At 67.6% G+C, this 55,954-nt stretch carries 56 protein-coding genes, 3 tRNA genes and 1 other RNA gene (2 of these 60 running past the window's edge); 35 read left to right on the top strand and 25 right to left on the bottom strand.

What is annotated here, in order from left to right:
• The 17 genes from E6O51_RS02750 to E6O51_RS02675 all read right to left on the bottom strand — a co-directional run.
• Positions 1-579, bottom strand: the 5' portion of a protein-coding gene (locus E6O51_RS02750; protein ID WP_136383444.1) for a PLxRFG domain-containing protein. The gene continues 5,337 nt to the left of window position 1, outside the view; 579 of the gene's 5,916 nt are visible here — the first part of the coding sequence; the start codon lies at positions 577-579; the stop codon falls past the left edge of the window.
• Entirely contained in the window at positions 576-2,636 is a 2,061-nt protein-coding gene (locus E6O51_RS02745; RefSeq protein ID WP_136383443.1) for a hypothetical protein, read from the bottom strand. Before E6O51_RS02745 ends, E6O51_RS02750 begins: the two co-directional genes overlap by 4 nt.
• A gap of 14 nt (positions 2,637-2,650) precedes the next feature.
• Positions 2,651-3,175, bottom strand: coding sequence for a hypothetical protein (locus E6O51_RS02740; RefSeq protein WP_211091305.1), 525 nt, complete (start codon positions 3,173-3,175; stop codon positions 2,651-2,653).
• 4 nt (positions 3,176-3,179) lie between these two features.
• Complete coding sequence (locus E6O51_RS02735) at positions 3,180-3,767, bottom strand: hypothetical protein (protein ID WP_136383442.1); 588 nt, start codon at positions 3,765-3,767, stop codon at positions 3,180-3,182.
• Positions 3,764-4,336 (bottom strand): hypothetical protein, encoded by a 573-nt coding sequence (locus E6O51_RS02730; RefSeq protein WP_136383441.1) that lies wholly within the window; start codon positions 4,334-4,336, stop codon positions 3,764-3,766. Before E6O51_RS02730 ends, E6O51_RS02735 begins: the two co-directional genes overlap by 4 nt.
• 37 nt (positions 4,337-4,373) lie before the next feature.
• Positions 4,374-5,540: a hypothetical protein gene (locus E6O51_RS22015; protein ID WP_211091304.1), complete on the bottom strand. Its 1,167-nt coding sequence runs from the start codon at positions 5,538-5,540 to the stop codon at positions 4,374-4,376.
• Between the two features lie 3 nt (positions 5,541-5,543).
• Positions 5,544-5,720 carry a hypothetical protein gene (locus E6O51_RS21735; protein ID WP_168735163.1) on the bottom strand — a complete coding sequence of 59 codons (177 nt, stop codon included), beginning with the start codon at positions 5,718-5,720 and terminating at the stop codon, positions 5,544-5,546.
• Between the two features lie 137 nt (positions 5,721-5,857).
• On the bottom strand, positions 5,858-6,931 hold the full coding sequence (locus E6O51_RS02720; RefSeq protein WP_230976678.1) for an AAA family ATPase: 1,074 nt from the start codon (positions 6,929-6,931) through the stop codon (positions 5,858-5,860).
• Positions 6,928-7,335 carry a hypothetical protein gene (locus tag E6O51_RS02715; RefSeq protein ID WP_136383439.1) on the bottom strand — a complete coding sequence of 136 codons (408 nt, stop codon included), beginning with the start codon at positions 7,333-7,335 and terminating at the stop codon, positions 6,928-6,930. Before E6O51_RS02715 ends, E6O51_RS02720 begins: the two co-directional genes overlap by 4 nt.
• Position 7,336: 1 nt before the next feature.
• The gene (locus E6O51_RS02710) at positions 7,337-7,741 is read right to left on the bottom strand and encodes a single-stranded DNA-binding protein (protein ID WP_136383438.1); all 405 of its coding nucleotides are present in this window, start codon (positions 7,739-7,741) and stop codon (positions 7,337-7,339) included.
• Positions 7,738-8,124, bottom strand: a complete 387-nt coding sequence (locus E6O51_RS02705) for a helix-turn-helix domain-containing protein (protein ID WP_136383437.1) — start codon at positions 8,122-8,124, stop codon at positions 7,738-7,740. Before E6O51_RS02705 ends, E6O51_RS02710 begins: the two co-directional genes overlap by 4 nt.
• Positions 8,125-8,135: 11 nt before the next feature.
• Positions 8,136-8,366 (bottom strand): helix-turn-helix transcriptional regulator, encoded by a 231-nt coding sequence (locus tag E6O51_RS02700; RefSeq protein ID WP_136383436.1) that lies wholly within the window; start codon positions 8,364-8,366, stop codon positions 8,136-8,138.
• 392 nt (positions 8,367-8,758) lie between these two features.
• Positions 8,759-9,979 carry a tyrosine-type recombinase/integrase gene (locus E6O51_RS02695; RefSeq protein WP_136383435.1) on the bottom strand — a complete coding sequence of 407 codons (1,221 nt, stop codon included), beginning with the start codon at positions 9,977-9,979 and terminating at the stop codon, positions 8,759-8,761.
• A gap of 164 nt (positions 9,980-10,143) precedes the next feature.
• Positions 10,144-10,521, bottom strand: a transfer-messenger RNA (tmRNA) gene (gene ssrA / locus E6O51_RS02690).
• Positions 10,522-10,600: 79 nt separating this feature from the next.
• Positions 10,601-11,302 (bottom strand): bifunctional 2-polyprenyl-6-hydroxyphenol methylase/3-demethylubiquinol 3-O-methyltransferase UbiG, encoded by a 702-nt coding sequence (ubiG, locus tag E6O51_RS02685; RefSeq protein ID WP_136383434.1) that lies wholly within the window; start codon positions 11,300-11,302, stop codon positions 10,601-10,603.
• Between the two features lie 117 nt (positions 11,303-11,419).
• Positions 11,420-12,133 (bottom strand): OmpA family protein, encoded by a 714-nt coding sequence (locus E6O51_RS02680; RefSeq protein ID WP_136383433.1) that lies wholly within the window; start codon positions 12,131-12,133, stop codon positions 11,420-11,422.
• Positions 12,134-12,233: 100 nt separating this feature from the next.
• Positions 12,234-13,553, bottom strand: a complete 1,320-nt coding sequence (locus E6O51_RS02675) for a TRZ/ATZ family hydrolase (RefSeq protein ID WP_136383432.1) — start codon at positions 13,551-13,553, stop codon at positions 12,234-12,236.
• A gap of 220 nt (positions 13,554-13,773) precedes the next feature.
• On the opposite strand from E6O51_RS02675, the gene gyrA reads away from it, so the two are divergent.
• The 30 genes from gyrA (at position 13,774) to rpoS (ending at position 43,190) form a co-directional block, all read left to right on the top strand.
• Positions 13,774-16,383: a DNA gyrase subunit A gene (gene gyrA / locus E6O51_RS02670; protein WP_136383431.1), complete on the top strand. Its 2,610-nt coding sequence runs from the start codon at positions 13,774-13,776 to the stop codon at positions 16,381-16,383.
• On the top strand, positions 16,380-17,477 hold the full coding sequence (serC, locus tag E6O51_RS02665) for a 3-phosphoserine/phosphohydroxythreonine transaminase (RefSeq protein ID WP_136383430.1): 1,098 nt from the start codon (positions 16,380-16,382) through the stop codon (positions 17,475-17,477). Before gyrA ends, serC begins: the two co-directional genes overlap by 4 nt.
• Before the next feature lie 19 nt (positions 17,478-17,496).
• A complete protein-coding gene (gene pheA / locus E6O51_RS02660; protein ID WP_136383429.1) occupies positions 17,497-18,561 on the top strand; it encodes a prephenate dehydratase in 1,065 nt (354 codons plus the stop codon).
• A 42-nt stretch (positions 18,562-18,603) separates the two neighbouring features.
• Positions 18,604-19,701, top strand: a complete 1,098-nt coding sequence (gene hisC, locus E6O51_RS02655; protein WP_136383428.1) for a histidinol-phosphate transaminase — start codon at positions 18,604-18,606, stop codon at positions 19,699-19,701.
• A 16-nt stretch (positions 19,702-19,717) separates the two neighbouring features.
• Complete coding sequence (locus E6O51_RS02650; RefSeq protein ID WP_136383427.1) at positions 19,718-20,605, top strand: prephenate dehydrogenase; 888 nt, start codon at positions 19,718-19,720, stop codon at positions 20,603-20,605.
• Positions 20,606-20,609: 4 nt separating this feature from the next.
• The gene (locus E6O51_RS02645) at positions 20,610-22,550 is read left to right on the top strand and encodes a bifunctional 3-phosphoshikimate 1-carboxyvinyltransferase/cytidylate kinase (RefSeq protein ID WP_136383426.1); all 1,941 of its coding nucleotides are present in this window, start codon (positions 20,610-20,612) and stop codon (positions 22,548-22,550) included.
• 113 nt (positions 22,551-22,663) lie between these two features.
• The gene (gene rpsA / locus E6O51_RS02640; RefSeq protein ID WP_136383425.1) at positions 22,664-24,367 is read left to right on the top strand and encodes a 30S ribosomal protein S1; all 1,704 of its coding nucleotides are present in this window, start codon (positions 22,664-22,666) and stop codon (positions 24,365-24,367) included.
• An 11-nt stretch (positions 24,368-24,378) separates the two neighbouring features.
• A complete protein-coding gene (locus E6O51_RS02635) occupies positions 24,379-24,663 on the top strand; it encodes an integration host factor subunit beta (RefSeq protein WP_136383424.1) in 285 nt (94 codons plus the stop codon).
• A 94-nt stretch (positions 24,664-24,757) separates the two neighbouring features.
• On the top strand, positions 24,758-25,060 hold the full coding sequence (locus E6O51_RS02630; protein WP_136383423.1) for a LapA family protein: 303 nt from the start codon (positions 24,758-24,760) through the stop codon (positions 25,058-25,060).
• 5 nt (positions 25,061-25,065) lie between these two features.
• A complete protein-coding gene (gene lapB / locus E6O51_RS02625) occupies positions 25,066-26,241 on the top strand; it encodes a lipopolysaccharide assembly protein LapB (protein ID WP_136383422.1) in 1,176 nt (391 codons plus the stop codon).
• A gap of 84 nt (positions 26,242-26,325) precedes the next feature.
• Complete coding sequence (locus tag E6O51_RS02620) at positions 26,326-27,648, top strand: UDP-glucose dehydrogenase family protein (protein ID WP_136383421.1); 1,323 nt, start codon at positions 26,326-26,328, stop codon at positions 27,646-27,648.
• A gap of 80 nt (positions 27,649-27,728) precedes the next feature.
• A complete protein-coding gene (gene cysM / locus E6O51_RS02615) occupies positions 27,729-28,619 on the top strand; it encodes a cysteine synthase CysM (RefSeq protein ID WP_136383420.1) in 891 nt (296 codons plus the stop codon).
• Complete coding sequence (locus E6O51_RS02610; protein WP_230976677.1) at positions 28,582-30,621, top strand: hypothetical protein; 2,040 nt, start codon at positions 28,582-28,584, stop codon at positions 30,619-30,621. The genes cysM and E6O51_RS02610 overlap by 38 nt, the downstream gene beginning before the upstream one ends.
• Positions 30,622-30,657: 36 nt before the next feature.
• A complete protein-coding gene (locus E6O51_RS02605; protein WP_136383419.1) occupies positions 30,658-30,840 on the top strand; it encodes a hypothetical protein in 183 nt (60 codons plus the stop codon).
• The gene (locus tag E6O51_RS02600) at positions 30,837-31,262 is read left to right on the top strand and encodes a DUF1318 domain-containing protein (RefSeq protein WP_136383418.1); all 426 of its coding nucleotides are present in this window, start codon (positions 30,837-30,839) and stop codon (positions 31,260-31,262) included. The genes E6O51_RS02605 and E6O51_RS02600 overlap by 4 nt, the downstream gene beginning before the upstream one ends.
• Complete coding sequence (locus E6O51_RS02595; RefSeq protein ID WP_136383417.1) at positions 31,259-32,059, top strand: 3'-5' exonuclease; 801 nt, start codon at positions 31,259-31,261, stop codon at positions 32,057-32,059. The genes E6O51_RS02600 and E6O51_RS02595 overlap by 4 nt, the downstream gene beginning before the upstream one ends.
• A 50-nt stretch (positions 32,060-32,109) precedes the next feature.
• Positions 32,110-32,186, top strand: a tRNA-Val gene (locus E6O51_RS02590).
• A 163-nt stretch (positions 32,187-32,349) separates the two neighbouring features.
• A complete protein-coding gene (gene thrS / locus E6O51_RS02585; RefSeq protein ID WP_136383416.1) occupies positions 32,350-34,266 on the top strand; it encodes a threonine--tRNA ligase in 1,917 nt (638 codons plus the stop codon).
• Between the two features lie 27 nt (positions 34,267-34,293).
• Entirely contained in the window at positions 34,294-34,818 is a 525-nt protein-coding gene (gene infC / locus E6O51_RS02580) for a translation initiation factor IF-3 (protein ID WP_136383415.1), read from the top strand.
• A 131-nt stretch (positions 34,819-34,949) separates the two neighbouring features.
• Complete coding sequence (rpmI, locus tag E6O51_RS02575) at positions 34,950-35,147, top strand: 50S ribosomal protein L35 (RefSeq protein WP_015437124.1); 198 nt, start codon at positions 34,950-34,952, stop codon at positions 35,145-35,147.
• Between the two features lie 12 nt (positions 35,148-35,159).
• Entirely contained in the window at positions 35,160-35,519 is a 360-nt protein-coding gene (rplT, locus tag E6O51_RS02570) for a 50S ribosomal protein L20 (RefSeq protein ID WP_011764816.1), read from the top strand.
• A 66-nt stretch (positions 35,520-35,585) separates the two neighbouring features.
• Positions 35,586-36,617: a phenylalanine--tRNA ligase subunit alpha gene (gene pheS, locus E6O51_RS02565; protein WP_136383414.1), complete on the top strand. Its 1,032-nt coding sequence runs from the start codon at positions 35,586-35,588 to the stop codon at positions 36,615-36,617.
• A 7-nt stretch (positions 36,618-36,624) separates the two neighbouring features.
• Positions 36,625-39,003 carry a phenylalanine--tRNA ligase subunit beta gene (gene pheT, locus E6O51_RS02560; protein ID WP_136383413.1) on the top strand — a complete coding sequence of 793 codons (2,379 nt, stop codon included), beginning with the start codon at positions 36,625-36,627 and terminating at the stop codon, positions 39,001-39,003.
• On the top strand, positions 39,000-39,320 hold the full coding sequence (locus E6O51_RS02555) for an integration host factor subunit alpha (protein ID WP_211091317.1): 321 nt from the start codon (positions 39,000-39,002) through the stop codon (positions 39,318-39,320). Before pheT ends, E6O51_RS02555 begins: the two co-directional genes overlap by 4 nt.
• A complete protein-coding gene (locus E6O51_RS02550) occupies positions 39,301-39,681 on the top strand; it encodes a MerR family transcriptional regulator (RefSeq protein WP_136383411.1) in 381 nt (126 codons plus the stop codon). Before E6O51_RS02555 ends, E6O51_RS02550 begins: the two co-directional genes overlap by 20 nt.
• Before the next feature lie 52 nt (positions 39,682-39,733).
• A tRNA-Pro gene (locus E6O51_RS02545) sits at positions 39,734-39,810 on the top strand.
• Positions 39,811-39,939: 129 nt separating this feature from the next.
• The gene (surE, locus tag E6O51_RS02540) at positions 39,940-40,683 is read left to right on the top strand and encodes a 5'/3'-nucleotidase SurE (protein ID WP_136383410.1); all 744 of its coding nucleotides are present in this window, start codon (positions 39,940-39,942) and stop codon (positions 40,681-40,683) included.
• Between the two features lie 2 nt (positions 40,684-40,685).
• Positions 40,686-41,333 (top strand): protein-L-isoaspartate(D-aspartate) O-methyltransferase, encoded by a 648-nt coding sequence (locus E6O51_RS02535; RefSeq protein ID WP_408003393.1) that lies wholly within the window; start codon positions 40,686-40,688, stop codon positions 41,331-41,333.
• 74 nt (positions 41,334-41,407) lie between these two features.
• On the top strand, positions 41,408-42,244 hold the full coding sequence (locus E6O51_RS02530) for a M23 family metallopeptidase (protein ID WP_230976676.1): 837 nt from the start codon (positions 41,408-41,410) through the stop codon (positions 42,242-42,244).
• A gap of 10 nt (positions 42,245-42,254) precedes the next feature.
• Complete coding sequence (gene rpoS / locus E6O51_RS02525) at positions 42,255-43,190, top strand: RNA polymerase sigma factor RpoS (protein ID WP_136383409.1); 936 nt, start codon at positions 42,255-42,257, stop codon at positions 43,188-43,190.
• Between the two features lie 16 nt (positions 43,191-43,206).
• On the opposite strand, the gene mltB is transcribed toward rpoS, so the two are convergent.
• From mltB to E6O51_RS02505, 4 genes are read right to left on the bottom strand one after another with little or no spacing between them, the layout of a single operon-like run.
• Positions 43,207-44,199: a lytic murein transglycosylase B gene (mltB, locus tag E6O51_RS02520; protein ID WP_136383408.1), complete on the bottom strand. Its 993-nt coding sequence runs from the start codon at positions 44,197-44,199 to the stop codon at positions 43,207-43,209.
• On the bottom strand, positions 44,196-46,136 hold the full coding sequence (locus tag E6O51_RS02515; protein ID WP_136383407.1) for a transglutaminase TgpA family protein: 1,941 nt from the start codon (positions 46,134-46,136) through the stop codon (positions 44,196-44,198). Before E6O51_RS02515 ends, mltB begins: the two co-directional genes overlap by 4 nt.
• Positions 46,126-47,112 (bottom strand): DUF58 domain-containing protein, encoded by a 987-nt coding sequence (locus tag E6O51_RS02510; protein WP_136383406.1) that lies wholly within the window; start codon positions 47,110-47,112, stop codon positions 46,126-46,128. The genes E6O51_RS02515 and E6O51_RS02510 overlap by 11 nt, the downstream gene beginning before the upstream one ends.
• The gene (locus tag E6O51_RS02505) at positions 47,112-48,029 is read right to left on the bottom strand and encodes an AAA family ATPase (protein ID WP_136383405.1); all 918 of its coding nucleotides are present in this window, start codon (positions 48,027-48,029) and stop codon (positions 47,112-47,114) included. Before E6O51_RS02505 ends, E6O51_RS02510 begins: the two co-directional genes overlap by 1 nt.
• A gap of 140 nt (positions 48,030-48,169) precedes the next feature.
• On the opposite strand from E6O51_RS02505, the gene E6O51_RS02500 reads away from it, so the two are divergent.
• From E6O51_RS02500 to bamC, 3 genes are all read left to right on the top strand, one after another.
• Positions 48,170-49,096 carry a histone deacetylase family protein gene (locus E6O51_RS02500; RefSeq protein ID WP_136383404.1) on the top strand — a complete coding sequence of 309 codons (927 nt, stop codon included), beginning with the start codon at positions 48,170-48,172 and terminating at the stop codon, positions 49,094-49,096.
• 105 nt (positions 49,097-49,201) lie between these two features.
• Complete coding sequence (gene dapA / locus E6O51_RS02495; RefSeq protein ID WP_136383403.1) at positions 49,202-50,080, top strand: 4-hydroxy-tetrahydrodipicolinate synthase; 879 nt, start codon at positions 49,202-49,204, stop codon at positions 50,078-50,080.
• Between the two features lie 26 nt (positions 50,081-50,106).
• Positions 50,107-51,237 carry an outer membrane protein assembly factor BamC gene (bamC, locus tag E6O51_RS02490; RefSeq protein ID WP_136383402.1) on the top strand — a complete coding sequence of 377 codons (1,131 nt, stop codon included), beginning with the start codon at positions 50,107-50,109 and terminating at the stop codon, positions 51,235-51,237.
• 100 nt (positions 51,238-51,337) lie between these two features.
• Here bamC and E6O51_RS02485 read toward each other — a convergent pair whose 3' ends face one another.
• From E6O51_RS02485 to E6O51_RS02475, 3 genes are all read right to left on the bottom strand, one after another.
• On the bottom strand, positions 51,338-51,679 hold the full coding sequence (locus E6O51_RS02485; RefSeq protein WP_136383401.1) for a hypothetical protein: 342 nt from the start codon (positions 51,677-51,679) through the stop codon (positions 51,338-51,340).
• Between the two features lie 169 nt (positions 51,680-51,848).
• A complete protein-coding gene (locus E6O51_RS02480; RefSeq protein ID WP_136383400.1) occupies positions 51,849-52,340 on the bottom strand; it encodes a DUF7931 domain-containing protein in 492 nt (163 codons plus the stop codon).
• 4 nt (positions 52,341-52,344) lie between these two features.
• Positions 52,345-53,466, bottom strand: coding sequence for a cupin domain-containing protein (locus E6O51_RS02475; protein WP_136383399.1), 1,122 nt, complete (start codon positions 53,464-53,466; stop codon positions 52,345-52,347).
• A 79-nt stretch (positions 53,467-53,545) separates the two neighbouring features.
• On the opposite strand from E6O51_RS02475, the gene rlmD reads away from it, so the two are divergent.
• Together rlmD and E6O51_RS02465 are read left to right on the top strand one after the other, a co-directional pair.
• Positions 53,546-54,877 (top strand): 23S rRNA (uracil(1939)-C(5))-methyltransferase RlmD, encoded by a 1,332-nt coding sequence (gene rlmD, locus E6O51_RS02470; protein WP_136383398.1) that lies wholly within the window; start codon positions 53,546-53,548, stop codon positions 54,875-54,877.
• A gap of 183 nt (positions 54,878-55,060) precedes the next feature.
• Positions 55,061-55,148 (top strand) — tRNA-Ser (locus E6O51_RS02465).
• A gap of 5 nt (positions 55,149-55,153) precedes the next feature.
• Here E6O51_RS02465 and E6O51_RS02460 read toward each other — a convergent pair.
• Positions 55,154-55,954, bottom strand: the 3' portion of a protein-coding gene (locus E6O51_RS02460) for an HD-GYP domain-containing protein (RefSeq protein ID WP_136383397.1). Its footprint extends 360 nt past the window's final position; the window shows 801 of its 1,161 coding nt (coding positions 361-1,161); the start codon falls outside the window, past its right edge; the stop codon is at positions 55,154-55,156.

Below are 55,954 nucleotides of genomic sequence, written 5' to 3'. Positions count from 1 at the left end.
GCCCGCCGTCAGGCCACCGGCCAGCCCCATGGTGGCGCCGGTCCGTACCGCAGCATTGGCCCCCTGCAGCGCCTTGCCGGCGACGCCGAAGGGACCGATGTTGCCGGCGGCTTCCGCGACCGTGCCGAGCGGGTCTTCCGTGATGGCGTGTTTCAGGTAGATGCCGGCCTTGTCCAGTTCGCCTTCGGCGCCGGCAAGCTGCTGGCCGAGTTGGGCGCGCTGCTTCTTCTTCCAGTCGGATTGCGATTGCTGGCCGGACTCGATGAAGCCGCCGATGGCCTTCGATGCCGCCGAGCCCGGCGCGACCAGATCGACACCCGCCTTCGCCAGGCCGGCGGCGGCGTTCGCGGTGTCGATCATGAAGTCGTTCGCGTAGGCGAAAGCGTTGCGCTTCGGCTTGGGCGGGGCCAGATCGGCGAACAGTGCGTCGGCCCCTGTTTGCCCGCCTGCCCTTGTGGCCCCCCGGCCGGGAGCAAGGTCGGCGAACAGATCGTCCGCAGCAGAAGGCGCGGGAGGCGGCGCGGTACGCCCGGCACGGCTCGGCGCCAAGTCCGAGAAGAGGTCGTCGGCGGCGCTCATCGTGCGATGTCCTCGAAGCTCAGGCCGTACTCGCCGAGGCGGGCCAGGACCGCTTCGCGGTTGTAGCCGCTTTCGAGAGCTCGGCGCGCCGACTGGATCGCGGCGTCGCGGCTGACGCCATTCGGCAAGGCCTTCGGTGCCGCGCGCGGCGTGACCACCGATGCGGTGCCGTCGCGGTTCAGGATCATCGGCACGCGGCGGGTGCCGGCCATGGGCTGCGCCGGGTTAATCAGTTCCTCGTTGTAGATGACCTGGGCGTTCTGCGGCTCCTTCCCCTGAATCGCCGCGAGTGAGCGCGAAGCCAGTGCGGCGTCTGCCGCCGACTTGGGATTGACGATACGGTCCTGCAGCGCGGCGATGTTGCGCTGCTGCTGCGTCTGAAAACCGCGTGTCTCCGCCTCGCCGGCCGCACGCTCCTGGTCCAGGCCGAGCCGCGCAATCGCCTGCGCATCTTCCTGCTGCCCACGGATCAGCCCTGCGGCCACCTGACGCCCGGACCGGCTCGGGCCGGTGAGCATGTCGCGGACAATCTCCTCGTTCGTCTTCTGCCGCGAGAGCCCGCCGCCACCGGCGTTGAAGTTGATCTGGTCTCGGATCGCCGTCGTCTCGCCGCGAATTGCATTGGCGCGGGCCATCCTCTCGTTGGCGGAGTTCAGGTCAACGCCTTCCGTGAATGCCCCGGCCGGCGAGCGCGTTACATCCGTCCCGGAGAACTCCATCACACCATTGGCGCCGCGGCGCGCCGTGATGCCAGTTCCTCGAACCTGCTGCTCGGCGTTGTAGAGAGCTGTCGCGTCGCCACCGGCACGCCGCAGGCCGCCGGGCGCCTGGCGCTGCCACGATTCGCGGTAGATGTCGCCGGCCGTGTTGCGCTGCTGATCGGTCAGGTCGGCAGCGTTGAACGGCGCGATGCCGCGGGCGGGCGCGGATGTCGCAGGCTGCGTGCCTGCCGGGCTGGCACTCACCGCTTTGCTGGCTGTGGCGGGTGCAGGAGACGGCGCCCCGGCCAGGCCGGCAGTCAGCCCGCGCGCCGCAGGGGCTACCGCTTCAACGCCGCGGCGAGCGTACTCATAGGCATCCAGCGGAAGTGATCCGACAGTCTCTGCCGCGCCACGCACCGTTCTGCCGATGGCGCCGCTGTAGTCGCCCGACTGCCAGCGCTGCTCAGCGTCCCGCGCGGCGGTATCCAGCGCATTGCGCGTGACGGGCAGGACGTTGCGATCAGCCCAGCCAGGAAGACCGCCAGCAGACTGCGTAGAGGTCGCTTCGGTACTTGGCGTCCTCGATGCAGATGGTGCGGTAGCCGGCTGGCCGAAACCGCCCGCGAACCGGCGGCGCTCAGGGTCATCTTCGACGGCACCACCATCGGCGAACGACTGGCGTTCCGCCTTTGTCCTGGCGAGCACCGATGTAGGACCGAAGCCAAGCTTCGGCGCATTCGCCTCCTGGGCTTCCTTCGCGCGCGCGTACAGGTCGCAAATCGGGTTCGCGCCGTTCTCGTCCTTCTCGCTCAACCAGCGTGCGACAGTGGCATAGTCGGGCAGCCCGAGCTTCGGCTGTTCTTGCGGCGGGGGGCGCTTGAGTCCGAACCCCGACCCATCCGTGTTCTGTTTGGCCGGCGCAGGCGGTTTGTAGCCGGGCAGACCGAAACCACGCTCCTGCGCTTTCACCTTCCCTCCATCGGCCAGGAATGGCCGGAGGCCAAGCTTCGGCGCCGGCACGTGGGTGGCATCCCTGACGGCATCGAGTACCTTGGCGCCGATGTCCTGCACCTGCTCGGGCGACAAGGCATGCTCGCCGTTGCTCAGGTTCACAGGCACGCCATTGCGACGAAGGCCCAACTTCGGGGCGTCGTCCGGGTTGGCCTTCGTCGGCCGCTTCGGCAGCCCGAAACCCAGCCCGACCTGTGCGGTGCTGTCGGCCGGCATGATGTAGCTTCCTTCCGGCACCGTGGCCTTGATGCTGTCGGATGTGCCGGTGCCTGGGCCACGCACCCGCCCGCCGTTTGCAAGCTCTTGCGCCCGTCCGCGCTCGATGATGGATCTCAGTCCGTACATGTTTGCTGCTCCTCTCAGTTTTCGTCGGATGACGCATCGTCGGCCGCACGGAATTGGCAATCCAGCCCTACACCGGGATTGCCGCCTATCAGTTGATCCACCCCCCGGCGCAGTTCGGAGATGCGTGTGCGAAGAGCGTTGTTTTGGCGCTCCACCTCTTGCCCGATCTGGATGGCAGCGTATTGCTGCGCCGACCCGACCATCAGCTCGCCGACCATTCGCGCCTCGCGCGGGGTGAGAACGAGCGCCGTCTCGTCTCCGATCTCCAGCACCGTCGTACCGTCCGGCAGAAGAGTTCGCGTGATGAGCCTGGCTGGCTTGTGCTGCTCCACCGGCACGTAGACGCCGCGCTGCACCCGGCGGACATTGCCGTTGTCGGTCAGGTAAGACAGTCGGTCATCAATGACCACCAGCTTCATTCCCGTGACTTCGGCCAGGGTCTCGCGCGTGACGATCTGCTCCTTCGCATGCAGGTCCTGTACCGCTTCCAGAACGATGTGGGCGGTGGACTTCCGGGCGTGCTTTACCGCGTAGGCCATGGGCTCACTCCTCCGGATTGCCGTGTTGAGGATTGTTGTCGACGCCAGTGCGGATGGCCTCGATGCGCTCCAGGGCGAACCCATACTCTTCGATGCGGAAGGAAATCTCGGCGATGACACGTGCGCAAAGCATGCGGATCGGGCCTTGGAGCAATCCTTGCTCTTCGAAGACAGCCAGCGCTCTTGCGATTTCCTGGTCGCAGTAGCGGATGTCCTTCGCCTCCATTTCTGAGAGGACGAAATCGATCATGCTGGCGAACGAATCTCCGATGATCGTCTGCTCGGCTTCGGTGGCGGCAGAAACGCCAGCCCCATCCGCCCGACGGGTGGAAATGCAAGCTGTCTCCGCGTCCGCATTTCGGACGCGCTCACCGCAGAAGAGGGCGAAGGTCTCGGCAGTCACAGCGCTGACGGCCGCCTGAGCCAGTTCTCGCGTGTTCTCGACGGCCTTCAGCAACGCGCGCTTGCGGCGGAAACCCCCTGTCGAGGCACACAGCAGAATGCTGCCGACGAAATCACGGGCGTTTGCATCGGCTGCTTGAGTCAGCGCGGCGTTCAACAGGATGTTGGCCTCGTCGCTGATCGATCTCACGGCGTTACCCCGTTTTCGCCATCCAGGTGTTCGAGCTTCAGCATCTTGAGCAGGGAGGCAAGTTGATTCCTCTCTGCCCGCAGCAGTTCGGATTGCCTCGGCGCCATGGTGTTCGTTGTCAGCACCTTGTGCGCAAGCTCGGCGGACTTGATGGAGAGTTCGAGCCGGCGGATGTCTTCCGAGAGCGCGTAGGAGCGTTCGTAGGCTTGGGATTCGTCGAAGGCATCGTCGAGCGCCGCGCCTTCGATCTCATCCTGCTTCTGCTGGAGCTTCGCCCTCAAGGCCTCAATCCGCCCCCTGATGAGCAGCACTTGCTGTCCATCGTTCATCAGGCGCACCCGGTTCTCGCGCTGGGCGACCAGTGCCTGCAGTCGCTGCACTTCCGGATGGTCCACGAAGAGCGAATCAGGCAGTTCCGCGGCGCGGCGCGCTCTCGCGATCTGCTCCGCATTGGCTTCCTGGCGCTCGATCATCATTTGGTATCCCGTCTTGCTGACGGTAGACCCGGCATAACGGGGTTCTTCGTTCGTTCTTCTGTCATTGCTCACAACTGCGGATCGGATGGTCATGGTCAGTTCCTCGGTGGATGGTGGTTATGGCAAGACGTCAATGCGCCCCATGCACGGCGTCTGCAGGGACGAAAAGCTCTTCGACGGGAAGGCCGAGCGCTTCCTGTTCCAGGCTCAGTTGGTCGATGCCCTCGATGACTTCCGCCTCGGTGACGCCGAGATGTGCGGCCACGGTGGCGACGGAGTAAGCGCGCGTGCCGTCGGCCAGGTAGCCGTCTGGCTCGGGCAACAGGCCAAGTGCTCGCGCTTCTCGTCTGGCCATCTCCAGGAACTCGGGTGGTGCATAGCGCATCGCGGCGGAAAGCAGCGCACGCGCTTCGGCGGTGTCGCCTTGGCCGGCCTCGTGGAGTTCCGCGTAGCGGGCGGGTCTCATGGAGTCTGGTTCCTGGTGGTGGAGTCGGCCGATCAGGTTGGCGAGGATTGCCCGCGTTTCCATGGCGTCCATTCGCCTGGCGGCATAGAGGTAGTCGAGAACGCTACGGGCCTCGGAGCGGTTGCGGGGCGGAATCTCAGCGAGGAGGCTGAACACGAAGCATTCACGCGCATCGACCTCGTGCAATTGATCGCCACTCACAGTTCCGAACGCATAGCGCAGCCCGGCCAAGTCATGCCAGTACGCGAGTTCATGCAGGCAGTCGGCCAGGGTGTGCGGCATCTCGGCCGGGTGCCAACGGAAACGGGTTTCCGCTTCGACAGGATCGATTTGGTAGAACAAGTCTTCCTGCGGTTCGAGCCCCTTCAATGCGGAGATGCAGAAGACCTCAGCAGGCGTGTTATCGAAGAGGGTGTCGCCGAACCGGCCCTGCGCCTCGACCTGCAAGGCCCGGCGCTTGATGGAGCGCTCGGCCAGTTCGTTCAGGTCGGCGAAGCCGAAGGAAGGGAGCGCAGCAAACGGCTGACCGCCACTGGCATCGATCAGGTGCTTTGCATAGCGATTTTCCAATTCCTTCAGCGGCGTCCGGATCTTCTTCGCCGCTTCCTGTGCCTGGGCGATCAGGGCGGCGTCGCCGGTGCCGATGACCTCGCGCAGCCAGAGGACGGCATCGACTTCCTTGTCGCCGGTCACGCGCTGCTTCGGGGGCAGCGTCGGCACGGCCGGCAGGGTCTGTTCGCTCGGGCGAAGCGGCGGCAGCGAGAAGAGGGAGCGATGCAGCGGGTTGTCGGACTGCGGCACGGGTTTTGCGAGCAAGGTTGCGGTGGTCATGGTTCAGTTCCTCGTGATGTTGGTGGCGGCCGGCATGTCATCGACCGGTTCTGCAGCGATGGCGGCGGCATGCTCGGCGAGCACTCGGGACAACGGGACTGGCTGCTGGTAGCGGCAAATGGTCGGTTCGATCTCCAGCCAGTGGATCAGCCAGCGGTCGGAGAGGCGTGGGGCGGTCATGGAAGGCTTGTCCCCGAAATTCCCCGAAATCCCCGTTTCGGTCCCGCCCGGTCCTTTCTCTCCCCCGTAACCCACCACACCCCCCTTTAGGGGGGTGGGGGAAACGGGGAAAAACGGGGACGAAAACGGGGGCGGTGTCAGGGGAGCCATATCCAGCCCTCCCGCAGCACGATTGCCCCCCGACTCACCAGCCCCGTGAGTGCGGCTCTGGTGCGCTCCGTCCTACGATCAGACTCGCAGGCCAACCGGTCGCGAGTCTTGGTGATGGCCTCTTCCAGTGCGATGCAAGGGCGGGTCGGGGGAGCGCCGGCCATGCCGAAGTGCCTGGCTTCGCGCAGCAGATCGCGAAGGGCGTCGAACACGATGCGCTGATTGCCGCCGGCTGGCAGAACGACGCGGCGCACCTCTTCGACGGCCTGCTCTTCCGGCTCCACGACGCAGGACGTGACGGGATCACCATCCGCGTCCTCGCCGATCTCGACGACACGCAGCAGGAATGCACGGCTGTGGCCATCCTCGCCGTCCTTGGACTTCGCAACCTTCCACGTTCGCCGCTCGTCGGTGCGGCTGACCTCGATGCAGGCATCCAGAGCGGCGAAGAGGCTGGAGTGTCCCCGCGCGCCCTTGGTGGCATCCTTCCCGGAGTGATGGACGATCAGCACCAGCCCGCCCGTCCGAACCTGCAGCTCGGTCGCTGCTGCGATCAGCAGCCCCATGTCTGAGGAACTGTTCTCGTCGGCCCCGGCGGCGGCGCGGTTCAGGGTGTCGAGGACGATGACGCCACCGGCAACGCCCGATTCCTGCAGCGTGTCGGCCAGCGCGGGCACGTCGCCGGTGCTCAGCAGCTCGAAGCGTTCGACGACGACGCGGAAACGGTCTGAAAAGCGGTGCCCCGTGTGTGCCTGGTAGGCCGCGACGCGGTTCGAGATGCCGGCTTCGCCTTCCAGCGCGAGGTATGCCACCGGGCAGGACCGCACGCGGCAGCCGAACCACGACACGCCGTGCTCGATGGCGGCAACGAGGTCCAGCGCCAGGAAGGTCTTCCCGCTGCCGCTCGGCCCGATGATGGCGGCAATGCCCGTCTGTGGCAGTACGCCCTTCACGCGCCATTGCAGCCGCGGCCGGCCGGCAAGGTCGGCGGCGGTCAGCAGCTTGAAGCGGCGCGCACGTGGGGCGGGGTCCGGGACGGCGGCAATCCGTGGAGCAGTCACAACGACACCTCCACGCCACGGTCGACGGACTTCACCCACCAGTGCTTTTCATGCTCGACATCGAGCACGATCAGCCGGCGCGGGTTCGCGGTCAGGATTTCCCGCAGCAGGTCGCGCAGGCGCCGCGGCTCGGACTTCGAGCGCCAGTGCGCAACGAGCACATCCAAGTCGTCGAGGAACGCGAAACTCAGCGCGGCGGGTTCGGCCTCGTCGGATACAACGACTTGCGGGAACCTCAGATGCGCCGGCCGTTTGCGAGGCGGCCAGGTGTCCAGCCGAACGAACACGGATTCGCCGGCCGGCCGCATCCCCTGCTTGCGCAGGTCCGCAATCTGTCGGCCGTAGGCAGGAAACGGGCGGCGCGACGCAGTGGCGCGTCTGGGTAAGGTGATGGCCGACGGCATGTCACGTCCCCATCCAGTCCAGATCCCCGGCGCCTGGCAGGTCGCCGAACGGATCGCCACCGGCCTGTCCGCCGTCCTGTGCGGCGCGCGGGGCCTTCGGCTTTCTCGGCCTCGGCGTGGTCGACGCAACCTCGTCGGCCACCATGTCCAGACTCGGGCGGGCGGTGCCGTCGTTGCCGGTGAAGATGCCCACCTTCAGTGTCCCGGCCACGGCCACCGATGCGCCCGCCTTCAGTTGCAGCAGGCGGGCAACGGCGTCATCCTGGAAGGCAATCACGGAACACGACACGCGGCCATCCTCGCCCATCGGCACGGACAGCCGCGCCAGGGCGTAGGGGTTGCCGTTCTTGCTGGTGCGCTGCTGCGGATCGGCCCACAGCTCGCCAGTGACGAGCGCGCGGATCATTGGCTGCCTCCGCGCATCCGCCCCACGCGAACGGTTTTGACGAAGCGGCGCCCATCCTCACCCACCTGCTTGATGACGCTGGCCGGCAGGTGGTATTCGGCAATGCGGGATGTCCGGCCGTCATGGGTGGGCGCGTCGATGGTGACGGTCTCCACCGGGAACCCGGCTTGGCGCAGGCGCAGGACGTGATGGGCGGCGCGGCTCGATCCGTACCGCGTCCAGACGGTCAGGTGCGTGAGGCGCTGGCCGTCCAGCAGGTCAGCCAGCACGCCGGCCTTGACCGAACCCGGCGACGGGAACGAGAATCGGCGCTGAGTCGCTTCAGCAGTATCCAGGGCCGTCCGGTGTGCCACCACCGCGACGGCTTTTTCTTGCCCGGTCATCGCGGCACCCGTCAGGCCGCGGCCCGGGAGGCGGCTATGCGGGATGCAATCCAGGCATCGATCTCGGATTCGATCCACCCGACGGAGCGGTAACCGAGATCAATCGGCTTCGGGAAAGTCGGATCGTAGTGCTGGGATTTCGGATTGATTCGGCTGTAGATCGTGGTGCGGCTGATCGAAAGCCGTTGTTCGACCTGCTTGCGGCGGAGGATCGTGGGGGCGGTCTGAAGTTGAGCGGCCATGTTTGCTTTCCTTTGTTTGAGGAGAAGCGCTCCGGCTTTCGTCGGAACACATGGCAATTCTCGGTACGTCCGATCAGACAGGTGTAGCCCTACAGGGGGGGGGTAGTTGGATCTCGGTGGCTTTTTGCCAATCGCAGCCGAATCATATGATACTGAATTTCAATGTTAATTTAGTTTGACGGTTGCTGTTTTGATGACGATTTCCGGTGGAATTAGACCTACAGGGGGGGGAGGCCATAAGGTACTGTTTGAATGAATGGAAAAAGCGTTTTATGCCGGCGCTGATCCGGTTTTCGACAAGATCAACGCCCTATTCCTGTGCTCGCCAAGATAGGGAACTCGGTTTCCCTCCCCCGGAGTAGGCGCGGCAGAACTCAGGTTTTCTCAGGTCGTCACGCCGCACCCTTGGTCGGCATCTCGATCACATCCGCCCCAGCCTTGAGCTTGTCCAGGTAGTCCGCCCAGCGTTGCATCATCTGCCGGCGCTCCTTGATGAACTTCGTCCGGTTGTAGGCCGTGCCCAGCGCGTCCGGTACCTGGTGCGCGAGCTGGTGCTCGATCACCGCGGGGTCGAACCCGAGTTCTTCGTGCAGGATCGTCCTGGCCATCGCACGAAAGCCGTGGCCGGTCATCTCGGCCTTGGTGTCGTAGCCCATGCGGCGCAGCGCGGCGTTGATGGCGGCTTCGCTCATGGGCTTCTGGTGGTCGCGCATGCCGGGAAATACCCACTGGTTGCGGCCGGTGAGCGGCTGCAACTCGCGCAGGATCGCCACCGCCTGGGTGGAGAGCGGCACCAGGTGGTCGCTTGCTGTCTTGGTCACGAAATAGCGCCACTCGCCGGCATCGAGGTCGATGCTCTCCCACCGGGCGCGGCGCAGCTCGCCGGGGCGCACGAAGACCAACGGGGAGAGCTGGAGTGCCGCCTTCACGATGAACGTGCCGGTGAATCCATCGATCGCCCGGAGAAGCCCGGCTACTTCCTTGGGGTCGGTGATGGCAGCGAAGTGGGTCTCGCGCACCGGAGGCAGGGCGCCGCGAAGGTCCGCGGCTGGATCTCGCTCGGCCCGGCCGGTGGCAATGGCGTAGCGGAACACCTGGCTGCAGTTCTGCAGGGCGCGGTGTGCGGTCTCCAGCCGGCCGCGGTCCTCGATCTTGCGGATGGTGGCAAGCAGTTCAGGCGAACCGATATCGCCAACCGGCTTGCGGCCGAGCCACGGGAAAATGTCGCGCTCCAGGCGCCGGATGATTTTCTCGCCGTGCGACGGCACCCACGTCGCGGCCATCTTGGCGTACCACTCCCGCGCTACGACCTCGAACGAGTTGGCGGCGCGCTCCTCGCCGGCCGCTTTCTGCGCCTTGCGGTGCTCGCCTGGATCGATCCCGTCGGCGAGGAGCTTACGGGCTTCGTCGCGGCGTTCGCGGGCCTGCTTCAGGCCGACGTCCGGGTAGGTCCCGAGGCTGATCCGCTTCTCCTTGCCCCCGAAGCGGTACTTGAGCCGCCACCACTTGCCCCCAGCAGGGGAGAGTTCGAGATACAAGCCCTTCTCGTCGAACAGCTTGACGGGCTTCTCGGCGGGCTTGGCAGCACGGATAGCGGTGTCGGTCAGGGCCATTTGGGGGCAAGTCCTGCGGGGGCAACTGAGTTGCCCCATATGTTGCCCCCACTTCCGGCCGGCTTGCAACGGTACTCGTAGGAACACATAGGCAAAGAAAAAGGCCGGAAACCTTGATTTCTCTTGGTTTTCCGGCCCTTATAGGACTACTTCGGAAGTGTTTCTGGTGGAGCCGGGGGGAATCGAACCCCCGTCCGCAAGCCCTCTACAGACAGATCTACATACTTAGCCCGGCTATTTGGATTTAACCCCTGCCTTAGCCGCCAGGCGGGCCGGACAGGGGCGAGTTACCTTACCTTTAGCTGCGGGGCCAAGTAACCCGGCCCTGCTCGCGATTCTCTGTAAATGACACTGCAGCGGTCCAGCTTACGCTGGAACCACCCGGCCCAGAGACCTGCCGGTGCAGCGCCCGCCGGGATTAAGCGGCGAGAGCGAAACGCTCGTCGTTGGCGTTTGTTTGTTTCCAGATGGATTTACGAGGTGACTGGTCCTCGGTATGCACTGCTCTGCTTCGCGACCCACGTCGAAGCCAGGTCGGCCCCAGTGATCGTTGTGACAGATATGGTGATGCGCGGTTCGAATTTCAAGCGGCAGTCTAGCACGCCCCGTCGATAAGGCGGGTCACACGGCTCGGATGGTGCTCAACAGGTAATTCACGTCGGTAGCGCCGCCCAGCGAATAGACCCTGGAGAACGGGTTGTAGTGCATACCGATCAGTTCGCGGGACTCCAGCCCCGCCTGGCGGGCATGGCGCGCGAGTTCCGAAGGCTTGATGAACCTGGCGTAATCGTGCGTGCCGCGCGGCAGCAGCTTCAGGACGTACTCGGCGCCGATGACGGCGAACAGGTAGGACTTCGGATTGCGGTTCAGGGTGGAGAAGAACACCATGCCGCCGGGCTTGACCAGGTGCGCGCAGGCGGCGACCGTGCTGGCCGGGTCCGGCACGTGCTCGAGCATTTCCATGCAGGTCACCACGTCGAAGCGTTCCGGGTGCGCCTCGGCGAAGTGCTCCGCGCTGCTGTGATGGTAGTCGACCTTGAGCCCGCTCTCGAACAGATGCAGGCGGGCGACGCCGAGGGCCTTGTCCGACAGGTCGATGCCGGTCACCCGCGCGCCGCGCGAGGCCATGCCTTCGGACAGGATGCCGCCGCCGCAGCCCACGTCGAGAACCTCCTTGCCGGCCAGTACGGCCTGGCTGTCGATCCAGTTCAGGCGCAGGGGGTTGATCTCGTGCAGCGGCTTGAATTCGGAGGCGGGGTCCCACCAGCGGTGTGCCAGATCGCTGAACTTCTGGACTTCGGTGGGATCGGCGTTGGCGTTCATCTGGCTTCGTCTCGCAGGAAACACGGCAAGAGGCCGCATGTTACCGGAAATCCCCCAATAGCCGCCGCACAAAGAAAAAGCCCTGCCGAAGCAGGGCTTTCCTGGTGCGCGGCGGAATTACTTGGTGCCGATCACTTCCACTTCCACACGGCGGTCCGGCTGCAGGCAAGCGATCAGCTTGGAGCGCGGGCTGACCTTGTCGCACGTGGTGCCGGTGACCGGCTGGCGTTCGCCCTTGCCTTCCGTATAGATGCGGTTGGCTTCGATCCCCTTTTCGACCAGATAGGTCTTGACCGCAGCGGCGCGGCGTTCGGACAGGCGCTGGTTGTAGTCGTCGGAGCCGATGCGGTCGGTGTGGCCGACGGCGAGGATGACTTCCAGCTTGAGGTCCTGGGCCTGGGCGGCGAGTTCGTCGAGGCGGGTCTTGCCTTCAGGCTTCAGCACGGCCTTGTCGAAGTCGAACAGGGTGTCGGCGGACAGCTTGATCTTGTCGGCGGTCGGACGCACGACCGGGGCCGGCGCGGCGGGGGCCGGTGCAGCGGCCGGTTCCGGCGCGGTGCACTTTTCTTTCGGCACGATGTCGCCGTCGCATTGGCAGCCGACCGGGAACTGGCCGGCCAGGACGGTGCTGGCGGCGGCCGGGGTCCAGTAGCCGGTACGCCAGCACAGACCGGTGCCGCTGCGGGCCACGACGTTGCGGGCATCGATGGCGTACGGAATTTCTCCCGCGCCGTCGACCACGATGTCGGTGGCCTGGGCAAAGGCGGCGGGAGCGGAGAAGCTGGCCGCGGCGACGGCGGCGAGCATCAGCATCTTGGTCTGTTTAATCATTTTTGTTCCTCGTCGAAGGGCAGGGGACTGTATGGACCCGAATATATCCGAAGTGCTTTCGGGACTTACCATCTCATTGAAGGGGAAAAATCTATCCAATTCAACTACCGAATTTAGTTTGCCACACCGCTGCAAGCCGGAGCAGTTCGGCGTCGCCAGTTTGCAACAGGCTTTTTCCATGTTCCAGCTTTAATTCACCTCCAACCCAGACATGTGTCACATGTTCACGTCCGGCGACGTTCACGAGATGGGAGACTGGATCGAAGCACGGCTGTGTTTCGGGAGTGTTGAAGGCGACTGCGCACAGGTCCGCCAGTTTGCCCGGGACGATGGCGCCGATGCGGTCGGCCATGCCCAGCGCCGCGGCGCCACCCTGGGTAGCCATGCGCAGCACGGTGTGGGCCGGCAGGGCGGCGGCATCCAGGGTCGTGACCTTGGCGAGCAGCGCGGCGTGGCGCATCTCGGTGAACATGTCGAGGCGGTTGTTGCTGGCCGCGCCGTCGGTGCCCAGGCCGACGTTGACGCCGCGTTCGAGCAGGGCTGTGACCGGCGCGGCGCCGCTGGCGAGCTTCATGTTCGAAGTGGGGCAGTGCGCCACGCTGCAGCCGTGATGGGCGAGCAGGTCGATGTCGGTGGCATCGAGGTGTACCGCATGCACGCCGATGAAATTGGCGCCGGGCAGGCCCAGGCGCTCCAGCCGAGCGAGCGGGCGTACGCCGTGGCGGGCGAGGGATTCGGCGACTTCCTGCGCGGTTTCGTGGACGTGGATGTGGATCGGCACTTCGATCTCCGCCGCCAGGCTGGCGACGCGCGCGAGTGGATCGTCGGAAACCGTGTAGGGCGCATGGGGTGCGAGCGTGAAGCCGATGCGTGGGTGGCCGCGCCAGCGGTCGCGCACGGCCAGGCCCTTGCGCAGGTAGTCGTCGGCGTCGCTGGCGTAGGGTGTGGGGAAATCGATCACCACCGCACCGAGGACGGCACGCATGCCGGCATGGTCGAAGGCTTCGGCCGCGGCGTCGGGGAAGAAATACATATCGTTACAAGTAGTGATGCCGCCGCGCAACATCTCCCTTGCGGCGAGCAAAGTGCCGTCGCGCACGAAGGCCGGCGAGACGTGGCGGCCTTCGATGGGCCAGATCGCTTCCTGCAGCCAGCGCATCAGCGGCAGGTCGTCGGCGATGCCCCGCATCAGCGCCATGGCGGCGTGGGCATGGAGGTTGACGAAACCCGGGATCAGCACGTGGTCGGGCAGGCTGGTGACGCGGGCTTGCGGATGGCGCCGGCGGGCTTCGTCGCGCGGCAGCACGGCGACGATGCGCTCGCCGCGCAGGGCGACGCTGTGTTGCTCCAGGGTGACGCCGGCCGGCTCCACCGGAACGATCCAGCGGGCCTCGATGAGCTGGTCGGCTGTGTCGGGCATGGGGTCTCTCCAGTCCTGATGAGGGCGGCCCGCCGCAGGGCGGGCACGGATTCGATGGGGCGAGCTTACTTGCGCCATGCGCCGATTGCCACCGCAAGGCAGCGGCGGGCCGCCCGCACGTGCGGGCGCGGCGATCCGGCGTGATCGGGGAGCGGCTCGGGCCCGTCGCCATGCTAAAATTGCAAGCTTTTGATCAAGCGGATAATCCCGCCGCCGCGACATGACCCAGTTCGCCAAGGAAACACTGCCGATCAGCCTCGAAGAGGAGATGCGCCACTCCTACCTGGATTACGCCATGAGCGTGATCGTGGGGCGGGCGCTGCCCGATGCGCGCGACGGCCTCAAGCCGGTGCACCGGCGTGTGCTGTTCGCGATGCACGAGCTGTCCAATGACTGGAACCGGGCATACAAGAAATCCGCGCGCATCGTCGGTGACGTCATCGGTAAGTACCACCCCCACGGCGATTCGGCGGTGTACGACACCATCGTGCGCATGGCGCAGGACTTCTCGCTGCGCTACATGCTGGTAGACGGCCAGGGCAACTTCGGCTCGGTGGACGGCGACAACGCGGCGGCGATGCGTTACACCGAAATCCGCATGGCCCGTATCGGCCACGAACTGCTGGCCGACATCGACAAGGAGACGGTGGATTTCGGCCCGAACTACGACGGTTCGGAGAAGGAACCGCTGATCCTGCCGGCGCGCATCCCCAATCTGCTGATCAACGGCTCCTCCGGCATCGCGGTGGGCATGGCGACCAACATCCCGCCCCACAACTTGGGCGAGGTGGTGGACGCCTGCCTGAAGCTGCTGGAAGAGCCGGACACCGACATCGAGGCGCTGATCGACATCGTCAAGGCGCCCGACTTCCCCACCGCCGGGCTGATCTACGGCTTGCACGGCGTGCATGAAGGCTACCGCACCGGCCGCGGCCGGGTGGTGATGCGCGCGCGCACCCACTTCGAGGACATCGGCAAGGGCGACCGCCAGGCCATCATCGTCGATGAGATTCCCTACCAGGTGAACAAGCGCACCCTGCAGGAGCGCATCGCCGAGCTGGTGAACGAGAAGAAGATCGACGGCATCAGCGAAATCCGCGACGAGTCGGACAAGTCCGGCATGCGCGTGGTGATCGAACTCAAGCGCGGCGAGATGCCCGAGGTGGTGCTCAACAACCTGTTCAAGCACACCCAGTTGCAGGACACCTTCGGCATGAACATGGTGGCGCTGGTGGACGGCAAGCCGCGCCTGCTGAATCTCAAGCAGATGCTGGTGTGCTTCCTGGAGCACCGCCGCGAGGTGGTGACCCGCCGCACCGTGTTCGAACTCAAGAAAGCGCGCGACCGCGGCCACATCCTGGAAGGCCTGGCGGTGGCGCTCTCCAACGTGGACGAGATCATCGCCCTGATCAAGGCCGCGCCCACCCCGGCCGACGCCCGCCGCGCGCTGATGGAGCGCACCTGGCGCTCGGCGCTGGTGGAAGAGATGCTCGCCCGTGCCGCGGCCGACAGCTACCGGCCGGAAGGGCTGTCGGCGGAATTCGGCCTCTCCGCGCAAGGCTATCGCCTGTCCGACGTGCAGGCGCAGCGCATCCTCGAGATGCAGTTGCAGCGCCTGACCAACATGGAGCAGGACAAGATCGTCGGCGAATACCGCGAGGTCATGGAACTCATCACCGACCTGCTCGACATCCTCGCACGCCCCGAGCGCATCACCGCCATCATCGTCGAGGAGCTGTCCGCGATCCGCAACCAGTTCGGCGACCCGCGCCGCTCGGAGATCGTGCTGTCCACCGCCGAGATCAACATCGAGGACCTGATCACCCCCGAGGACATGGTGGTCACGCTCTCCCACGGCGGCTACTTCAAGCGCCAGCCGCTGGCCGACTACCGCGCCCAGCGCCGCGGCGGGCGCGGCAAGCAGGCCACCTCGATGAAGGACGAGGATTTCATCGACCGTCTCTTCGTCGCCAACACCCATGACTACGTGCTGTGCTTCTCCAGCCGTGGGCGGGTGTACTGGCTGAAGGTCTATGAGGTGCCGGAAGGCACGCGCAATTCGCGCGGCAGGCCCATCGTCAACCTGTTCCCGTTGATCGAGGGCGAGAAGATCACCGCGGTGCTGCCGATCAAGGAGTTCGACGACGGTCACTTCGTGTTCATGGCCACCGCCGAGGGCACGGTCAAGAAGACCGCCCTGTCGGCCTTCGCCAACCCCCGCAAGGCCGGCATTATCGCCGCCAGCCTGGACGACGGCGACCACCTGATCGGCGTGGCCATCACCGACGGCGAATGCGACGTGATGCTGTTCTCCGACGCCGGCAAGGCGGTGCGCTTCGCCGAAGGCGACGTGCGCCCCATGGGCCGCGAGGCGCGCGGCGTGCGCGGCATGACGCTGGAAGACGGCCAGCGCGTGATCGCCATGCTGGTGGCCAAGGGCGAGGAACAATCCGTGCTCACCGCCACCGAGAACGGCTACGGCAAGCGCACCCAGGTGGCCGAATATACCCGTCACGGACGCGGCACCAAGGGCATGATCGCCATCCAGACTTCCGACCGCAACGGCAAGCTGGTGGGCGCGGTGCTGGTGGAACCCACCGGCGAGGTGATGCTGATTTCCACCGGCGGCGTGCTGATCCGCACCAAGGTGCGCGACATCCGCGAGCTGGGCCGCGCCACCCAGGGCGTGACGCTGATCAACCTGGATGAAGGCACCTTCCTGGCCGGCATCGAGAAGGTGGCCGAATCCGAGGACGAAGCGCTGGAAGGCGAGACCGACGAGACCGACGAAGGCAGCGAGGGCGCCGGCAGCGACGGAGACGAGGCATGAGCCGGGTGTGGAACTTCAGCGCCGGCCCCGCGGCGCTGCCCGAAGAGGTGCTGCGCCAGGCCGCCGAGGAAATGCTGGACTGGCACGGCGCCGGCATGGGCGTCATGGAAATGAGCCACCGCGGCAAGGAGTTCGTCTCCATTGCCGAGGCCGCCGAGGCCGACCTGCGCGAACTGCTCGCCGTGCCGGCGAACTACCGCGTCCTGTTCATGCAGGGCGGGGCGATCGCCGAGAACGCCATCATCCCGTTGAACCTGATGGGCGGCAAAGGCACCGCCGACTACGTGCTCACCGGCTCCTGGTCGGTCAAGTCGCACAAGGAAGCGGGCCGCTACGGGCGGGTGCACGTCGCCGCCAGCGCCGAGGCGAGCGGGTACACTACCGTGCCGGCGCTGGAATCGTGGCAGTTGTCGGCCGACCCGGCCTATCTCTTCACCTGCACCAACGAGACCATAGGCGGGGTGGAATACCCCTTCGAGCCCGATCTCGCCCGCATCGGCCGTGCCGGGGTGCCGGTGGTGGCCGACATGTCCTCCCACATCCTGTCGCGCGTCATCGACGTGGCGAAATACGGCCTGATCTTCGGCGGCGCGCAGAAGAACATCGGCCCCGCCGGGCTCACCATCGTCATCGTACGCGAGGATCTCCTCGGCCGCGCCATGCCCCACTGCCCCTCGGCTTTCGATTACAAGACGGTGGCCGAAGCGGGCTCCATGTACAACACCCCGCCCACTTACGCCATCTACGTCGCCGGACTGGTGTTCCAGTGGCTTAGGCGCCAGGGCGGCGTGGCCGCCATCGAGGCCAGGAACGTCGCCAAGGCGCGCCTGCTCTACGATTACCTCGATGGCAGCGGCTTTTACGAGAACCGCGTCGATCCGGCCTGCCGCTCGCGCATGAACGTGCCCTTCTTCCTCAGGGACGAATCCCTCAACGACGCCTTCCTGGCCGGGGCCAAGGAGGCGGGCCTGGTGCAGTTGAAGGGGCACAAGTCCGTGGGCGGCATGCGCGCCTCGATCTACAACGCGATGCCGATCGAGGGTGTGGCCGCCCTGGTCGACTACATGAAGGCCTTTGCCGCGCGCCACGGCTGAACACGGGAACGAGCCGACCATGAGCGACGAACTGCTGAAGCTGCGCAACCAGATCGATCACCTGGACGAGGAAATCCTCGCCCGCCTCGCCGAGCGCGCCCGCTGCGCCCAGCGCGTGGGCGAGATCAAGCACGGCAACATCTACCGCCCGGAGCGCGAGGCCCAGGTGCTGCGCCGGCTGGCAGATGCCAATCCGGGCCCGCTGCCCGACGAGGCGGTGAAGAAGATCTTCCGCGAGATCATGTCCGCCTGCCTGGCGCTGGAGCAGCCCCTCAGGGTGGCCTACCTGGGGCCGGCCGGCACCTTCTCCGAAAGCGCCGCGCGCAAGCACTTCGGTGCCGCGCCCAACTTTCTGCCCACGGCCGCCATCGACGACGTGTTCCGCGCGGTCGAGGCCGGCAACGTGGATTACGGCGTGGTGCCGGTGGAAAACTCCACCGAAGGCGCGGTGGGCGGCACGCTGGACCTGCTGCTCGCCAATCCGCTGAAGATCTGCGGCGAGGTCAAGGTGCGCATCCACCAGCAACTGCTGTCCCGCGCCGAGGGCATCGGCGCCGCCAAGCGCCTGTACTCCCATGCCCAGTCGCTGGCCCAGTGCCATGAGTGGCTCAACCGCAACCTCGCCAGCCTGCCGCGCGTGCCGGTGGCGAGCAACGCCGAGGCTGCGCGGCTGGCCGCCGAAGACCCGGAGTCCTGCGCCATCGCCGGCGAGGCTGCGGCCGAGCTGTACGGCCTCAACATCCTGGCCGCCAACATCGAGGACGATCCGAACAACACCACGCGCTTCCTGGTCATTGCCCGCCACGACGCCGGTCCTTCCGGACAGGACAAGACCTCCATCGTGGTCTCGGCGCCGAACCGGCCGGGTGCCATGCATTCCCTGCTCGAACCGCTGGCGCGCCATGGTGTGGACATGACCAAGCTGCAGTCGCGCCCGGCGCGCGGCGGCCTGTGGGAATACGTGTTCTACGTGGACTTCAAGGGCCACCAGGAGGACCCGGCGGTGGCCGCGGCGCTCAAGGAGCTCAACGAGCGCGCGGCCTTCGTCAAGGTGCTGGGGTCCTACCCGGTGGCGGCGATCTGAACGCCCGCTACCGGCACCACGGAAACACGACAGGAGATCACCATGAGCGTTGCCAGCCAGGCCCCCGAATACATCCGCGCCATATCGCCCTACCAGCCCGGCAAGCCGATTTCCGAGCTCGCGCGTGAGATGGGCATCCCGGAAGCGGGCATCGTCAAGCTGGCTTCCAACGAGAATCCGCTCGGCATGGGGCCACTTGCGCGCGAGGCGGCGCTGCGCTCCCTGTCCGGCATCGAGCGCTACCCGGACGGCAACGGCTTCGCGCTGAAGAGTGCGCTGTCGCGCCGCTACGGCGTGAAGCCCGCCCAGCTCGTGCTCGGCAACGGCTCCAACGACGTGCTGGAGCTGGCCGCGCGCGCCTTCCTGGCGCCGGGGCTGTCCGGAGTGTTCTCGGAATACGCCTTCGCGGTCTACCCGCTGGCGATCAACGCCGTCGGTGCCCACGGCATCCAGGTGCCGGCGAAGGACTACGGCCACGACCTGGACACCATGGCCGCCGCCATCCGGCCCGACACCCGCGTGGTGTTCGTCGCCAACCCGAACAATCCCACCGGCACCTTCGTGCATGGCCCCGAACTGGAAGCCTTCCTCGCCCGCGTGCCGGCGGACGTGCTGGTGGTGCTGGACGAGGCCTACACCGAATACCTCAACGCCGACCAGCATTACGACAGCCTGGCCTGGCTGGAGCGTTTCCCCAACTTGCTGGTGTCGCGCACCTTCTCCAAGGCCTACGGCCTGGCCGGCCTGCGCGTGGGCTACGGCATCGCCCACCCGGACGTGGCCGACCTGATGAACCGCGTGCGCCAGCCCTTCAACGTCTCCAGCGTGGCGCTGGCGGCGGCCGAGGCGGCGCTCGCCGACGAGGAGTTCCTCGCCCAGAGTGCGCGCCTCAACGCGCGCGGCATGGGGCAGATCACCGAGGCGCTGGCCGAACTGGAACTGGAGTGGATCCCCTCTGCGGGCAACTTCGTCACCTTCAAGGTGGGCGACGCTGCTGCGGTCAATGCCAGTCTGTTGCGTCAGGGCGTCATCGTGCGCCCGATCGCCGGTTACGGCATGCCCGAGTGGCTGCGCGTGTCCATCGGCCTGCCGGAGGAAAACGCCCGTTTCATCGCCGCGCTCAAGCAGGCGCTGGCCTGACGCGGAGCGCACGCAGATGGCCCTGATCGGCAAACTGGTGGTGTGCGGCGTCGGCCTCATCGGCGGCTCCTTCGCACTGGCCCTGCGCCGTGCCGGTGCGGTCGGACGCATCGTCGGTATGGGCCGCAGCGCGGATTCGCTGGCACGCGCGGTCGAGCTCGGCGTCATCGACGAGGCCGCCACCGGCTGGGCGACGGCGCTGGACGGTGCGGATCTGGTCCTACTCGCCGCGCCCGTGGGCCAGATGGACGCCCTTATGGCCGCCATGGCGCCGCACCTGAACCCGGACACCGTGGTCACCGACGCCGGCAGTACCAAGCGCGACGTCATCGAGGCGATCTACCGCCACCTGGATGCGCACCTGGCCAACGTGGTGCCGGCGCACCCCATTGCCGGCGCAGAGAAAAGCGGCGTGGACGCTGCCTTTCCAACCTTATACGAGGGCAGGAAGGTGGTGGTCACCCCCTTGCCGGAGAATGCCGCATCGGCCGTCGAGCGCGTACGTGCTGCGTGGGCGGCCTGCGGTGCCGTGCTCAGCGAAATGTCGCCGGCCGATCACGACCGTGTGTTCGCCGCGGTCAGCCACCTGCCGCACCTGCTCGCCTTCGGCCTGGTGCATGATCTGGCCGGACGGGCCAACGCCGAGCTGCTGTTCAGCTATGCCGCGAGCGGCTTCCGCGACTTCACGCGCATCGCCGGCAGCCACCCGGAGATGTGGCGCGACATCTGCATGGCCAACCGCCAGGCCCTGCTCGGCGAACTGGACCAGTACCTCGCCGAGCTCGCCTTCCTGCGCGCCTTGCTGCTCTCGGGCGACGCCGCCGGGCTCGAGCAACTGTTCGACGAGGCGCGCCGCGCGCGCAACGCCTGGGCCGAGCAGCAGACCAACATCGTCACCGAGTAAGCCTATGGAATTCCTCGACCTTGTCCCGCTGCTGGGTGCCCGCGGGCGGGTGCGCCTGCCCGGCTCCAAGAGCATTTCCAACCGCGTGCTGCTGCTCGCCGCGCTGGCCGAAGGCGAAACCGACATCCGCGACCTGCTCGCCTCCGACGACGTGGAGCGCATGCTGGAAGCGCTGCAGGCCCTCGGCGTGCGTTGGACGCGGCGCGGCGACGGCGACGACTACACCGTGCGGGGCGTGGGCGGCGTGTTTCCGGTCAAGACGGCCGACCTCTTCCTCGGCAATGCCGGCACCGCCTTCCGTCCGCTCACTGCGGCGCTGGCGCTGGCCGGCGGCGAGTACCGCCTGTCCGGCGTGCCGCGCATGCACGAGCGCCCCATCGGCGATCTGGTGGATGCCCTGCGCCAGGCCGGCGCAGCCATCGACTATCTGGGCAAAGACGGCTATCCGCCGCTGGCCATTCATCCGGGCAGCGTGCGTGCCGGCGGCGTGCTCCAGGTGCGCGGCGACGTCTCCAGCCAGTTCCTCACCGCGCTGCTGATGGCGCTGCCGCTGACCGGCGCGGAAACCGTCATCGAGGTGGTCGGCGAGCTGATCTCCAAGCCCTACATCGCCATCACGCTGGCGCTGATGGAACGCTTCGGCGTCCAGGTGCGGCGCGAGGGCTGGGCGCGCTTCACCGTGCCGGCCGGCGCGCGCTACCGCAGCCCCAGCATCGTGTATGTGGAGGGCGATGCTTCGTCCGCGTCCTACTTCCTCGCCGCCGGCGCCATCGGCGGCGGTCCGGTGCGGGTCGAGGGCGTGGGGCGCGACAGCATCCAGGGCGACGTGCGCTTCGCCGAGGCGCTGGCCGAGCTTGGGGCGCGCATCGACATGGGGCCGAACTGGATCGAGGCGCGTGCCCCCGAATCCGGCCGCCTGCGTGCCTTCGACATGGATCTGAACCACATCCCCGACGCGGCCATGACGCTCGCCGTGGCGGCGCTCTTCGCCGACGGGCCGTGCGTCCTGCGCAACATCGCGAGCTGGCGGGTCAAGGAGACGGACCGCATCGCGGCCATGGCCACCGAGTTGCGCAAGGTGGGCGCCACGGTGGAGGAGGGCACGGACACTCTGAAGGTCACGCCGCCCACCCGCCTGCGGGTGGCAGCCATAGCCACCTACGACGACCACCGCATGGCCATGTGCTTCTCGCTGGTCAGCCTGGGCGGGCTGCGGGTGCGGATCAACGATCCGAAGTGCGTGAACAAGACCTTCCCCACCTATTTCGAGCGCTTCGCCGAGGTCGCGCGCCCGGTGCCGGTGCTCGCCATCGACGGCCCCTCGGCCTCCGGCAAGGGCACGGTGGCCGCGCGCGTGGCGCAGGCGCTGGGCTGGCACTACCTGGACAGCGGCTCGCTCTACCGCCTGGTCGCACTCGCGGCCCTGCGTGCCGGCGTGGCGCTGGAGGAGGAGGGGCGCCTGGCGGCCCTCGCCGCGGCCCTGCCGGCGTCCTTCGAGGACGGCCGGGTGTTGCTGGACGGCGCCGACGTCACCGACGACATCCGCAGCGAGGCCTGCTCCGCGGGGGCCTCGAAAGTGGCCGCCCTGCCGGCGGTGCGCGCCGCGCTGCTGGACCGCCAGCGCGACTACCGTGCCGCGCCCGGCCTGGTGGCCGAAGGGCGGGACATGGGCTCGGTGGTGTTTCCGGATGCCGCGCTGAAGGTCTTTCTGACCGCCACGGCGGAAGCGCGTGCCGAGCGCCGTTATAAGCAGTTGATGGCAAAGGGAATGGCTGCTAACATGCAAAGTCTTTTGAAGGATTTGCACGAACGGGACGCGCGGGATGCCGCACGGCCCGTGGCGCCTTTGAAGAAGCTGCCGGACGCAGTGCTCCTCGACACCACCAACCTGGACGTGGAGCAGGCAGTGAGCTTCGTGCTCGAACGCGTGCCGGTCGCGGACTGATCCGCGGCGCGCGCGGCGTCCATTGTCGTGGCGGCTGTGGGAATGTGTCCGCGGCCGTTTTGCCAACCAACAAACTGGCCGCTTCACGGCGGCTCCGGGTTCCCTTCAATCACATGTCTACTGCCACCCCCGCTACCCAGGAAAGTTTCGCCGCTCTTTTCGAAGAAAGCCTCGCCCGTCAGGAAATGCGCGCCGGCGAAGTCATCACCGCCGAAGTCGTGCGCATCGACCAGAACTTCGTGGTCGTCAACGCCGGCCTGAAGTCCGAAAGCTACGTGCCCATCGAGGAGTTCCGCAACGACCGCGGCGAACTCGAAGCCAATGTCGGCGATTTCATCCACGTCGCCATCGAGGCGCTGGAAGACGGCTACGGCGAGACCCGCCTGTCCCGCGACAAGGCCAAGCGCATCGCCGCGTGGAACGACCTGGAGAAGGCGCTCAACGAAGGCGCGCTGGTCAAGGGCGTGATCACCGGCCGCGTCAAGGGCGGCCTCACCGTCATGACCAACAGCATCCGCGCCTTCCTGCCGGGCTCGCTGGTGGACATGCGTCCGGTCAAGGACACCACGCCGTACGAAGGCAAGGAATACGAATTCAAGGTCATCAAGCTCGACCGCAAGCGCAACAACGTGGTGGTTTCCCGCCGCGCCGTGCTGGAAGAGTCGATGGGCGAAGAGCGCGAAAAGCTGCTCTCCAACCTCAAGGAAGGCACCATCATCAAGGGGATCGTCAAGAACATCACCGACTACGGTGCGTTCGTCGACCTGGGCGGCATTGATGGCCTGCTGCACATCACCGACCTGGCCTGGCGCCGCGTCCGCCACCCGTCCGAAGTGCTCAACGTGGGCGACGAGATCGAAGCCAAGGTGCTCAAGTTCGATCAGGAGAAGAACCGCGTCTCCCTGGGCCTCAAGCAGCTCGGCGAAGATCCGTGGGTCGGCATCGCCCGCCGCTACCCGCAGGGCACCCGCCTGTTCGGCAAGGTCACCAACATCACCGACTACGGTGCGTTCGTGGAAGTCGAGCAGGGCATCGAGGGCCTGGTGCACGTGTCCGAAATGGACTGGACCAACAAGAACATCCATCCGACCAAGGTCGTCCAGCTCGGCGACGAGGTCGAAGTGATGATCCTCGACATCGACGAGGACCGCCGCCGCATCTCCCTGGGCATGAAGCAGTGCGCTGCCAACCCGTGGGAAGAGTTCAACATGAACCACAAGAAGGGCGACAAGGTCAGCGGTCAGATCAAGTCCATCACCGACTTCGGCGTGTTCATCGGCCTGGACGGCGGCATCGACGGCCTGGTGCACCTGTCCGACCTGTCCTGGAGCGAGCCGGGCGAAGAGGCCGTGCGCCGCTTCAAGAAGGGTGACGAGGTGGAAGCCGTGGTGCTGGCCATCGACGTGGAGCGCGAGCGCATCTCCTTGGGCGTCAAGCAACTCGAAGGCGACCCCTTCACCAACTTCATCGCCACTCACGAGAAGAACTCGCTGGTGCGCGGTACCGTGAAGTCGGTCGAAGCCCGCGGTGCGGTGATCGCGCTGAACGACGACGTGGAAGGCTATCTGCGTGCCTCCGAGGCCGCCGCCCACCGTGTCGACGATCTGACCACCGTGCTGAAGGCCGGTGACGAGGTCGAGACCGTGATCATCAACGTCGATCGCAAGACCCGTTCGATCAGCCTGTCGATCCGCGCCAAGGATCAGGCCGAGCAGACCGAAGCCATGCAGAAGCTGGCTTCCGAAAGCTCTGCGGCCACCGGCACCACGAACCTGGGGGCCCTGCTGAAGGCCAAGCTGAACGAGCAGAAGCAATAAGCCCGCCCACCATGACCAAATCGGAGCTGATTGCGCAGCTTGCGGCGCGTTTTCCGCAGCTTGTCGCAAAGGACGCCGATTACGCGGTCAAGATGATCCTCGATGCGATGACCGACGCGCTTTCGCGCGGTGACCGCATCGAGATCCGCGGGTTCGGGAGTTTTGCACTCAACTACCGGCCACCGCGCGTGGGGCGCAATCCCAAGTCCGGCGAAAAGGTGCACGTGCCCGAGAAGTACGTGCCGCACTTCAAGGCCGGCAAGGAGTTGCGCGAACGCGTCGACCTGGCCGGTTGATGTTCCCGGCGGCGACACCGGATGCAGTGAAAGCTCATGAAGGCGGCACGTGCCGCCTTCTTTTTTGTCATTCCCTCGGAGATAATGCCCACCCATGCGCCTCGTAATGTGGATTCTCCGCCTCTTGCTGTTCTTCCTCCTGTTCGGCTTTGCGGTCAAGAACGATCACCTCGTGCGGCTGCACTTCTTCTTCGGCGCCGAGTGGGAACTGCCGCTGGTGTTCGTGATCCTGGCGGTCTTCACCGCCGGCGCGGTGCTCGGCACGACCGCGACCTTCGGCTCGCTGCTGCGCCAGCGCCGTGAAATCGGCCGCCTGCGCCGTCAGGCCGCCCGCGCCGAGCGCGACCGCCCGGCCGTGCCGGCGAAGGTCGACGAGCAGGCCCCCGAGGCGTTCTGAACACGATGGAAATCGAATTCTGGTGGTTGCTGGCGCTGCCGCTGTTCTTCGCGCTCGGCTGGCTGGCCGCGCGCATCGACATCAAGCAGGTGGTGCATGAATCCCGCGCCCTGCCGCGCTCCTATCTGAACGGGCTGAACTTCCTGCTCAACGAGCAGCAGGACAAGGCCATCGACGCCTTCATCGAGGCGGTCAAGATCGACCCGCACACCATCGAGCTGCATTTCGCCCTCGGCAGCCTGTTCCGCCGCCGCGGCGAGACCGACCGGGCGATCCGCATGCACCAGAACCTGGTGGATCGCGAGGATCTGTCCGAAGAGCAGCGCCTGCAGGCCCTCGGCGAACTGGGCCAGGATTTCCTCAAGGCCGGCCTGCTCGACCGCGCCGAGGCGGTGTTCGTGAAGCTGCGCGGCACCCGCCTCAACGACGTGGCCCTGCGTTATCTGCTGGAGATCTACCAGCAGGAGAAGGACTGGGCCAAGGCCATCGCCGCGGCGCGCGCGCTGCCCGACCACGAGAGCGTGCTGTGGCGCACCGAGGTCGCCAACTTCCACTGCGAACTCGCCGCCGCCGCGCTGGCCGACTCCCGCCTCGACGAGGCGCGAAGCCAGGTGGACGAGGCCCTGGCGATCAACCCGCGCTGCGTGCGCGCCAGCCTGATCCTGGGCGACCTGCTGGCGGCCCAGGGGCAGGACGAGGCGGCGCTGGAGGCGTGGAAAAAGGTGGACAACCAGAATCCGGTCTACCTCGCGCTGGTGGCCGAGCGCGTCATGGAAGCCTATCAGCGGCTCGGCCGCATCGAGCAGGGCCATGTGCTGCAGCGCGCCTGGCTGGAGCGCCATCCTTCCCTCGATCTGCTCGACGAGGTTTTCCACTGGGAACTGGAGTCCCGTGGCGCCCGGGCGGCCTACGATCTGGTGCGAGAGGAACTGCGCCGCAATCCGACCCTGCTCGGGCTGGACAAGCTGCTGGAAGCCGCGCTGATCTCCGCGCCGGCCGACCAGCGCGGCGACATCGAACTGGTCAAGCAGTTGATCCACGGCCACACCCGCAAGGTCGCGCGCTACCGTTGCGACGCCTGCGGCTTCAAGGCGCGCCAGTTCCACTGGCGCTGCCCGGCCTGCGGCGGATGGGAAACCTACCCGCCCAAGCGCACCGAAGAATTCGATCTGGCGCCCTGAGCCACCGGTACCGGCAGTCCGCCTGTAACCGGTCTGTGCCAGGCTCCGCCAACAGAGCATTCCTGTCATTCCGGGAAGACCATCATGAAAGTGACTGTTGTGGGAAGCGGCTATGTCGGTCTGGTGAGCGGCGCCTGCCTCGCCGACGTGGGCAACGACGTGCTGTGCCTGGACGTCGATCCGTCCAAGATCCGCATCCTTGAAGAGGGCGGCATCCCGATCCACGAGCCGGGCCTGCTCGAAGTCGTGCAGCGCAACGTGCAGGCCGGCCGCCTGCGCTTCACCACCGACATCCCGGCAGCGGTGCGCCACGGCGACGTGCAGTTCATCGCGGTCGGCACGCCGCCGGACGAGGACGGCTCGGCCGACCTGCAGTACGTGCTGGCCGCCGCGCGCAACATCGGCCGCCACATGGACGGCTACCGCGTGGTGGTGGACAAGTCCACCGTGCCGGTGGGCACCGCGGACAAGGTGCGCGCGGCCATCGCCGAGGAAGTGGCGGCGCGCGGCGCGGCGCTGGAGTACAGCGTGGTGTCCAACCCCGAGTTCCTCAAGGAAGGCGCGGCGGTGGACGACTTCATGCGCCCGGACCGCATCATCGTCGGCGCCGACGACGCGCGCGCCATCGACTGGATGCGTGAGCTTTACGCCCCCTTCCAGCGCAACCACGAGCGCCTGCTGGTGATGGACGTGCGCAGCGCCGAACTGACCAAGTACGCCGCCAACGCCATGCTCGCCACTCGCATCAGCTTCATGAACGAATTGGCCAATCTGGCCGAGACCCTGGGCGCGGACATCGAACTGGTGCGCCAGGGCATCGGCTCGGACCCGCGCATCGGCTGGCACTTCCTCTACGCCGGCTGCGGCTACGGCGGCTCCTGCTTTCCCAAGGACGTCAAGGCGCTGGTGCGCACCGGCCGCGAGCACGGTCACGACCTGCGCCTGCTGGGCGCGGTCGAGTCGGTCAACGAGCGCCAGAAGCGGCGCCTCGTGGACAAGATCGTGGCACGCTTCGGCGACAACCTTGCCGGACGGCGCTTCGCCCTGTGGGGACTGGCTTTCAAGCCCAACACCGACGACATGCGCGAGGCGCCCAGCCGGGTGGTGCTGGAAGAACTCTTCCGACGCGGCGCCAGCGCGGTGGCCTACGATCCGGTGGCGATGGACGAGGCGCAGCGCATCTTCGGCGACGAGCCGCGCCTGGCCTATGCCGCGCGGCCGATGGATGCGGTGGACGGTGCGGACGCGCTGGTCATCGTCACCGAGTGGAAGGAGTTCCGCAGCCCCGACTTCCCCCGCGTGCGCGACCTGCTGCGCCAGCCGGTGGTGTTCGACGGGCGCAACATGTACGAGCCCGCGGTGCTCGAGCGCCACGGTATCGAGTACTTCGGCATCGGCCGCGGCTAGGGAGCGCCGGCCTGCGTTTCATGATTCGTGCGCCGGGCGTTCGGGTTACCATCGCCCCATCACGCACAACGGACGCGGACATGGAATACAAGACCCTGGAAGACTACGTCGGCGGCACGCCGCTGGTCCGCCTCAAGCGCCTGGGCGCGGGGCGCAACAACGTCATCCTCGCCAAGCTGGAAGGCAACAACCCGGCCGGTTCGGTGAAGGACCGTCCGGCGCTGTCCATGATCGTCCATGCCGAGCGGCGCGGCGACATCCGTCCCGGCGACACGCTGATCGAGGCCACCAGCGGCAACACCGGCATCGCCCTGGCGATGGCGGCCGCGATGCGCGGCTATCGCATGATCCTGGTCATGCCCGAGAACCAGAGCGTGGAGCGGCGCCAGACCATGCGCGCCTTCGGTGCGGAACTGGTGCTCACGCCCAGGCAGGGCGGCATGGAGATGGCGCGCGACGTGGCCGAGCAGATGCGTGACGAGGGCAAGGGCATCATCCTCGACCAGTTCGCCAACCCAGACAATCCGCTCTCCCACTATGAAGGCACCGGCCCCGAACTGTGGGAACAGACCGGCGGCACCATCACCCATTTCGTCAGCAGCATGGGCACCACCGGGACCATCATGGGTACCTCGCGCTACCTCAAGGAAAAGAATCCGGCCGTCCGCATCGTCGGCTGTCAGCCGGAGGAGGGCTCCCAGATCCCCGGCATCCGCAAGTGGCCCGAGGCCTACCTGCCCAGGATCTACGACGGCACCTGGGTGGACCAGCTCGAATACGTCAGCCAGGCGGAGGCGGAAGAAATGACCCGGCGGCTCGCGCGCGAGGAGGGCATCTTCGCGGGCATCTCCTCGGGCGGCGCCATGTACGTGGCCCTGCGGATCGCAGCGCAGCTCGAGAATGCGGTCATCGTGTCCATCGTGTGCGACCGTGGTGACCGCTACCTGTCCACCGGCGTGTTCCCCGCCTGAGCGGGCTTTCCCCCGGCTGCAGCGCGTCGTCCGGCATGCGCTGGCCTGCGCCCTGCTGTCCGTCCTCGCCTCCACGTCCGCCGCGCGCGAACTGACGCTGGAGGTCGAGCAACTCGTCCATCCTTCCTTCGTCGCCCGCGACCTGCGCCTGACGCTGGATGCCGGCAACGAAGCGGCCAGCGTGCGCATCGGGACGCTCGATGTCGCCGGCCGCCGGCTGCGCGGCCTGCGCCTGGATTGCCCCGCCTTTCATCTCACGGAGGAAACGCTGAGTTGCCGCGGTGGACGGCTGCACGCGCCGGGTCTGCCCGCCGGGGCCGCGCTTAGCCTGGCGGCGGACCCGCAGCAACGGACCGGGACGCTGCGCCTGACGCTCGCCGCGGGCGAGACGGTGGCGCTCGAAGCGCTCGCGGGCGGACGCCTGCGTGCCGATTTCCGCGGGCTGGACGCGGCGAGGCTGCGGGGCCTGCTGCCGCAGCTCGCCGAATGGCAGCCGGCCGGGCGCCTGAACGGATACGCGGAATACACCCCCGCCGACGGCGGACAGGGCTCGCTGGCGCTCGCGCTGAAGGCCGGCGGCTTCGCCACCGCCGACGGCCTGCACGCGGCCGAAGGCGTCGGCGCCACCATGGCCGCCAGCGCACGCAAACGGGCCGGTGGCTGGGACTGGCAGGCCGATTTGAAATGGTCCGCAGGCGAAGCCTATTTCCATCCGCTCTATCTCGTCGCCGGCTCCCGCCTGCAGGCCGCCGGCCAGCTCGTCGGCGAGCGCCTGAGCGTCACCCAGGCGACGCTGCAGACCGAGGGTGTGCGCACCATCGCCGCGGCCGGCGAGTACGACCTGGCCGCCGGGGTGCTCCGCGCAGCCGGGCTGACCGTAGCCGACGCGGATCTGGCGGTGGTCGGGCCGCAATATCTGGCGCCCCTGCTGACGCCGGCCCAGGCCGAGCGCCTGCGCTTCGCCGGCCACGCCAGCGGCGGCCTGCGCATCGAAGAAGGGCGCGTGGTCGGCATCGACGCGGGCTTCGACGAGGCCGGCTTCAGCCTCGCGGGCGGCGAACTGAGCTTCGGACCCTTGAGCGGCAGCCTGCTCTGGCGCGCGGACTCCCTCACCGAAGCCATGTTGACGGTGGCCGGCGGACGCTGGGAGAAACTCGCCCTGGGCAGCTTCGAACTGGCCGCGCGCCTGCATGGCACGCAGGTGGAGATTCCGCGCCTGCGCATTCCGCTTCTCGACGGCGCCCTGGTGTTCGACAAACTCGAACTGCGGCGTGGTGAGGAGGGGTGGTCCGGCGCCGGCAGCCTGGTGGTGGAGCCGCTGTCGGTGCCGCTGCTGACCGCCGCGCTGGGCCTGCCGGAAATGGCCGGCGTACTGTCCGCGGCCCTGCCGGGCCTGCGGGTGTCACCCGGCGAGATCGTGCTCGACGGCACGCTGGTGGTCTCGGTGTTCGACGGCTACCTGCAGGTCACCGAACTGCGCCTGCTCGAACCCTTCGGCGTGGCCGCCTACCTGTATGCAGACATCGACGCGCGCCATATCGACCTGGCCCAACTCACGGACACCTTCTCCTTCGGCAGCGTCACCGGCTACGTGGATGCCAGCGTGGGCGGCCTGGAACTGGTGCGCTGGCGCCCGGTGCGCTTCGACGCCCGCGTGCGCAGCAGCCCCGGCAGCTATCCGCGCCGCATCAGCCAGCGCGCGGTGCAGAACATCAGCGCGCTGGGCGGTGCCGGCGCGGTCGCCGCCATCCAGCGCAGCATGCTGGGTTTCTTCGAATCCTTCGGCTACCGGGAGATCGGCCTCTCCTGCGTGCTCGCCGACGGAATCTGCCTGATGGGCGGGCTCGCCGACGGCAGCCCGGCGGGAGGCTTCGCGCTCGTGCGCGGCGGCGGCATCCCGGCCCTCAATGTCATCGGCTACAATCGCCGCGTGGACTGGCAGGAGCTGATCGACCGGCTGCAGCGCGTGATCGAATCCAATGCTCCGCCGGTCGTCCGATAGCGGGCCGCAGACCTCCGTTTCCGCACAGGGAATCCCATGACATCCATCCTCCGCTTGACCCTGCTCGCCGGCCTGCTCGCCGCAGGCAGCGCCTGCGTGACCATCAACATCTATTTCCCGGCGGCGGCGGCGGAAAAGGCCGCCGACCGCATCATCGACGAGGTCTGGCAGTTGAAGAACGGCGCCACCCCGCCGGCCGAGCAAGGAGCCCCGCAATGAACCATGCCGCCCGCCGTTTCAGGCTCTGGCTCGCCGCCCTGTTGCTGGGCCTCGCCGGCCTCGCCGCTGCCCAGGGCAACCTGGAGATCAACACCCCGGCCATCTCCGCGCTCCGGCAGTCCATGCAGCAGCGCCATGCCCAGCTCGCGCCGCTCTATGCATCGGGCGCGGTTGGCCTGGCGCGCGACGGCACGGTCGCGCTGCGCGACGCGTCCAGGGTGCCGCTCGCCCAGCGCGCCCAGGCCAACACCCTGATCGCCGCCGAGAACGCCGACCGCGCCGCGCTGTACCGCGAGATCGCCCGTGCCAACGGCCATCCGGAATGGGAGGCGGACGTGCGCGCCACCTTCGCTCAGCGCTGGATCGACCGCGCGCAGAAGGGCTGGTGGGTGCAGGGCGGCGGCGGCTGGGTGCAGAAGTGACGCCTGTCCTGGTCTTCGACATCGAGACCATCCCCGACGTGGCCGGGGTGCGGGCCCTCAACCGGCTGCCCGATGAGTTGCCGGACTACGAAGTCGCCGAGTTCGCTTTCCAGCAGCGCCGTGCGGCCGGCGGCAGCGACTTCCTGCAGCACCACCTGCACCGTGTAGTCACCATTTCCTGCGTGCTGCGCGACGCGGGCCAGTTCCGCGTGTTCTCCCTGTCCGAGCCCGACAGCCAGGAGGCGCAGATCATCCAGCGCTTCTTCGACGGCATCGAGCGCTATACGCCCCAACTCGTGTCCTGGAACGGCGGCGGCTTCGACCTGCCGGTGCTGCACTACCGCGGCCTCATCCACGGCGTGGCCGCGCCGCGCTACTGGGACATGGGCGAGGGCGACTACAACGACTCCCGCGACTTCAAGTGGAACAACTACATCAGCCGCTACCACCAGCGCCACCTGGACCTGATGGACCTCCTCGCCCTCTACCAGCCGCGCGCCAACGCGCCGCTGGACGACATGGCCAAGCTGATGGGTTTTCCCGGCAAGCTGGGCATGGACGGCAGCGCAGTGTGGCAGGCCTGGCAGGAGGGGCGGGCGGCCGAGATCCGCGACTACTGCGAGACCGACGTGGTCAACACCTACCTTGTGTATCTGGGTTTCCAGCGTATGCGCGGCCACCTGGATGGCGCCGCCTGGGCCGCCGAGCTAGCCTTGGTGCGCGAATCGCTGGCGCGCATCGGCGCGCCGCATTGGCAGCAGTACCTGGAGGCGTGGCCGGAGAACGGGGGGCAGTGAGAAAACGCTTTACAGAGGCCGTGGAAGCTTTATAATGCGCGGCTCTTAGCAGGCGCGTAGCTCAGCTGGTTAGAGCACCACCTTGACATGGTGGGGGTCGTTGGTTCGAGTCCAATCGCGCCTACCAGACATCTGGAGCCGGAAGCCATGTTCCGAACTACGACCACCGAATCCTGAATTTCGAACGTCGGGTTCCGCTGTGTGCTCCAAGAAAAGTGCGGTCTCGACCGCACTTTTTTTTCGTCTGTAGCATCCCGGCCGGGCCGGGGTCAGCCTGAGGTTTCTGAACGATGCCGAACATCACGCTTCCGGACGGCTCCGTCCGCAGTTTCGAACAGCCGGTCTCGGTGGCCGAGGTCGCGGCCTCCATCGGCGCGGGCCTGGCCAAGGCAGCGCTGGCGGGCCGGGTGGATGGCCGTCTGGTGGACCTGTCCCACCGCATCGAGACCGACGCCGAACTGGCCATCGTCACGGACAGGAACCCGGAAGGGCTGGAGATGATCCGCCACTCCACCGCCCACCTGCTGGCGCACGCGGTCAAGGAACTGTTCCCGGATGCCCAGGTGACCATCGGCCCGGTGATCGAAAACGGCTTCTACTACGACTTCGCCTACAAGCGCCCCTTCACGCCGGAAGACCTGCAGCAGATCGAGCGGCGCATGGCGGAACTCGCCAAGGCCGACATCCCGGTGGCGCGCGAGGTGTGGGCGCGGGAGGAGGCCGTGGCCTTCTTCAAGGCCCAGGGCGAGCACTATAAGGCCGAGATCATCGCCTCCATCCCGCAGGCGGAGGACGTCTCCCTGTACCGCCAGGGCGATTTCATCGACCTGTGCCGCGGTCCGCACGTCCCGTCCACGGCCAGGCTCAAGGTCTTCAAGCTGATGAAGGTGGCCGGCGCATACTGGCGCGGCGATTCGAAGAACGAGATGCTGCAGCGCATCTACGGCACTGCCTGGGTGAAGAAGGACGAACTCGACGCCTACCTCCACATGCTGGAAGAGGCCGAGAAGCGCGACCACCGCAGGCTCGGCCGCCAGCTCGATCTCTTCCATCTCCAGGAAGAGGCACCGGGCATGGTGTTCTGGCATGCCAAGGGCTGGACGCTGTGGCAGCAGGTCGAACAATACCTGCGCCGGACCATCCACGAGCACGGCTATCAGGAAGTGAAGACGCCGCAGATCGTCGATCGCTCCCTGTGGGAGAAATCGGGCCACTGGGGTATGTACGCCGACTTGATGTTCACCACGCAGTCCGAGAAGCGCGACTACGCGGTCAAGCCGATGAACTGCCCGTGCCACATCCAGATCTTCAACCAAGGGCTGAAGAGCTACCGCGATCTGCCGCTGCGCATGGCGGAGTTCGGCTCCTGCCACCGCAACGAACCCTCGGGTTCGCTGCACGGCATCATGCGGGTGCGCAACTTCGTCCAGGATGACGCCCACATCTTCTGCACGGAGGGTCAGGTGCAGTCTGAGTCGGCGGAATTCATCCGTCTGCTGCAGCAGGTTTACCGCGATTTCGGCTTCGAGGACGTGCAGGTCAAGCTGTCCACCCGGCCGGACAAGCGCGTCGGAACGGACGAGCAATGGGACGCGGCCGAGGCGGCGCTGGCGGCGGCGCTCGACGCCCAGGGGCTGGCCTACGACCTGCAGCCGGGCGAGGGGGCCTTCTACGGGCCGAAGATCGAATTCTCGCTGAAGGATTGCCTGGGCCGGGTGTGGCAGTGCGGCACGCTGCAGCTCGACTTCAACCTTCCCGTGCGTCTCGGCGCGGAGTACGTGGCCGAGGACAACACCAGGAAGTTCCCGGTGATGCTGCACCGGGCGATCCTCGGCTCGCTGGAGCGTTTCATCGGCATCCTGATCGAGCACCACGCCGGTGCCCTGCCATTGTGGCTGGCGCCGGTCCACGCGGTGGTGATGAACATCTCCGAAGGCCAGGCCGACTACGTGCGCGACGTGGTCAAACAACTGCGCCAGGCGGGATTCCGCGTCGATGCCGATTTGCGCAACGAGAAAATCAACTATAAAATCCGCGAACATAGCGTGCACAAGCTGCCCTACCTGCTGGTCGTCGGCGAGAAGGAAAAGGCCGAGGGCAAGGTGGCAGTCCGCGCGCGGGGAGGCCAGGATCTTGGCCAAATGTCCCTGGAATCGCTGATCGGTCACTGGCGTCGCGAAATCGAAGCGAAAGCCGGCCCGGTCTGATTTTTTTGCAATTTTTGGAGAGGAACCATCGCTCAAGATAAGAAGCAGCGCGTCAATGGAGAGATCAACGCGCCTGAAGTCCGGCTGGTCGGTGAAGAGGGGGAGCAGCTCGGCATCGTGTCCCTGCATGCGGCACTGGCCGCGGCCGAGGAAGCTGGCCTGGACCTGGTCGAGATCGCACCGATGGCGAAGCCGCCCGTTTGCAAGGTGATGGACTTCGGCAAGTTCAAGTACCAGGAGCAGAAGAAGGCGCACGAAGCCCGTCTGAAGCAGAAGCAGGTGCAGATCAAGGAAGTGAAGCTGCGCCCCGGTACCGACGAGAACGACTACCAGATCAAGCTGCGCAATCTGAAGCGGTTCCTCGAGGAAGGCGACAAGTGCAAGGTGACCCTGCGCTTCCGTGGCCGCGAAATGGCGCACCAGGAGTTCGGCTTGCGCCAGTTGGAAAGAGTCAAGGCCGACCTGGAGGAACATGGCCAGGTCGAACAGATGCCCAAGATGGAAGGGCGTCAGATGATCATGGTGATCGCCCCGGTCAAGAAGGTTCGCTGACCGGGCGTTTGCCCTGAAAGCCCCGCAAGGGGCACCACGGCGGCCCAGGCTGCCGTAAGACAAGTGGTGTCAGGTCGTGAAAGCGCTCCTTCCGGGGCCACCTGACGGCATTCATAACCCAGGAGTCAGCAATGCCCAAGATGAAGACCAAGAGCGGCGCCGCGAAGCGCTTCAAGGTCCGCGCCAGCGGTGGGATCAAGCGGTCCCAGGCGTTCAAGCGCCACATCCTTACCAAGAAGACCACCAAGAGCAAGCGCCAGCTGCGCGGTATGACGGAAGTCCATGCCGCCGACGAGAAGCTGATCCGCGCCATGCTGCCTTACGCTTGATAGGAGACCGCCATGCCCCGAGTTAAACGTGGTGTAACCGCCCGCGCCCGTCACAAGAAGGTCCTCGACCAGGCCAAGGGTTATCGCGGCCGTCGCAAGAACGTATACCGCATCGCCAAGCAGGCGGTGATGAAGGCCGGCCAGTACGCTTATCGCGACCGTCGTCAGCGCAAGCGCCAGTTCCGTGCCCTGTGGATCGCCCGTATCAACGCGGCTGCCCGTGAGCTGGGTCTGACCTACTCCACCTTCATGAACGGCCTGAAGAAGGCCGCGGTGGAAGTGGACCGCAAGGTATTGGCCGACCTGGCCGTGTTCGACAAGCCGGCGTTTGCCGCGCTCGCCGAACAAGCCCGGGCCAAACTTGCTGCGTAAGCGAACGCAGCATCGAAAAAGGAGGCCTGGCCTCCTTTTTTTTTCTGAGATTCTCGACGGTTTCCCATGGACAACCTGGATCAACTGGTTCAACAAGCCACCGCCGACTTCGCGGCCGCGGCCGACAGCGCCCAGCTCGAACAGGCCAAGGCGCGCTACCTGGGCAAGAGCGGTTCGCTGACCGAGCGGCTCAAGGGCCTGGGCAAGCTGGATGCGGACGCGCGCCGCGCGGCCGGCGCCGAGATCAACCGCGCCAAGGAGGCCATCGAGGCAGGCCTCGAAGCGCGCCGCGAGGCGCTGCGCGAGGCGGCCCTGCAGGCCCAGCTCGCCGCCGAGGCGCTGGACGTGACCCTGCCCGGACGCGGCAACCTGCGTGGCGGCCTGCACCCCGCCAGCCGCACGCTGGAGCGCATCGAGGCGCTGTTCCGCTCCATCGGCTTCGTGGTCGCCGATGGTCCCGAGATCGAGACCGACTGGCACAACTTCACCGCGCTCAACACGCCGGAAAATCATCCGGCGCGCTCCATGCACGACACCTTCTACCTGGAAGGCCACGACGACGTGCTGCTGCGCACTCACACCAGCCCGGTGCAGATTCGCGCCATGCTCGCCCACGTGGCGCTCCATGCCGATCTGCAGACGATGCCGGAGATCCGCATCATCGCGCCCGGCCGTGTGTTCCGGGTCGATTCCGACGCCACCCACTCGCCCATGTTCCACCAGGTGGAAGGCCTGTGGGTGGGCGAGAACGTCAGCTTCGCCGACCTCAAGGGCGTGATCGCCGACTTCCTGCGCAAGTTCTTCGAGAGCGACGACCTGCAGGTGCGCTTCCGGCCGTCCTTCTTCCCGTTCACCGAGCCCAGCGCCGAGATCGACGTCGCCTTCATGAGCGGTGCGCTCAAAGGCCGCTGGCTGGAGATCGCCGGTTGCGGCATGGTGCATCCCAACGTGCTGCGCTTCGGCGGCATCGATCCGGAACGCTATACCGGCTTCGCCTTCGGCATGGGGCCGGACCGCCTCACCATGCTGCGCTACGGCGTGAACGACCTGCGCCTGTTCTTCGACGGCGACCTGCGCTTCTTGAGCCAATTCAGGTAAACGAATCATGCAATTCTCGGAAAAGTGGCTGCGTAGCCTCGTCAATCCGCCGCTGGACAGCGAGGCCCTGGGGCATCTGCTGACCATGTCCGGCCTGGAAGTGGAAGAGGCCGAGCCGGTGGCGCCGCCCTTCACCTCCGTGGTAGTGGCGCGCATCGTCGAAGCGGAAAAGCATCCCAATGCGGACAAGCTCAGGGTGTGCAAGGTGGATGCGGGGGGCGAACCGCTGCAGATCGTCTGCGGCGCGCCCAACGCCGCCGCCGGCCTGCTGGTGCCCTGCGCCCTGGTCGGCGCCGTGCTGCCGGGCGGATTCGCCATCAAGGCGGCCAAGCTGCGCGGCGTGGAGTCCTTCGGCATGCTGTGTTCGGCGCGGGAACTGGGCCTGTCGGAGGACCACGGCGGCCTGCTGGAACTGCCCGCCGACCTGAAGATCGGCGAGGACATCCGCAGTGCGCTGGGATTGGACGACATCCGCTTCACCATCAAGCTCACCCCCAACCGGGCCGACTGCCTCAGCCTCGCCGGCGTCGCCCGCGAAGTGGCGGCCCTGACCGGCGAGCCGCTGGCGCTGCCCGTGGTGGAAGCTGTGCCGCCGACCCTGGACGCGCGCCGCCCCATCGTGCTCGACGCGCCCCAGGCCTGCCCGCGCTACTGCGGCCGGGTGATCCGCGGCGTGGATGCCAAGGCGCCCACGCCCGAGTGGATGAAGCAGCGCCTGCAGGCCAGTGGTGTGCGTGCGATCAGCGCGCTGGTGGACGTCACCAACTACGTCATGCTGGAACTCGGCCAGCCCCTGCACGCCTTCGACAACACGCAGCTGTCCGGCGCCATCCACGTGCGCTACCCGCGGGCCGGCGAACAGGTGCTGCTGCTCAACGAACAGACCGTCACGCCGAGCGCCGATACCCTGCTGATCGCCGACGAGGCGCTGGCGCTGGCGCTGGCCGGCATCATGGGCGGTGAGGACAGCGGCATCACGCTGGACACCTCTGAAGTGTTCCTGGAAAGCGCCTTCTTCGCCCCCGACGCCATCGCCGGCCGCGCGCGCGGCTACGGTTTCTCGTCGGACGCCTCGCACCGCTTCGAGCGCGGCGTGGACTTCGACCTCGCGCGGCAGGCCATGGAGCGTGCCACGCGACTGATCCTCGACATCTGCGGCGGCGAGGCCGGGCCGGTGGAAGAGGCGGTGTCGCCGCAGCACCTGCCGGCGCGTCCCGCGGTGCGCCTGCGTCCGGCGCGGGTCCGGCTCGTGCTGGGCATCGCCATCGGCGACGACGCCATCGTTGCGCTGCTGGAGCGCGTGCATCTGGCGGTGCGGCGCGAGGGCGGCGACCTGCTGGTCACGCCGCCGTCCTTCCGTTTCGACATCGGGATCGAGGAAGACCTGATCGAGGAAGTCGCCCGCCTGCACGGCTACGACAACATCCCCGCGGTAGCGCCTCAGGGCGCGCTGACCATGCTGGGGCGCTCGGAAGACCGCCGCACGGCGTGGGACGTGCGCCGTCTCGTCGCTGCGCGGGACTACCAGGAAGTGGTGAATTTCTCCTTCGTGGACGAGGCCTGGGAGCGCGATTTCTGCGCCAACGCCGACGTGATCCGCCTGGCCAACCCCATCGCCAGTCAGATGAGCGTCATGCGCTCCAGCCTGATTCCCGGCCTGGCGGCCAACGTGGCCACCAACCGCAACCGCCAGCAGGATCGCGTGCGCGTGTTCGAGATCGGCCGCTGCTTCGAGCGCAAGGCGGACGGCGAGCCGGTCGCCGGCTTCCATCAGCCCCTCAGGGTGGCGGCCCTGGCCGCCGGCCCCGCGCTGCGCGAGCAGTGGGGGGCTCCGGCGCGCAACGTGGATTTCTACGACATCAAGGGCGACCTGGACGCGCTGTTCGCCCCGGCCGTGCTCGGCTTCGAGCCCGTGTCGCATCCGGCGCTGCACCCGGGGCGCGCGGCCACCGTGCTGTTCCAGGGCCGGCGCATCGGCATCGTCGGCGAACTGCATCCGGTGTGGGTGCAGCGCTACGATCTGGGGCCGGCGCCGGTGGTGTTCGAGGTCGAACTCGACGCCGCACTGGAATCGGGTCTGCCGGCCTACCGGGAGATTTCCCGCATGCCCGCGGTGTTCCGCGACCTGGCGCTGGTCGTCGGCCAGGAAGTCGGCGCCGCCCGCGTGCTGGACGTCCTGCGCGAGGCGGCGCCGGCCATCGTGCGCGAGATCGGCCTGTTCGACGTGTACCATGGCAGGGGCATCGAACCCGAGAAAAAGAGCCTTGCGTTCAGGGTGTTGATGCAAGATACTCAGCGAACACTTGAGGACGCCGAAGTGGAACAGGCGGTCGAAGCGCTGGTGCGGCACGCGGAAGCAACGCTGGGTGCCCGGTTGCGTGCCTGAGGGAGAAAAGCGTGACGCTGACCAAAGCGGAACTGGCCGACCTGCTCTTCGAGCGCGTCGGCCTGAACAAGCGCGAAGCCAAGGACATGGTGGAGGGCTTCTTCGAGGAAATCCGGCTCGCGCTGGAACAGGGCGACAGCGTCAAGCTGTCCGGTTTCGGCAACTTCCAGTTGCGCGACAAGCCCCAGCGTCCTGGCCGGAACCCCAAGACCGGCGAGGAGATTCCGATCACCGCACGCCGCGTCGTGACCTTCCACGCGAGCCAGAAGCTCAAGGCCGCGGTGGAGCAATTGAGCGATGCAAGCAAGCAGCCATAGCCCGGCTACCGATTCCTTGCCGCCGATTCCGGCCAAGCGCTACTTCACCATCGGTGAGGTGAGCGAACTGTGTGCGGTCAAGCCGCACGTGCTGCGATACTGGGAACAGGAGTTCACGCAGCTCAAGCCGGTCAAGCGCCGCGGCAACCGGCGCTACTATCAGCACCATGAAGTGCTGCTGGTGCGCCGCATCCGCCAGTTGCTGTACGACGAAGGCTTCACGATCTCCGGTGCGCGCAACCGTCTGGGCGAAACGGCCATGCACGAACACGAGGTCGAAGAGGAAAGCGGCCGGCTGAAGGCCGTGATCGACCAGATTCGCGGCGAACTCGAGGCGCTGCTCGCGCAACTGAAAGCCTGAGTCGTCGACGCTGGATAATCTGCAAACTGGTGCTATAATCGCGCTCCTGTGTCGGGGCGTAGCGCAGCCTGGTAGCGCACTTGCATGGGGTGCAAGGGGTCGCGAGTTCGAATCCCGCCGCCCCGACCAAAGTTTGCAGACAAGAAACCGGCCTTGGCCGGTTTTTTGTTTTGTGCGGGTGCGGGCCGGCGGATGCTGGTATGCTCCGCGGGTTAGCCGTGGCGCATGCGCCCCGCGGCCACTGAGTACGGATCGATCATGCGCATACTCGTCAGCAACGACGACGGATATTTCGCGCCGGGCATCGCCGCGCTCGCCGAGGCGCTCGCCGCGGTGGGCGAGGTGACGGTGGTGGCGCCCGAGCGCGACCGCAGCGGCGCGAGCAATTCGCTGACCCTGGACCGGCCGCTGTCGCTGCGTCGCGCGGCCAACGGTTTCCACTTCGTGAACGGCACGCCGACCGACTGCGTGCACCTCGCCGTGACCGGCATGCTGGACCACTTGCCGGACATGGTGGTGTCCGGCGTCAATCACGGCGCCAACATGGGCGACGACACGATCTATTCGGGTACCGTCGCCGCGGCTACCGAAGGTTTCCTGCTCGGCGTCCCATCCATCGCCGTGTCCCTGGTGAGCAAGGCCGCGACCGATTTCTCCGTCGCCGCGCGGGTGGCCACGGATCTCGCCGAACGTTTCCTGCGGATGCCTTTCCGGCAGCCGGTGCTGCTCAACGTCAACGTGCCGGATCGCCCCTACGAGGAACTCGCCGGCGTGCGCGTGACCCGGCTGGGCAAGCGCCACAAGGCCGAGCCGGTGATCCGCGGCGTCACGCCGCGCAACGAGACGGTGTACTGGGTGGGTGCCGCCGGCGGTGCCGCCGACGCGGGCGAGGGCACCGATTTCCACGCGGTGGCCAACGGCTACGTCTCGGTCACGCCGCTGCAGATCGACCTGACCCATACCGGCCAGATCGCCGCGGTGTCCGAGTGGGTGGGGCGATGAACATGGCGCTCGCCGACGCAGGCCGCGCCATGCGCGCCCGCGCGCGCATGGTCGAGCGCCTGCGCAGCCAGGGCGTGAAGGACGAGAAGGTGCTCGCCGCGATGATGCAGGTGCCGCGCCACCAGTTCGTCCAGGAAGGGCTGGCCTATGGCGCCTACGACGACACGGCGTTGCCGATCGGCTTCCAGCAGACCATCTCGCAGCCCTTCGTGGTGGCGCGCATGATCGAGATCCTGCGCAACGGGCGGGAACTCGGGCGCACGCTGGAAGTCGGCGCGGGCTGCGGCTACCAGGCGGCGGTGCTGTCCTTCGTGGCCACGGAAGTCTATGCGGTGGAACGGATTCGGCCCCTGCTCGACCGGGCGCGTGAGAACCTGCGCACCCTGCGGCGCCCGAACGTGCGCCTGAAGCATGCGGATGGTAATCTCGGGCTCCCCGAAGCGGCACCGTTCGATACCATCATCGTCGCCGCCGCGGCGCCCACCGTGCCGCAAGCGCTGAAGGACCAGCTTGCACCGGGCGGCCGCTTGATGATCCCGGTGGGGACGGCCGATCAACGTCTGGTGCTGGTCGAACGGCACGGGGCCACATTCAGAGAAAGCCGGCTCGAAGCGGTACGCTTCGTGCCCTTGCTGACCGGAACGGAATGAGAAACAGAGCGATGTCCCGAGGTTTGTTGCGCCTGGTTACAATAATTTTCGCGGCAGGTGTGCTGGCGGGGTGCGTGGCCAAGACGGCTGCCCCGGTGCGCGATGCGACCCAAGCTCCGCCATTGCCGGCAACCACCGTGCCGACGGAGGGGCGCCCCTTCCACGTGGTGCAGCCGGGCGAGACGCTGATGGCGATTTCCCGGCTCTACGGCCAGAGTGTGGCCGATCTGGTGGCCTGGAACGGTCTCGCCAACCCCGACCAGATCTCGGTCGGGCAGGAGATCCGCGTGGCCCCGCCGGAAGGCGCCGTGGCCGAAACCAAGCCCATCACCGATACCACGGAACTGCGCCCACTCGGCCCGCAGCCGGCGGCGGAGGGCGTTCCCGTATTCAGTGAGCCCAAGGGCGGCCGCCAGCCCTACAGCGACCAGGCCTGGGCCGCCGTGCAGGGCCGCCCGGCACCAGGCGCGACGCCGGCTCCGGGGGTGGCTCCGGCTGCCCAGCCGCCGGCCGAAACGCCCGCGGGCGAATGGGTCTGGCCGGTCAACGGCGGCCAGGTCCTGCTCGGTTTCGAGCAGCCGAAAGGCGACAACGGCAAGCTGCTCAACAAGGGCATCGACATCGGCAGCGCGCCGGGCACGCCGGTGGTCGCTTCGGCGCCCGGGACCGTCATGTATGCCGGCAGCGGCTTGCGCGGTTTCGGAAAACTGGTCATCATCAGGCACGAGTCCGATTACCAGACCGTGTATGCCCACAACCAGGCCTTGCTGGTGAAGGAGGGCGACACGGTGACCCGGGGTCAAAAGATCGCCGAACTGGGCAGTACCGATGCGGATCGCCCCATGCTGCACTTTGAAATTCGCAGACAGGGCAGACCCCTCGATCCGATGAAGTACCTGCCGCCGCGCTGACGAGGTTCCCATGCACGATCCGGTGATGCCTGAAGACGTCGATTGCCAGGAACCGGATCTACCCTTGGAGGTAGAGGTTTTTGCCGAACCTCCTCCGCCGGCGCCGGAAAGCGAGTTCCTCAGCGACGTCACCCAGATCTACCTCAACGAGATCGGTGCCAACCCCCTGCTGACCGCGCAGGAGGAGGCCGCGCTGGCGCGGCGCGTGCGCACGGGCGACTTCGATGCGCGCCAGGTGATGATCGAGCGCAACCTGCGCCTGGTCGTCAATATCGCCAAGCATTACCTCAATCGCGGCATTCCGCTGCTGGATCTGGTCGAGGAAGGCAATCTCGGCCTGATGCACGCGCTGGAGAAGTTCGATCCCGAGCGGGGCTTCCGCTTTTCCACCTACGCCACCTGGTGGATCCGGCAGAACATCGAGCGCGCGATCATGAACCAGTCGCGCACCATCCGCCTGCCGGTACACGTGGTCAAGGAACTCAATCAGGTGCTGCGCGCCCAGCGCCACATCGAGGCGGCCGGCAACGGCGAATACTCGCTGGAGGACATCGCGCAGCGGCTCGACCGGCCGGTGGAGGAAGTGCGCGCCATCCTCGCCCTGTCCGAGCATACCGCCTCCCTTGATGCGCCGCTGGACGTGGACCCTTCCCTGTCCATCGGCGAATCCCTGGCCGACGAGCATGCCGAAACGCCCGAGACGCAGATCCATACCGGCGAGATCGAGAGCCTGATCCGCGAGTGGATCGCCATGCTCAACGACAAGCAGCGGCTGGTGATCCGCCACCGCTACGGGCTGGACGAGTGCGAACTGATGACGCTGGAGGAACTGGCCGCCCGCCTGGGCCTCACGCGTGAGCGCGTGCGCCAGATCCAGCTCGAGGCGCTCGCCCAGTTGCGCCGCATCCTCAAGCGGCGCGGCATTTCCAAGGATGTTCTGCTCTGACCGGTTGCGACTGGCGCTATTCGCCGTTCGCCCGGCGCAGCGCCTCGGCGAGCTGGAACACCGCCATCGCGTAGAAGCTGCTGCGGTTGTAGCGGGTGATCACGTAGAAGTTGCGGTAGCCCAGCCAGTATTCGGTGTCCGCGTTGGGCGTGATCAGATCCACCAGGGTCGCGGTGGCCGCGGCGGGGCTGCCGTCCAGGCGGGTGACGCCCGCCTCCGTCAGCGTTTCAGGCGCCAGGCTGGGGTCGATGCCGGCATCCACCAGCGCCTGCGCCGCCGTGCCCGGCGCCAGGCGCGCGGGCTCGGCCACCGGCTGCCCGGCCTGCCAGCCGTGGGTGCTCAGGTAGTTGGCCACGCTGCCGATGGCGTCCGCCGGGCTGGCGTCGAAGTCGATGCGCCCGTCGCCGTCGAAATCCACCGCGTAATGGCGCACGCTGCTGGGCAGGAACTGGGGGTAGCCGACCGCGCCGGCGTAGGAGCCGTAGTAGCTGAAGGGGTCGCGCCGCTGTTCGCGGGCGAGCAGCAGCAGTTGCTCCAGTTCACGGCGGAACAGGGGGGCACGCGGCGGGTAGTCGAAGGCCAGCGTGGCGAGCGCCGAAACCGTTTCGAAATTGCCGGTGTGGCGGCCGTAGAAGGTTTCCACGCCGATGATGGCGACGATGACCTCCTCGGGCACGCCGAACTCGGCGCTGGCACGCCGTACCGTGTCGCGGTGCTGGCGCCAGAACGCCACGCCGCCTTCGATGCGCTTGCCGTCGAGGAAGCGGGCACGGTAGCGCTGCCAGGAGCGCTCGGCCGGCGTGGCCGGCGGGCGGATCAGTTCGATCACCTTCTGTTCGTGGCGGGCGCGGTTGAGCACGGCATACAGCTCGGTGACGTCGAAGCCGTGGGCATCGCTCATTTCGCGCGCGAACTCGCGCGCCTCCTCGCGATGCACGTAGGAGGCCGCGGCGGCCAGCGGCACGGCCAGCGCGGCGGCGGCGATCAGGTGGCGGGCGGTCGGGGTCATGAAAGGGTGAGTCTCCGGATGCGTTGGCTCAGGGCGCGCACGTCTGCCGGCGTGCCGGGGCTGCGGTAGCGCAACTGGGCATAGTCGTGCGCGATGCGGCCGAGTTCGGCGGCCTGGGCCGGGAAGGCCGCGGCCAGCCGGCGGGCGAAGTCCGCCGGGCCTTCCCACGGCTGGCGCGCCAGTCCGCGGCGGGCGGTCTTGGCGCAGAATGTCTGCCAGGCGCGGTCCAGCGGGTCGGCGTGGCGGCGGCGGATGAAGGCCCAGCCGAACAGGGCTGCCGCCAGCACGGAGGCGGCGGCGCTCATCAGCATGGTCAGCATCCGCCAGTCCGCGTCGGCAAACCCGAGCCGTTCCAGCAGATCGCGCTGTCTGTCCGGATTGTAGCCAAGAACCCACTGATTCCAGTCGTTGGCGAGCGCTTCCCAGCGGTGGCGGAACTGGCGCAGCCAGGAAAAGCCGCTGCGCATCAGCAGTGGGCGCGGGTCGCCTTCGCGCAGGGAGGCGCTCAGGCCGGACTCGATGCGCATGGGTGCGGCCTCCGCCGTGGGGTCGATGCGCCGCCAGCCCTCGCTCGGCAGCCAGACTTCGGCCCAGGCGTGGGCATTGGACTGGCGTACCACCATCGCGCCGTCCACCGGGTTGATCTCGCCGCCCTGGTAGCCGGTCACCACCCGCGCCGGCACACCCGCCGCACGCATCAGGAACACGAAGCTGCCGGCGAAGTGCTCGCAGAAGCCTTCGCGGGTATCGAACAGGAAGCCGTCGATGGGGTCGGTTTCCAGCAGGGGCGGGCTGAGGGTGTAGGTGTAGGCGCCGCCGCGGAAGTGGTCGAGGGCCCGCTGCAGGACTTGCTGCGGCGATGGATTGCCGGTTGCCAGTTCGCCGGCCAGGGCGTGCGTGCGGGGGTTGCCCTGGGCCGGCAGGCGGGTGGCGGCGGCGAGCACCGCCTCGCTCTCGGCGAGCCCGACGGCGGCCTGCGGGCGGGAGCGCACGGTGAAGCGGGCGCGGCTGCGCACCGGCCGTTCGGCGAACAGTTGGAAGTCGCTGGCGTAGCGCACGCCCCCGAGCCCCGCGTCGGCGTAGTCCAGGGCGAGTAGCCAGCGCCGGTTGTGGGGTTCCAGCGTCAGGCGGTATTCGTACACCGGCCCGTCGGGTCGGTAGGCGGGAGCAGTGTCGAAAGTGGGGCGCAGCAGGTGCCAGGTGCGGCCGTCGAACTCCGTCAGTACCGGGCCGCGCCAGTAGCGTTGCGCGGGGGGCGGGGGCGGGCCGGCGAATTCGGCGCGGAAGGCGATGTCGTCGGACAGGCTGAGTTCGCTGATCGACCCCGGCGACATGGTGTCGGTGAGCCCGCTGACCGCGCTGTGGGCATCGGCCGGCAGGCCCCACAACGGCCCCTGCACGCGGGGGAAGAGCACGAACAGCACGAGCATGAAGGGTGCCGCCTGGGCGAGCAGCAAGGCGGCGGTGCGCAAGTGTTCGCGTACCGGAGCCCGCGGACGGTGCAGGGCGAGCAGGGTGGCGGTGGCGGCCAGCGTACCGGCCAGCGCCAGTGCGGCCACGGCCGGCGTCTGGTTGTAGAAGAACAGCCCGAGCTGGAGGAAGAAGGCGAGCAGCACCGCCACGCGCACGTCGCGCGCGCCGCGGCCTTCGAGCAGCTTGAGGCAGAGCAGGGCGGCGAGGAGCGCCACGCCCGGGTCCTTGCCGAAGAGGTGTTCGTAATGCAGCCTGATGCCCGCTGCGATGCCTGCCGCCACGAGCAGCAGCAGAACCCGCGGCGGCTGCGCGTGGGGCTGCCGGCCCAGCCAGCCGTAGGTGGCGAGCAGCACGGCGCAGGCGGCGATCAACCAGGCGGGCAGGTGGAGCGCATGGGGCATCACGGTGAGCAACCCGGTGGCGAGCAGCCAGCGCTCCGCGGTGCCGTGGGCCTCAGCCCTCATGGTTTCTCCTCCCGTGCAGGGCGAGGAGTTTCAGCGCTTCGTGCAGGTGGCGGGCGCCGCCGCCACGGGGCAGGCTGGCGTCGTCCATGCGCAGGGAGAATTCGCGCCCGGCGCCGTGGGCGGCGAGCAACCAGGCGGCCAGACGGGCAAGGCGGGCCTCCTCGTCGAGAGCGGGGGGCAGCGCGTGCCAGTCCAGTGCCACTTCGCCGCCGGCGGAGCCGGAGAACTGCTTGACCAGCAGCGGGCCGCCGCGGGCGAAGGCCTTCCACGCGATGTGGCGCGGTGAGTCGGCGCGCTGGTGCTGGCGCAGGCCGGCGAAGTCGTCCTCGCCCGCGGCACGGCGCAGGTTGCCGTCGCGGGTGCCGCCGTCCAAGGGCAGCGGCGGCGGGTCGGTCTCGGGCGCGGGGTAGACCAGGCAGCGCAGGTCCGGGTGGACGGTGCTCCAGGCGCGCACCAGCCCGAGGGGATAGCGCGTCTCCACGGTGACGCGGCCCAGCGGCAGCCAGCCGCGGCGGGTGGTGGGGCGTTCGACCACCGCCTCGGTGCTGTCGCCGGCCGGCACGTCCGCCATGGCGGCGGATTCCGCCGTCGCCAGACACAGCGCCGGACGGGCTGCCTCGCGGCCGTTCTCCAGCAACAGCGCGAAGCGCGCGGGCTCGCCGCAGAATACCGGCTCGCTGCGCAGCGGGCGGATCTCCAGGTGCAGCAGGTTGCGGAAGGCGTGCACCATGCTCGCCAGGCCGACGCCGCCGAGGAGAAAGGTCAGCGCGAAGCCGAGGCTGAGTTCATAGTTGATGGAGGCCAGCAGCATGACCAGCAGTGCGGCCGCGAAGGCCAGCCCGGCGGCGCTGGGCAGCACGTAGATGCGCCGCTGCAGGAGGCGGATGGGTGCCGCCTCCGGGCGCAGCGGACGGCGCAGCCAGCGCTCCAGGTGCGGTTTGAGGGCGGCAGCCGTGCTGGCGGGGAAGACGCTCATCAGTTCAGGGCGACCGCCTCGATCATGCGGTGCAGGGTTTCGGCCGGGGCCGGACGCCCGTCGGCGGCCAGGTGCAGGCGGTGGCCGGCGACATGGGGGAACACTGCCTGGACGTCTTCGGGCAGCACGTGGTCGCGCCCGTCCACCAGCGCCCAGGCGCGTGCCGCCGACAGCAGCCCGAGGCCGGCACGCGGGCTCAGGCCGGCGGTGAGTTCGCCATTGCGCCGCGTCGACACGACCAGGGCGTGTACGTAGTCGATAAGCCGGTCGGTCACGGTCAGCCCGCGGGCGGTGCGCTGCAGGTCGAGGAGATCCTGCGGGCCGATCACCGGCTCGCGCCGTTCGAGCACGCTGCGCCGGTCCTCGCCCATCAGCAGGGCGCGTTCTGCGGCGCGGTCGGGGTAGCCCAGGCGGATGCGCATCAGGAAGCGGTCGAGCTGGCTTTCGGGCAGGGGGAAAGTGCCGATCTGGTCCACCGGGTTCTGCGTGGCGATGACGAAGAAGGGCTCGGGCAGCGGCAGCGTCTGCCCGTCGGCGGTGACCTGGTGTTCCTCCATCGCCTCCAGCAGCGCGCTCTGGGTTTTCGGCGTGGCGCGGTTGACCTCGTCGGCGAGGATGAGTTGGGCGAACACCGGGCCGGGATGGAAGCGGAAGGTGCTGCTGTCGCGGTCGAACACCGACACGCCGATGATGTCGGCCGGCAGCAGGTCGCTGGTGAACTGGATGCGCTGGAACTGCAGGCCGATCAGCCGCGCCATGACGTGGGCGAGCGTGGTCTTGCCCACGCCGGGCACGTCCTCGATCAGCAGGTGGCCGCGGGCGATCGCGCAGGTGAGGGCGAGGCGCAGTTCGTGCTCCTTGCCGAGGATGATCTGGCTGGCGGCTTCGAGCAGGCGGGTGACGTGGCGGTAGGGCATCGGTCTTTATGAGCACACTGTGAAATTGGCCGGGAAGCGGTGATAATAGACGACAAACACATCAGCCCCGCCGTCTGCCGCCACCGCGCGGTTTGAAGTCCGCAGGGGCGGGAAAGTTCGGTTGCACGGAGAGAGGGAGTATGACGACGACTGCGTTCATCACGCACCGCGAATGCTGGCTGCATGACATGGGCACCTTCCACCCCGAGTGCCCGGACCGCCTGTCCGCGATCAACGACCGCCTGATCGCCGCCGGGCTGGATCTCTACCTGTCGTTCTACGACGCTCCCTATGCCACGCCCGAACAGATCACGCGGGCGCATCCGCTGAGCTACCTCGACGAACTGACCGCGAATCTGCCCGAGCACGGCATCCGCCACCTGGACCCGGACACGGCCATGAGCCCGCACACCATGAAGGCGGCGCTGCGTTCCGCCGGGGCCGGCGTGCTGGCCACCGACCTGGTGCTGAAGGGCGAGGTGGAGAACGCCTTCTGCGCCATCCGTCCGCCGGGACACCATGCCGAACGCGACAAGGCCATGGGCTTCTGCTTCCTCAACAACGTGGCCATCGCCGCCCTGCACGCGCTCGAGGTGCACGGCCTGGAGCGCGTGGCCATCGTGGACTTCGACGTGCACCATGGCAACGGCACCGAGGACATCTTCCGCGACGATCCGCGGGTGACCATGGCGAGCATCTTCCAGCATCCGTTCTACCCGTATTGCGGCGCCGAGAATTCCCCCAGGCACATGTGCAACGTGCCGGTGCCGGCGGGTACGCGCGGCGACGCCTTCCGCCAGATCGTCAGCGACATGTGGATCCCCGCGCTGCGCAACCACAATCCGCAGGCGATCTTCATCTCCGCGGGCTTCGATGCGCATTACGAGGACGACATGGGTTCGCTCGGTCTGGTCGAGGCCGATTACATCTGGGTCACCCAGCAGATCAAGGCGCTGGCGGCCGAGTGCGGCCACAAGCGCATCATCTCCGTGCTGGAAGGCGGCTATTCCCTGTCCTCGCTGGCGCGCTCGGTGGTGTCCCACGTCAAGGCGCTGGCCGATCTCTGATCAGGGGTATGGTGCATGCGGGCACCCGTCACACCGTCCGCAAACCGGACTGGCCGCGTTGTCGCTATCGGTTAGAATGCGAGCTTTACCGTATTGGCCACCGCCATGATTACCGGATCGATAGTCGCCATCGTCACCCCCATGTACGAGGATGGCAGCCTGGATTTCCCCCGTCTGAAGAGCCTGGTCGACTTCCACGTCGCTGAGGGCACCGACGGCATCGTCATCGTTGGCACCACCGGCGAGTCGCCCACGGTCGATGTCGACGAGCATTGCGAACTGATCAAGGCGGCCGTGGAGTACGCCGCCGGGCGCATCCCGGTGATCGCCGGTACCGGGGCGAACTCCACCGCCGAGGCCATCGAACTGGCCCGCTTCGCGGCCGATGCGGGCGCCTCCGCCCACCTGTCGGTGGTGCCCTACTACAACAAGCCCGGCCAGGAAGGCCTGTACCGCCACTTCCGCGCCATCGCCGAAGCGGTCGAACTGCCGCTGATCCTCTACAACGTGCCCGGCCGCACGGTGGCCGACCTGGCCAACGACACGACGCTGCGCCTGGCCGAGATCCCCAACGTGGTCGGCATCAAGGACGCCACCGGCAGCATCGACCGCGCCTGCGACCTGGTCGCGCGCGCGCCGGCCGGCTTCGCGCTGTACAGCGGCGACGACATGACCGCCGCCTGCTTCATCCTGCTCGGCGGCCACGGCACCATCTCGGTCACCGCCAACGTCGCTCCGCGCGCCATGCACGAGATGTGCGCCGCCGCGCTGGAAGGCGACGCGCGCCGCACGCGCGAGATCAACGCCCGTCTGGTCGGCCTGCACCGCGACCTGTTCTGCGAGGCCAACCCCATCCCGGTGAAGTGGGCGGTCGAGCAGATGGGGCTGATCGGGTCCGGCATCCGCCTGCCGCTCACGCCGCTCGTGCAAGGCCTGCATGAGCGCGTGCGTGCGGCCATGCGCCAGGCCGGCATCAACGTCTGAACATTCTTCTCGACTGCAGGAACCCAATGAACCGCTCTTCGCGTATCGCCGTATCCCTCCTGGCCCTGTCGCTGGCGGCGCTGGCCGGGTGCTCCAGCCTCGAATCCAAGAAGATCGACTACAAGAGCGCGCGCACGCTGCCGCCGCTCGAAATCCCGCCGGATCTCACCGCGCCCACGCGCGACGACCGCTACTTGGTGCCCGACATGTCGCCGCGCGGCGTGGCCACCTATTCGGCTTACAGCGCCGACCGTGCCACGCAGCCCCAGTCCGGTACCGAGGTCATCCCCGCCGTGGAGCAGATGCGCATCGAGCGCGCCGGTTCCCAGCGCTGGCTGGTGGTGCCGGGCAGCGCCGACAGGCTGTGGCCGCAGATCAAGGACTTCTGGCTGGAACTCGGCTTCGTCCTCAACGTCGACCGGCCCGAGATCGGCGTCATGGAAACCGACTGGGCCGAGGACCGCGCCAAGCTCCCGCAGGACTTCATCCGCTCCACCATCGGCAGAGTGCTCGACGGCCTCTATTCCACGCCCGAGCGCGACAAGTTCCGCACCCGCATCGAGCAGGGCAAGGACGGCGACACGGTGGAGGTCTACATCAGCCACCGCGGCATGATGGAAATCTATCCCACCGAAGCCAAGGACCACACCATCTGGCAACCGCGCCCGGCCGACCCGGAGCTCGAGGCCGAGATGCTGCGCCGCCTGATGGTCCGCCTGGGCGCGGATGAAGCGCGCGCCGCCGCCCAGCTCGCCACCGCTCCGGAAGCCGAGCGGGCACGCCTGCAGACTGCGGCTGACGGCCGGGTGACGCTGACGGTGGATGAATCCTTCGACCGCGCGTGGCGCCGCGTCGGCTTGGCGCTGGATCGCATCGGCTTCACGGTGGAAGACCGCGACCGGGCGCAGGGCCTGTACTACGTGCGCTACGTGGATCCCGAGGCGGACAACGAGAGCGCGCGCAAGGAAGGCTTCCTCTCCCGCCTGGCGTTCTGGCGCAGCAACGACAAGGTGGCCGAGGGTGGCAGCGAGTATCGCCTGCGCCTGCGCGGCGAAGGCGAGCAGACCCTGGTCTCGGTGCTCAGCCGCGAAGGCGGAGAGGACAGCTCGGCGACGGCGCGGCGCATGCTGGACCTGCTGCAGCAGCAATTGCGCTGAGCGGACATGGCCTGCGGCCGCGAGGCCGCACGGCCGGCCCCGGTCAACGACAAAGCCGGCCCGCGGGCCGGCTTTGTCGTTGACGCCTGATGCGGCAGGATTACTTCTGCGGCAGGGCTTCCTTGGCCGCGTCGACGGCGGCGCTGCCCGCTTCCTTGGCGGCTTCGGCAGCCGCGTCGACGGCTTCCTTGGCCGCCTCGACCGCTTCGCCGGCCTTCTGTTCGATGGCTTCGGCGGTGGATTCGCCTTCCTTCACCTCTTCGGTAGCGGCGGCCGGTTCAGCGGGCGCGGCCGATTCGGTCGGTGCAACCGGGGCAGCGGGAGCGGCCGGCACGGCGGGGACGGCTTGCTCGGCCGGTGCCGGAGCGGCTTCTTCCTTCTGGCCGCAAGCGGTAACGGCGACTGCGAGCAGGGCGGCGAGCAGCAGAGAGGTATGCTTCATTGTTATCTTCCTAGTCGATTGGGTATACGGACAGCAGTGATCGCCCGCACGCCACTGTTCACGGGCATCTGCGGCGAGCGTGCGATGCACAAAATGCTAGCACCCGGGGAATGCGGAATCCATCGGAAGGCGGCGCTTCCGGTGCACTGCGGGATCACCCGTAATGCGCTCAGATTCCAAGCGTGGCGCCGCTTTGCGCCGGCTGGGCGTTTATCCACATTGTTTCAAATTGAGCGAAAAAGGGTGCGCAGTCAGCCGGCGCATCGAGGCTGGCCTTGCCCCGCGGACGGTCGCGGTGGAAGCGGGTGACCAGATGTTTGCCGTCGACGACCGCAAAGGGCTGGGGTTGCGGCTGCAGGGTTTCGCCGCTGCCGATGCGCACCGCGAACCTGTGCGCATGGGTGGCCAGCAAATGGAGCAGGCGCGGGCTGTGCTTGTCCAGCAGGTCGGTGCTGGCGAGCAGGACGCGCAGGCAGTCTTCCCCGCTGGCCTGGCGCAGGAAGCGGCCCACCGCCTCGGCGCCCGCGGGCGATTCGAGGCCGGTCTCGCCAAGATCGGGATCGAACAGCACGATCGTGCGCTCCGCGCGTTCGACGGCGTCGAGCAGGGCGGCGCGATAGGCCGCGTAGGTGTCGAAAGTCTGTTCGGTCGTGTCGCTCATCGGGTCAGGCCTCCTGCGGATGTCCGAAGCCGGCGCGATACCAGTCGTGCAGCAGCGCGAGCAGGGCCGGCGAGAAGGCGGTGCCGGGTGGCAGCCGGCGGTGGTGGGCGAGTTGTGCCAGCGTGTCGCTCTCAGCCGCCGGTACTTCGACGGCCTCGCCATTGAGGAAGAAGCGGCCGTCGCGGAACAGCAGGACGGAGCGCGCGTCCAGGCGGTAGCCGGCCTTGCCCACCTGGCGGGCGAAGCGGGCGGCGGACAGCGGCTCGTCCGGCGGGTCGAAGAACACGTGGGGCTTGGGTTCGGTGAGGTATTCGCCGAGGAAGTCCGCCACCATGCCCCGGTCCCAGCGGATGGCCCGAAGCATGGCAGCGACCTGGTCCACCATGGCCTCGGGGATCTGTCCCGAGTTTTCCTGCGGGGCGAGGTCGGGGTCGGCATACACGCTGTCCAGGCACACCCGCTCCTGCATCCAGCCGAGGAATTCGACGCCGAGTTCCTGCGCCGTGGGCGTGCGGAAACCGATGGAGTAGGTCGTGCATTCACCCACCGCGATGCCGTCGTGGGCCCAGTGGGGCGGCAGGTAGAGCAGGTCGCCCGGCTCCAGTATCCAGTCGTGGGTGGGGCGGAAGTCCTTCAGGATGCGCAGCGGGGCGCCTTCCACCAGGCTGTGGTCCTTCTGGTCGCCGATGCGCCAGCGCCGCTTCCCGATGCCCTGCAGCAGGAAGACGTCGTAATTGTCGAAGTGGGGGCCGACGCCGCCGCCGTCCACCGCGTAGCTCACCATCAGGTCGTCCAGGCGTGCCTGGGGGATGAAGTCGAAGCGGTGCAGCAGTTCGTCGCCGTCCGGCACCCACAGGTTCAGCCCCTGCACCAGCACCGTCCATGGCGTGCGCTTGCCCCGCAGCCGGCTGCGCCGTTGGGGGCCGTGTTCCACTTCCCAGGTGTCGCCGTCGTGGCGCACCCAGCGCGATTCCACGTCCGGGTCGCAGGCGAGGTCGAAGAGTTCCTCGCGGCTCACGACGCCGGTGAAGCCGGGTAGCGCTTGGCGCACGAGCAGCGGTTTCTTTTGCCAGTATTCCTCGAGGAACTGGCGGGGCGAGAGGCCCCCGAGCAAGGTGGTCGTCATGGGCCCGGATTATAGGCGCGGGCGGGAAATTCCGCCCCGCGGCCGGTAGAATTGCGCTCTTTTCCCGCCGGAACGCCCCATGCCCGTCGCCGTCATCCAGTCCCTCGATCATGAAGGCCGTGGCATCGCCCGCGTGGACGGCAAGGCGGTGTTCATCGAAGGCGCGCTGCCCGGCGAGACGGTGGAATACGAGGTGCACCGCAGCCGTCCCACCTACGAGCAGGCCCACACGGTGCGCGTGCTCAGGGCCAGCGCCCAGCGCGTGGCGCCGCGCTGCCCGCACTACGGCGTATGCGGCGGCTGTTCCATGCAGCACCTGGATGCCACGGCCCAGGCCGCGGTCAAGCAGCGTGTGCTGGAGGACGCCCTGTGGCATGTGGGGCGGGTCAGGCCGGGCATCGTCCATGCCGCCATCCACGGCCCGGCCTGGGCCTACCGCGACCGGGCGCGCCTCACCGTGCGCCTGGTGCCGAGCAAGGGCGGGGTGCTGGTGGGTTTCCACCAGCGCCGCTCCAGCTACGTGGCCGACATGCAGACCTGTCCGGTGCTGCCGGTGCACGTCTCGGCCATGCTGCCGGCGCTGCACGAACTGATTGCGGGGCTATCCATTCCCGATCGCGTGCCCCAGGTGGAAATTGCCCTGGGCGACGGCCTTACCGTGCTGGTGTTCCGCCACCTGCTGCCGTTTTCCGCCACGGACGAGAAACGCCTGGCCGCCTTCGCCGACGCCCACGGCGTGCAGGTGTGGCAGCAGCCCGGCGGGCCGGACAGCGCCCGGTCCCTGTGGCCCAAGGACGCGTCGGGCCTCGCCTACACGCTGCCGGAATTCGGTCTGCGCATGGATTTCCATCCCACCGACTTCACCCAGGTCAACGTGCATATCAACCGCCTCTTGATCCGCCGTGCCCTGCAGTTGCTGGACCCGCGGCCCGGGGAGCGCGTTGCCGATCTCTTCTGCGGCCTGGGCAACTTCAGCCTGCCTATCGCGCGCCGCGGCGCCGAAGTGGTGGGAGTGGAGGGCAGCGAGGCCATGGTGCGCCGCGCCGCCGACAACGCCAAGCGCAACGGACTGGCCCGCCGGACCCGCTTCTACGCCGCCAACCTGTTCGAGACCACCGAGGACAGCCTGGCCGCGCTGGGCCCGCTGGACAAGCTGCTCATCGACCCGCCGCGGGAGGGCGCCATCGCCGTGGTCAAGGCCCTGAGTCCGCAACAGCGTCCGGCGCGCATCGTCTACGTGTCCTGTAACCCCGCCACGCTGGCGCGGGACGCGGCGGTGCTGGTGCATGAAAAGGGCTACGTGCTCAGCGGCGCCGGCATCGCCAACATGTTCCCGCAGACCTCCCATGTGGAGTCGGTGGCGGTGTTCGACCACGTGGGCGCGCAAGCGGCGAACGCGCCGGGGGTATAATCGCGCGCTCCCGGTGCAAGGCCGGGCGATGCGGAAGCGTGGCAGAGTGGTTGAATGCACCGGTCTTGGCGCAGCCGCATCCGGCAGGATGCGGGGCGCTAGCGAAGCGCCGCCTGGCGGCGCGCAGCTAAAACCGGCGGGGCCGTCAGGCCCCTTGCGGCCGTTCAGGCAGTGCGAAAGTAAGGAAGCGTGGCAGAGTGGTTGAATGCACCGGTCTTGAAAACCGGCATACCGCAAGGTATCCAGGGTTCGAATCCCTGCGCTTCCGCCAATCCTTCAGTGCACCTTCCCGCCGTATTCCCCATACCCCCACAGCGCCGGCCAGTCGTAGTCCGGCAGGCGGTGTAGCTGGTCGTCGTGGGCGTAGCCCTGGACGCGGCAGTCCTGCGTACCGAGCGGGCGCTGGCGCGGTTCGCCGTGCAGGCGGCCGCGGGCATCGAGCAGGGACAGGGCCTCGCGGGGCTTGCCGTCGGTGCCGGTACGGCGGTTGATGATCGCCAGTTCTCCGTTGGACAGGCGCACCAGGCTGCCCGGTGGGAAGCTACCGAGGCGCACGAGCAGCAGGCGCACGAGGTGGGGGTCGAGGATTTCCAGGTCCTTGCCGAAGACGTGGCGGATCAGGCGTTCCGAAGTGCCGGCCTTGGCGGCGTTCCAGTAGCGCGGCAGGCGCGTGCGGCGGCCGCGCAGGCGGGCGGCGAAGACGTCGGCCACGCGCAGGATGCGCGCGCCCAGCGCGATCTCGCCGCGCCGCAGGCCCTGTGGATAGCCGCTGCCGTCCAGGTTTTCGTGATGCTGGGCGACCGCGCGCAGCCAGTCCGGCGGCAGGCCGCCGCTGGCGGCGAGCAGGGTGGCGGCGCGGCGCGGATGGTCGAGGAGGGCGCTGCGGGCGGCGGCGTCCGGCGCCCCGTGCTGGGCGTGCATGCGGTCGTGCAACGCATGGCTGCCGAGGTTCATGGTCAGCGCAGCGCCGATCAGGTCGAGCACGGAGTCCTGGGGCAGGCCGTGGGCGTCGCCGATCTCGGCGGCGAACAGGGCGGCGAGCAGGACGTGGCCGACGGCGGGCGAAATGGGGCGGGC

Source organism: Pseudothauera rhizosphaerae (assembly GCF_004801305.1).
In the GTDB taxonomy this organism is placed as follows: domain Bacteria; phylum Pseudomonadota; class Gammaproteobacteria; order Burkholderiales; family Rhodocyclaceae; genus Pseudothauera; species Pseudothauera rhizosphaerae.
This window is presented reverse-complemented; position numbering and strand designations above follow the sequence as displayed.

Coding starts and splice junctions, on each gene's coding strand:
- E6O51_RS02600 (WP_136383418.1), top strand. CDS start 30,837: ATGAACCATGCCGCCCGCCGTTTCAGGCTCTGGCTCGCCGCCCTGTTG.
- E6O51_RS02745 (WP_136383443.1), bottom strand. CDS start 2,636: ATGTACGGACTGAGATCCATCATCGAGCGCGGACGGGCGCAAGAGCTT.
- E6O51_RS02550 (WP_136383411.1), top strand. CDS start 39,301: ATGCAAGCAAGCAGCCATAGCCCGGCTACCGATTCCTTGCCGCCGATT.
- E6O51_RS02680 (WP_136383433.1), bottom strand. CDS start 12,133: ATGATTAAACAGACCAAGATGCTGATGCTCGCCGCCGTCGCCGCGGCC.
- E6O51_RS02485 (WP_136383401.1), bottom strand. CDS start 51,679: ATGAAGCATACCTCTCTGCTGCTCGCCGCCCTGCTCGCAGTCGCCGTT.
- cysM (WP_136383420.1), top strand. CDS start 27,729: ATGGAATACAAGACCCTGGAAGACTACGTCGGCGGCACGCCGCTGGTC.
- E6O51_RS02500 (WP_136383404.1), top strand. CDS start 48,170: ATGACGACGACTGCGTTCATCACGCACCGCGAATGCTGGCTGCATGAC.
- surE (WP_136383410.1), top strand. CDS start 39,940: ATGCGCATACTCGTCAGCAACGACGACGGATATTTCGCGCCGGGCATC.
- E6O51_RS02730 (WP_136383441.1), bottom strand. CDS start 4,336: ATGACCATCCGATCCGCAGTTGTGAGCAATGACAGAAGAACGAACGAA.
- E6O51_RS02620 (WP_136383421.1), top strand. CDS start 26,326: ATGAAAGTGACTGTTGTGGGAAGCGGCTATGTCGGTCTGGTGAGCGGC.
- rpsA (WP_136383425.1), top strand. CDS start 22,664: ATGTCTACTGCCACCCCCGCTACCCAGGAAAGTTTCGCCGCTCTTTTC.
- E6O51_RS02475 (WP_136383399.1), bottom strand. CDS start 53,466: ATGACGACCACCTTGCTCGGGGGCCTCTCGCCCCGCCAGTTCCTCGAG.
- pheA (WP_136383429.1), top strand. CDS start 17,497: ATGAGCGACGAACTGCTGAAGCTGCGCAACCAGATCGATCACCTGGAC.
- ubiG (WP_136383434.1), bottom strand. CDS start 11,302: ATGAACGCCAACGCCGATCCCACCGAAGTCCAGAAGTTCAGCGATCTG.
- bamC (WP_136383402.1), top strand. CDS start 50,107: ATGAACCGCTCTTCGCGTATCGCCGTATCCCTCCTGGCCCTGTCGCTG.
- rlmD (WP_136383398.1), top strand. CDS start 53,546: ATGCCCGTCGCCGTCATCCAGTCCCTCGATCATGAAGGCCGTGGCATC.
- E6O51_RS02515 (WP_136383407.1), bottom strand. CDS start 46,136: ATGAGGGCTGAGGCCCACGGCACCGCGGAGCGCTGGCTGCTCGCCACC.
- rpoS (WP_136383409.1), top strand. CDS start 42,255: ATGCACGATCCGGTGATGCCTGAAGACGTCGATTGCCAGGAACCGGAT.
- E6O51_RS02705 (WP_136383437.1), bottom strand. CDS start 8,124: ATGACCGGGCAAGAAAAAGCCGTCGCGGTGGTGGCACACCGGACGGCC.
- E6O51_RS02700 (WP_136383436.1), bottom strand. CDS start 8,366: ATGGCCGCTCAACTTCAGACCGCCCCCACGATCCTCCGCCGCAAGCAG.
- E6O51_RS02675 (WP_136383432.1), bottom strand. CDS start 13,553: ATGCCCGACACAGCCGACCAGCTCATCGAGGCCCGCTGGATCGTTCCG.
- pheS (WP_136383414.1), top strand. CDS start 35,586: ATGGACAACCTGGATCAACTGGTTCAACAAGCCACCGCCGACTTCGCG.
- serC (WP_136383430.1), top strand. CDS start 16,380: ATGAGCCGGGTGTGGAACTTCAGCGCCGGCCCCGCGGCGCTGCCCGAA.
- hisC (WP_136383428.1), top strand. CDS start 18,604: ATGAGCGTTGCCAGCCAGGCCCCCGAATACATCCGCGCCATATCGCCC.
- dapA (WP_136383403.1), top strand. CDS start 49,202: ATGATTACCGGATCGATAGTCGCCATCGTCACCCCCATGTACGAGGAT.
- E6O51_RS02645 (WP_136383426.1), top strand. CDS start 20,610: ATGGAATTCCTCGACCTTGTCCCGCTGCTGGGTGCCCGCGGGCGGGTG.
- E6O51_RS02605 (WP_136383419.1), top strand. CDS start 30,658: ATGACATCCATCCTCCGCTTGACCCTGCTCGCCGGCCTGCTCGCCGCA.
- E6O51_RS02630 (WP_136383423.1), top strand. CDS start 24,758: ATGCGCCTCGTAATGTGGATTCTCCGCCTCTTGCTGTTCTTCCTCCTG.
- E6O51_RS02480 (WP_136383400.1), bottom strand. CDS start 52,340: ATGAGCGACACGACCGAACAGACTTTCGACACCTACGCGGCCTATCGC.
- E6O51_RS02650 (WP_136383427.1), top strand. CDS start 19,718: ATGGCCCTGATCGGCAAACTGGTGGTGTGCGGCGTCGGCCTCATCGGC.
- mltB (WP_136383408.1), bottom strand. CDS start 44,199: ATGACCCCGACCGCCCGCCACCTGATCGCCGCCGCCGCGCTGGCCGTG.
- E6O51_RS02635 (WP_136383424.1), top strand. CDS start 24,379: ATGACCAAATCGGAGCTGATTGCGCAGCTTGCGGCGCGTTTTCCGCAG.
- E6O51_RS02710 (WP_136383438.1), bottom strand. CDS start 7,741: ATGATCCGCGCGCTCGTCACTGGCGAGCTGTGGGCCGATCCGCAGCAG.
- rpmI (WP_015437124.1), top strand. CDS start 34,950: ATGCCCAAGATGAAGACCAAGAGCGGCGCCGCGAAGCGCTTCAAGGTC.
- gyrA (WP_136383431.1), top strand. CDS start 13,774: ATGACCCAGTTCGCCAAGGAAACACTGCCGATCAGCCTCGAAGAGGAG.
- E6O51_RS02505 (WP_136383405.1), bottom strand. CDS start 48,029: ATGCCCTACCGCCACGTCACCCGCCTGCTCGAAGCCGCCAGCCAGATC.
- thrS (WP_136383416.1), top strand. CDS start 32,350: ATGCCGAACATCACGCTTCCGGACGGCTCCGTCCGCAGTTTCGAACAG.
- E6O51_RS21735 (WP_168735163.1), bottom strand. CDS start 5,720: ATGACCGCCCCACGCCTCTCCGACCGCTGGCTGATCCACTGGCTGGAG.
- E6O51_RS02695 (WP_136383435.1), bottom strand. CDS start 9,979: ATGGCCCTGACCGACACCGCTATCCGTGCTGCCAAGCCCGCCGAGAAG.
- lapB (WP_136383422.1), top strand. CDS start 25,066: ATGGAAATCGAATTCTGGTGGTTGCTGGCGCTGCCGCTGTTCTTCGCG.
- E6O51_RS02715 (WP_136383439.1), bottom strand. CDS start 7,335: ATGCCGTCGGCCATCACCTTACCCAGACGCGCCACTGCGTCGCGCCGC.
- pheT (WP_136383413.1), top strand. CDS start 36,625: ATGCAATTCTCGGAAAAGTGGCTGCGTAGCCTCGTCAATCCGCCGCTG.
- E6O51_RS02510 (WP_136383406.1), bottom strand. CDS start 47,112: ATGAGCGTCTTCCCCGCCAGCACGGCTGCCGCCCTCAAACCGCACCTG.
- E6O51_RS02740 (WP_211091305.1), bottom strand. CDS start 3,175: ATGGCCTACGCGGTAAAGCACGCCCGGAAGTCCACCGCCCACATCGTT.
- rplT (WP_011764816.1), top strand. CDS start 35,160: ATGCCCCGAGTTAAACGTGGTGTAACCGCCCGCGCCCGTCACAAGAAG.
- E6O51_RS02535 (WP_408003393.1), top strand. CDS start 40,686: ATGGCGCTCGCCGACGCAGGCCGCGCCATGCGCGCCCGCGCGCGCATG.
- E6O51_RS22015 (WP_211091304.1), bottom strand. CDS start 5,540: ATGACCACCGCAACCTTGCTCGCAAAACCCGTGCCGCAGTCCGACAAC.